At 62.9% G+C, this 55325-nt stretch carries 58 protein-coding genes (1 of these 58 running past the window's edge); 24 read left to right on the top strand and 34 right to left on the bottom strand.

Annotation, left to right across the window (positions count from 1 at the left end):
* Positions 1 to 388: hypothetical protein (locus tag AC0L2B_RS29970; protein ID WP_473748285.1), on the bottom strand; the 388-nt coding region annotated here is incomplete at its 3' end.
* A gap of 15 nt (positions 389 to 403) precedes the next feature.
* On the opposite strand from AC0L2B_RS29970, the gene AC0L2B_RS29975 reads away from it, so the two are divergent.
* The 3 genes from AC0L2B_RS29975 to AC0L2B_RS29985 all read left to right on the top strand — a co-directional run bounded on the left by AC0L2B_RS29975 (position 404) and on the right by AC0L2B_RS29985 (position 2846).
* Positions 404 to 799 (top strand): (R)-mandelonitrile lyase, encoded by a 396-nt coding sequence (locus AC0L2B_RS29975; protein ID WP_473747953.1) that lies wholly within the window; start codon positions 404 to 406, stop codon positions 797 to 799.
* Positions 800 to 1095: 296 nt separating this feature from the next.
* On the top strand, positions 1096 to 1818 hold the full coding sequence (locus tag AC0L2B_RS29980; protein WP_473747954.1) for an SDR family NAD(P)-dependent oxidoreductase: 723 nt from the start codon (positions 1096 to 1098) through the stop codon (positions 1816 to 1818).
* Positions 1815 to 2846 carry an S-adenosylmethionine:tRNA ribosyltransferase-isomerase gene (locus AC0L2B_RS29985; protein ID WP_473747955.1) on the top strand — a complete coding sequence of 344 codons (1032 nt, stop codon included), beginning with the start codon at positions 1815 to 1817 and terminating at the stop codon, positions 2844 to 2846. Before AC0L2B_RS29980 ends, AC0L2B_RS29985 begins: the two co-directional genes overlap by 4 nt.
* Positions 2847 to 3285: 439 nt before the next feature.
* Here AC0L2B_RS29985 and AC0L2B_RS29990 read toward each other — a convergent pair whose 3' ends face one another.
* The 3 genes from AC0L2B_RS29990 to AC0L2B_RS30000 form a co-directional block, all read right to left on the bottom strand.
* Entirely contained in the window at positions 3286 to 4437 is a 1152-nt protein-coding gene (locus AC0L2B_RS29990) for a tetratricopeptide repeat protein (protein ID WP_473747956.1), read from the bottom strand.
* Positions 4434 to 4988, bottom strand: coding sequence for an adenylate/guanylate cyclase domain-containing protein (locus AC0L2B_RS29995; RefSeq protein ID WP_473747957.1), 555 nt, complete (start codon positions 4986 to 4988; stop codon positions 4434 to 4436). Before AC0L2B_RS29995 ends, AC0L2B_RS29990 begins: the two co-directional genes overlap by 4 nt.
* Before the next feature lie 697 nt (positions 4989 to 5685).
* Positions 5686 to 6657 (bottom strand): quinone oxidoreductase family protein, encoded by a 972-nt coding sequence (locus AC0L2B_RS30000; RefSeq protein WP_473747958.1) that lies wholly within the window; start codon positions 6655 to 6657, stop codon positions 5686 to 5688.
* A gap of 137 nt (positions 6658 to 6794) precedes the next feature.
* Here AC0L2B_RS30000 and AC0L2B_RS30005 point away from each other — a divergent pair, with 137 nt between their 5' ends.
* The 4 genes from AC0L2B_RS30005 to AC0L2B_RS30020 all read left to right on the top strand — a co-directional run bounded on the left by AC0L2B_RS30005 (position 6795) and on the right by AC0L2B_RS30020 (position 9030).
* Positions 6795 to 7385: a winged helix-turn-helix transcriptional regulator gene (locus tag AC0L2B_RS30005; protein WP_473747959.1), complete on the top strand. Its 591-nt coding sequence runs from the start codon at positions 6795 to 6797 to the stop codon at positions 7383 to 7385.
* A 151-nt stretch (positions 7386 to 7536) separates the two neighbouring features.
* Positions 7537 to 7947 (top strand): ankyrin repeat domain-containing protein, encoded by a 411-nt coding sequence (locus AC0L2B_RS30010; protein ID WP_473747960.1) that lies wholly within the window; start codon positions 7537 to 7539, stop codon positions 7945 to 7947.
* Complete coding sequence (locus AC0L2B_RS30015; RefSeq protein WP_473747961.1) at positions 7931 to 8428, top strand: c-type cytochrome; 498 nt, start codon at positions 7931 to 7933, stop codon at positions 8426 to 8428. The genes AC0L2B_RS30010 and AC0L2B_RS30015 overlap by 17 nt, the downstream gene beginning before the upstream one ends.
* Positions 8429 to 8757: 329 nt before the next feature.
* Complete coding sequence (locus AC0L2B_RS30020; RefSeq protein WP_473747962.1) at positions 8758 to 9030, top strand: hypothetical protein; 273 nt, start codon at positions 8758 to 8760, stop codon at positions 9028 to 9030.
* Between the two features lie 143 nt (positions 9031 to 9173).
* Here AC0L2B_RS30020 and AC0L2B_RS30025 read toward each other — a convergent pair whose 3' ends face one another.
* Positions 9174 to 9419 carry a DUF1127 domain-containing protein gene (locus AC0L2B_RS30025; protein WP_287171490.1) on the bottom strand — a complete coding sequence of 82 codons (246 nt, stop codon included), beginning with the start codon at positions 9417 to 9419 and terminating at the stop codon, positions 9174 to 9176.
* A gap of 134 nt (positions 9420 to 9553) precedes the next feature.
* Here AC0L2B_RS30025 and AC0L2B_RS30030 point away from each other — a divergent pair, with 134 nt between their 5' ends.
* Positions 9554 to 11071 (top strand): winged helix-turn-helix domain-containing tetratricopeptide repeat protein, encoded by a 1518-nt coding sequence (locus AC0L2B_RS30030; protein ID WP_473747963.1) that lies wholly within the window; start codon positions 9554 to 9556, stop codon positions 11069 to 11071.
* Positions 11072 to 11111: 40 nt separating this feature from the next.
* Here AC0L2B_RS30030 and AC0L2B_RS30035 read toward each other — a convergent pair whose 3' ends face one another.
* A complete protein-coding gene (locus tag AC0L2B_RS30035; RefSeq protein WP_473747964.1) occupies positions 11112 to 11504 on the bottom strand; it encodes a GFA family protein in 393 nt (130 codons plus the stop codon).
* A 233-nt stretch (positions 11505 to 11737) separates the two neighbouring features.
* Between AC0L2B_RS30035 and AC0L2B_RS30040 the strand changes: the two genes are divergently transcribed.
* Complete coding sequence (locus AC0L2B_RS30040) at positions 11738 to 12340, top strand: ArsR/SmtB family transcription factor (protein WP_473747965.1); 603 nt, start codon at positions 11738 to 11740, stop codon at positions 12338 to 12340.
* A 174-nt stretch (positions 12341 to 12514) separates the two neighbouring features.
* On the opposite strand, the gene AC0L2B_RS30045 is transcribed toward AC0L2B_RS30040, so the two are convergent.
* From AC0L2B_RS30045 to AC0L2B_RS30055, 3 genes are all read right to left on the bottom strand, one after another.
* Positions 12515 to 13483 carry a LysR family transcriptional regulator gene (locus AC0L2B_RS30045; protein ID WP_473747966.1) on the bottom strand — a complete coding sequence of 323 codons (969 nt, stop codon included), beginning with the start codon at positions 13481 to 13483 and terminating at the stop codon, positions 12515 to 12517.
* Positions 13484 to 13867: 384 nt separating this feature from the next.
* Positions 13868 to 16423 (bottom strand): protein translocase subunit SecDF, encoded by a 2556-nt coding sequence (gene secDF, locus AC0L2B_RS30050; RefSeq protein WP_473747967.1) that lies wholly within the window; start codon positions 16421 to 16423, stop codon positions 13868 to 13870.
* A 661-nt stretch (positions 16424 to 17084) separates the two neighbouring features.
* Entirely contained in the window at positions 17085 to 17390 is a 306-nt protein-coding gene (locus tag AC0L2B_RS30055) for an SRPBCC domain-containing protein (protein ID WP_473747968.1), read from the bottom strand.
* 45 nt (positions 17391 to 17435) lie between these two features.
* Between AC0L2B_RS30055 and AC0L2B_RS30060 the strand changes: the two genes are divergently transcribed.
* Positions 17436 to 17582, top strand: coding sequence for a hypothetical protein (locus tag AC0L2B_RS30060; protein WP_236393309.1), 147 nt, complete (start codon positions 17436 to 17438; stop codon positions 17580 to 17582).
* 428 nt (positions 17583 to 18010) lie between these two features.
* Here the strand turns inward: AC0L2B_RS30060 and AC0L2B_RS30065 are convergent, their stop codons facing one another.
* Complete coding sequence (locus AC0L2B_RS30065) at positions 18011 to 18943, bottom strand: NAD(P)-dependent oxidoreductase (protein ID WP_473747969.1); 933 nt, start codon at positions 18941 to 18943, stop codon at positions 18011 to 18013.
* A 138-nt stretch (positions 18944 to 19081) separates the two neighbouring features.
* On the opposite strand from AC0L2B_RS30065, the gene AC0L2B_RS30070 reads away from it, so the two are divergent.
* Positions 19082 to 19405: a winged helix-turn-helix transcriptional regulator gene (locus tag AC0L2B_RS30070; RefSeq protein WP_473608019.1), complete on the top strand. Its 324-nt coding sequence runs from the start codon at positions 19082 to 19084 to the stop codon at positions 19403 to 19405.
* A gap of 260 nt (positions 19406 to 19665) precedes the next feature.
* Here AC0L2B_RS30070 and AC0L2B_RS30075 read toward each other — a convergent pair whose 3' ends face one another.
* Positions 19666 to 20805 carry a LacI family DNA-binding transcriptional regulator gene (locus AC0L2B_RS30075; RefSeq protein WP_473747970.1) on the bottom strand — a complete coding sequence of 380 codons (1140 nt, stop codon included), beginning with the start codon at positions 20803 to 20805 and terminating at the stop codon, positions 19666 to 19668.
* Between the two features lie 592 nt (positions 20806 to 21397).
* Here AC0L2B_RS30075 and AC0L2B_RS30080 point away from each other — a divergent pair.
* From AC0L2B_RS30080 to AC0L2B_RS30090, 3 genes are all read left to right on the top strand, one after another.
* Complete coding sequence (locus tag AC0L2B_RS30080; protein WP_473747971.1) at positions 21398 to 22360, top strand: sugar-binding protein; 963 nt, start codon at positions 21398 to 21400, stop codon at positions 22358 to 22360.
* A gap of 216 nt (positions 22361 to 22576) precedes the next feature.
* Positions 22577 to 24121 carry a sugar ABC transporter ATP-binding protein gene (locus tag AC0L2B_RS30085; RefSeq protein ID WP_473748263.1) on the top strand — a complete coding sequence of 515 codons (1545 nt, stop codon included), beginning with the start codon at positions 22577 to 22579 and terminating at the stop codon, positions 24119 to 24121.
* 82 nt (positions 24122 to 24203) lie between these two features.
* Entirely contained in the window at positions 24204 to 25199 is a 996-nt protein-coding gene (locus tag AC0L2B_RS30090) for an ABC transporter permease (protein ID WP_077374661.1), read from the top strand.
* A gap of 90 nt (positions 25200 to 25289) precedes the next feature.
* Here AC0L2B_RS30090 and phnN read toward each other — a convergent pair whose 3' ends face one another.
* The 9 genes from phnN to AC0L2B_RS30135 all read right to left on the bottom strand — a co-directional run bounded on the left by phnN (position 25290) and on the right by AC0L2B_RS30135 (position 34858).
* Positions 25290 to 25910, bottom strand: coding sequence for a phosphonate metabolism protein/1,5-bisphosphokinase (PRPP-forming) PhnN (phnN, locus tag AC0L2B_RS30095; protein WP_473747972.1), 621 nt, complete (start codon positions 25908 to 25910; stop codon positions 25290 to 25292).
* Positions 25907 to 27046, bottom strand: coding sequence for an alpha-D-ribose 1-methylphosphonate 5-triphosphate diphosphatase (locus tag AC0L2B_RS30100; RefSeq protein WP_473747973.1), 1140 nt, complete (start codon positions 27044 to 27046; stop codon positions 25907 to 25909). Before AC0L2B_RS30100 ends, phnN begins: the two co-directional genes overlap by 4 nt.
* A gap of 89 nt (positions 27047 to 27135) precedes the next feature.
* Positions 27136 to 27843 carry a DUF1045 domain-containing protein gene (locus tag AC0L2B_RS30105; RefSeq protein WP_473747974.1) on the bottom strand — a complete coding sequence of 236 codons (708 nt, stop codon included), beginning with the start codon at positions 27841 to 27843 and terminating at the stop codon, positions 27136 to 27138.
* A gap of 170 nt (positions 27844 to 28013) precedes the next feature.
* Entirely contained in the window at positions 28014 to 28826 is an 813-nt protein-coding gene (iolB, locus tag AC0L2B_RS30110; protein WP_473747975.1) for a 5-deoxy-glucuronate isomerase, read from the bottom strand.
* Between the two features lie 6 nt (positions 28827 to 28832).
* Positions 28833 to 29051: a DUF3329 domain-containing protein gene (locus AC0L2B_RS30115; protein ID WP_027152068.1), complete on the bottom strand. Its 219-nt coding sequence runs from the start codon at positions 29049 to 29051 to the stop codon at positions 28833 to 28835.
* A gap of 48 nt (positions 29052 to 29099) precedes the next feature.
* Positions 29100 to 30017 (bottom strand): myo-inosose-2 dehydratase, encoded by a 918-nt coding sequence (gene iolE / locus AC0L2B_RS30120; RefSeq protein WP_473747976.1) that lies wholly within the window; start codon positions 30015 to 30017, stop codon positions 29100 to 29102.
* 44 nt (positions 30018 to 30061) lie between these two features.
* Complete coding sequence (iolD, locus tag AC0L2B_RS30125) at positions 30062 to 31912, bottom strand: 3D-(3,5/4)-trihydroxycyclohexane-1,2-dione acylhydrolase (decyclizing) (RefSeq protein WP_473747977.1); 1851 nt, start codon at positions 31910 to 31912, stop codon at positions 30062 to 30064.
* A gap of 35 nt (positions 31913 to 31947) precedes the next feature.
* Positions 31948 to 33882 carry a bifunctional 5-dehydro-2-deoxygluconokinase/5-dehydro-2-deoxyphosphogluconate aldolase gene (locus AC0L2B_RS30130; protein WP_473747978.1) on the bottom strand — a complete coding sequence of 645 codons (1935 nt, stop codon included), beginning with the start codon at positions 33880 to 33882 and terminating at the stop codon, positions 31948 to 31950.
* A gap of 130 nt (positions 33883 to 34012) precedes the next feature.
* Positions 34013 to 34858, bottom strand: coding sequence for a MurR/RpiR family transcriptional regulator (locus AC0L2B_RS30135; RefSeq protein WP_473747979.1), 846 nt, complete (start codon positions 34856 to 34858; stop codon positions 34013 to 34015).
* 154 nt (positions 34859 to 35012) lie between these two features.
* Here AC0L2B_RS30135 and AC0L2B_RS30140 point away from each other — a divergent pair, with 154 nt between their 5' ends.
* Positions 35013 to 36122, top strand: a complete 1110-nt coding sequence (locus tag AC0L2B_RS30140) for a Gfo/Idh/MocA family protein (protein WP_473747980.1) — start codon at positions 35013 to 35015, stop codon at positions 36120 to 36122.
* Positions 36123 to 36296: 174 nt separating this feature from the next.
* On the opposite strand, the gene AC0L2B_RS30145 is transcribed toward AC0L2B_RS30140, so the two are convergent.
* The 9 genes from AC0L2B_RS30145 to AC0L2B_RS30185 all read right to left on the bottom strand — a co-directional run bounded on the left by AC0L2B_RS30145 (position 36297) and on the right by AC0L2B_RS30185 (position 44784).
* Entirely contained in the window at positions 36297 to 37388 is a 1092-nt protein-coding gene (locus AC0L2B_RS30145) for a 3-deoxy-7-phosphoheptulonate synthase (protein WP_473747981.1), read from the bottom strand.
* Positions 37389 to 37687: 299 nt separating this feature from the next.
* A complete protein-coding gene (locus AC0L2B_RS30150) occupies positions 37688 to 38110 on the bottom strand; it encodes a PIN domain-containing protein (RefSeq protein ID WP_473747982.1) in 423 nt (140 codons plus the stop codon).
* Positions 38107 to 38391 carry a type II toxin-antitoxin system prevent-host-death family antitoxin gene (locus AC0L2B_RS30155; protein WP_473747983.1) on the bottom strand — a complete coding sequence of 95 codons (285 nt, stop codon included), beginning with the start codon at positions 38389 to 38391 and terminating at the stop codon, positions 38107 to 38109. Before AC0L2B_RS30155 ends, AC0L2B_RS30150 begins: the two co-directional genes overlap by 4 nt.
* Before the next feature lie 99 nt (positions 38392 to 38490).
* On the bottom strand, positions 38491 to 39285 hold the full coding sequence (locus tag AC0L2B_RS30160) for an SDR family oxidoreductase (protein ID WP_287343547.1): 795 nt from the start codon (positions 39283 to 39285) through the stop codon (positions 38491 to 38493).
* Positions 39286 to 39308: 23 nt separating this feature from the next.
* Positions 39309 to 40310 (bottom strand): inositol 2-dehydrogenase, encoded by a 1002-nt coding sequence (gene iolG / locus AC0L2B_RS30165; protein ID WP_473747984.1) that lies wholly within the window; start codon positions 40308 to 40310, stop codon positions 39309 to 39311.
* A 125-nt stretch (positions 40311 to 40435) separates the two neighbouring features.
* Positions 40436 to 41203 (bottom strand): ATP-binding cassette domain-containing protein, encoded by a 768-nt coding sequence (locus AC0L2B_RS30170; RefSeq protein ID WP_473747985.1) that lies wholly within the window; start codon positions 41201 to 41203, stop codon positions 40436 to 40438.
* Positions 41204 to 41205: 2 nt separating this feature from the next.
* Positions 41206 to 42282 carry an ABC transporter permease gene (locus AC0L2B_RS30175; protein ID WP_473747986.1) on the bottom strand — a complete coding sequence of 359 codons (1077 nt, stop codon included), beginning with the start codon at positions 42280 to 42282 and terminating at the stop codon, positions 41206 to 41208.
* Positions 42283 to 42440: 158 nt separating this feature from the next.
* Complete coding sequence (locus AC0L2B_RS30180; RefSeq protein ID WP_077374705.1) at positions 42441 to 43382, bottom strand: sugar ABC transporter substrate-binding protein; 942 nt, start codon at positions 43380 to 43382, stop codon at positions 42441 to 42443.
* Positions 43383 to 43752: 370 nt separating this feature from the next.
* On the bottom strand, positions 43753 to 44784 hold the full coding sequence (locus tag AC0L2B_RS30185; RefSeq protein ID WP_473747987.1) for a LacI family DNA-binding transcriptional regulator: 1032 nt from the start codon (positions 44782 to 44784) through the stop codon (positions 43753 to 43755).
* A gap of 165 nt (positions 44785 to 44949) precedes the next feature.
* Between AC0L2B_RS30185 and AC0L2B_RS30190 the strand changes: the two genes are divergently transcribed.
* The 3 genes from AC0L2B_RS30190 to AC0L2B_RS30200 are packed head-to-tail and all read left to right on the top strand — an operon-like array spanning position 44950 to position 47664.
* Positions 44950 to 46059 carry a fatty acid desaturase family protein gene (locus AC0L2B_RS30190; protein ID WP_287298818.1) on the top strand — a complete coding sequence of 370 codons (1110 nt, stop codon included), beginning with the start codon at positions 44950 to 44952 and terminating at the stop codon, positions 46057 to 46059.
* 55 nt (positions 46060 to 46114) lie between these two features.
* The gene (locus AC0L2B_RS30195; RefSeq protein WP_023796929.1) at positions 46115 to 46429 is read left to right on the top strand and encodes a MocE family 2Fe-2S type ferredoxin; all 315 of its coding nucleotides are present in this window, start codon (positions 46115 to 46117) and stop codon (positions 46427 to 46429) included.
* Positions 46430 to 46434: 5 nt separating this feature from the next.
* Positions 46435 to 47664 (top strand): NAD(P)/FAD-dependent oxidoreductase, encoded by a 1230-nt coding sequence (locus AC0L2B_RS30200; RefSeq protein ID WP_473747988.1) that lies wholly within the window; start codon positions 46435 to 46437, stop codon positions 47662 to 47664.
* Positions 47665 to 47920: 256 nt separating this feature from the next.
* Here AC0L2B_RS30200 and AC0L2B_RS30205 read toward each other — a convergent pair whose 3' ends face one another.
* The 5 genes from AC0L2B_RS30205 to hslV all read right to left on the bottom strand — a co-directional run bounded on the left by AC0L2B_RS30205 (position 47921) and on the right by hslV (position 52239).
* The gene (locus AC0L2B_RS30205) at positions 47921 to 48880 is read right to left on the bottom strand and encodes a DUF1402 family protein (protein WP_023796927.1); all 960 of its coding nucleotides are present in this window, start codon (positions 48878 to 48880) and stop codon (positions 47921 to 47923) included.
* A 245-nt stretch (positions 48881 to 49125) separates the two neighbouring features.
* A complete protein-coding gene (gene hslU, locus AC0L2B_RS30210) occupies positions 49126 to 50439 on the bottom strand; it encodes an ATP-dependent protease ATPase subunit HslU (RefSeq protein ID WP_023796926.1) in 1314 nt (437 codons plus the stop codon).
* Positions 50440 to 50443: 4 nt separating this feature from the next.
* The gene (locus AC0L2B_RS30215) at positions 50444 to 51043 is read right to left on the bottom strand and encodes a DUF2585 domain-containing protein (protein ID WP_023796925.1); all 600 of its coding nucleotides are present in this window, start codon (positions 51041 to 51043) and stop codon (positions 50444 to 50446) included.
* A gap of 40 nt (positions 51044 to 51083) precedes the next feature.
* On the bottom strand, positions 51084 to 51614 hold the full coding sequence (locus AC0L2B_RS30220) for a GNAT family N-acetyltransferase (RefSeq protein ID WP_473748264.1): 531 nt from the start codon (positions 51612 to 51614) through the stop codon (positions 51084 to 51086).
* Between the two features lie 73 nt (positions 51615 to 51687).
* Positions 51688 to 52239, bottom strand: coding sequence for an ATP-dependent protease subunit HslV (hslV, locus tag AC0L2B_RS30225; RefSeq protein ID WP_023796923.1), 552 nt, complete (start codon positions 52237 to 52239; stop codon positions 51688 to 51690).
* A 238-nt stretch (positions 52240 to 52477) separates the two neighbouring features.
* Here hslV and hisB point away from each other — a divergent pair, with 238 nt between their 5' ends.
* The 6 genes in view from hisB to AC0L2B_RS30255 are tightly spaced (at most 3 nt apart) and all read left to right on the top strand, a layout consistent with a single transcriptional unit that may run on beyond the window.
* Positions 52478 to 53077 (top strand): imidazoleglycerol-phosphate dehydratase HisB, encoded by a 600-nt coding sequence (gene hisB, locus AC0L2B_RS30230; RefSeq protein ID WP_473747989.1) that lies wholly within the window; start codon positions 52478 to 52480, stop codon positions 53075 to 53077.
* 3 nt (positions 53078 to 53080) lie between these two features.
* On the top strand, positions 53081 to 53557 hold the full coding sequence (locus AC0L2B_RS30235; RefSeq protein WP_473492738.1) for a DUF2628 domain-containing protein: 477 nt from the start codon (positions 53081 to 53083) through the stop codon (positions 53555 to 53557).
* A 1-nt stretch (position 53558) separates the two neighbouring features.
* A complete protein-coding gene (gene hisH / locus AC0L2B_RS30240) occupies positions 53559 to 54209 on the top strand; it encodes an imidazole glycerol phosphate synthase subunit HisH (RefSeq protein ID WP_473492737.1) in 651 nt (216 codons plus the stop codon).
* A 3-nt stretch (positions 54210 to 54212) separates the two neighbouring features.
* On the top strand, positions 54213 to 54503 hold the full coding sequence (locus tag AC0L2B_RS30245) for a DUF1330 domain-containing protein (RefSeq protein ID WP_473747990.1): 291 nt from the start codon (positions 54213 to 54215) through the stop codon (positions 54501 to 54503).
* 3 nt (positions 54504 to 54506) lie between these two features.
* Positions 54507 to 55256, top strand: a complete 750-nt coding sequence (gene hisA / locus AC0L2B_RS30250) for a 1-(5-phosphoribosyl)-5-[(5-phosphoribosylamino)methylideneamino]imidazole-4-carboxamide isomerase (protein ID WP_473507870.1) — start codon at positions 54507 to 54509, stop codon at positions 55254 to 55256.
* A protein-coding gene (locus AC0L2B_RS30255; RefSeq protein WP_473492736.1) for an arginase family protein crosses the window boundary here: on the top strand, positions 55253 to 55325 show its 5' portion. It continues 764 nt past the right edge of the window; the window shows 73 of its 837 coding nt (coding positions 1-73); the start codon lies at positions 55253 to 55255; its stop codon lies off the right edge, out of view. The genes hisA and AC0L2B_RS30255 overlap by 4 nt, the downstream gene beginning before the upstream one ends.

Below are 55325 nucleotides of genomic sequence, written 5' to 3' on the forward strand. Positions count from 1 at the left end.
CTCTGATCCACCTCGTCGAAAACGAAGGGGCTTGAGACATGATCATCACCCGCAGAGACGTCCTTGCCGCGACGAGTGCTTTCGCTGCCGTGGTTTCAGCAGGCCAGGTTGGCGCAGCTTCTGTCCAAGGAAGGAATGAGACAATGAAGATCACCCGAGTTGGATCACAGCCGTCCGGCCCCGGGCCAGCGATCGCCAATGCCATTTTCCACGCTACCGGAAAGCGCGTCCGCGAACTGCCGATCACGCCGGATAAGCTGCTCTGATCCACCTCGTCGAAAACGAAGGGGCTTGAGACATGATCATCACCCGCAGAGACGTCCTTGCCGCGACGAGTACTTTCGCCGCCGTGGCTGCAGCAGGCCAGGTTGGCGCAGCTTCTGTCCAAGGAAGGAATGAGACAATGAAGATCACGCGAGTTGGATCACAGCCGTCCGGCCCCGGGCCGGCCGATTACTTTACCGGGACCGTGCGCATCGATCCGCTCTTCCAGGCGCCCGAGCCGGCGCGCGTCGGTGGCGCCAGCGTCACGTTCGAGCCTGGCGCCCGCACCGCCTGGCACACGCACCCACTCGGCCAGACGCTGATCGTCACGGCCGGTCTCGGCCGGGTCCAGCGCGAAGGCGCGCCAGTAGAAGAAATCCGGCCAGGTGACGTCGTCTGGATTCCGCCTGGCGTGAAGCATTGGCACGGCGCGTCTGCGACCACGGCGATGACCCATCTCGCTATCCAGGAATCGCTTGATGGCAGGCCGGTCGAATGGCTGGAGAAAGTCAGCGACGAACAATACCGCAGCTGAACGCTGGCGGCACCCGGCGTCAGCACCTCTCTCCCTTCTCCCCTTGTGGGAGAAGGTGGCCGAGCGAAGCTCGGTCGGATGAGGGGTGTTCCAGCTTGGCACCGCCGCACTCCGTCCAACACCCCTCAACCGTCTTGGCGCTGCGCGCCAATCCACCTTCTCCCACAAGGGGAGAAGGGAAGATCACGCCTCGAGCCAGACCTATCGTGTCGGCATCGATCCACGCAATGAACGCTTGACCTCAAGTTAACTTGAGCTTGTAGCATTGGCTTGCACGGATGGAAGGAGCATCGGTAATGCTGACGAATATGGATTTCCACGGTCTTCGCGTAGCGGTCACGGGTGGCACGTCCGGCCTCGGGCTGGCGCTTGTGCGGCAGCTCGCCGCGCAGGGTGCGAGCGTCGCCTTCGTCGCACGCACTGCCGCAAACGTCGAGCGCATCGCTGACGAGACGGGCGCACACGGCATTGTCGGCGACCTCGGCAAGAAGCACGACATCTACCCGATCGCGTTGCAGGTCACCGCCAGCCTCGGCGGGCTCGACGTCCTTATCAACAATGCATCGAGCCTCGGGCCGGTGCCTCTTGCGCTGCTCGCCGACACCGAGTGCGAGGATCTGGAAAAAGCGCTTGCGGTCAATCTCGTCGGCGCGTTTCGCCTGACCAAAGCGCTGTTCGGTGCGCTTGCCACGTCGGCGCGCGAGGGCCGTGGCGCGCTGGTGATCAACATCTCCAGCGACGCGGCGGTGAACGCCTATCCTGGCTGGGGCGCGTATGGCGCGAGCAAGGCCGCTCTTGCCCATCTGACGGCGATCTGGGACGAGGAGGCGAAAGACGATGGCCTAAGGTTCCTCGCGCTCGACCCCGGCGATATGGACACCCCGCTGCACGCGCTGGCGCTTCCTGATGCCGATCCGGCCACCTTGAAGCACCCCGATCTGGCAGCTGCCGAGATCATTGAAAAGCTGCTTGACGCGTTGCCGGCTGGCGCAGCGCCCCGCGCCGTGGCACGTGGATGATTGCCGCCGACCATCCGGATCGGCGCTCCGCCAGGCTGTTGGTCGTCATGGCGGACGGCGCGATGACCGACCTGCCGCGCGCTGACCTCGCGAAGCTGTTCGAGCCCGACGACCTGGTCGTCGCCAATGACGCCGCGACCTTGCCTGCCAGCTTGCACGGCACGCATGTCCCCAGCAGTGAAGCGATCGAGATCCGCCTGGCGGGCTGGCTGTCACTTGCCGATCCAACGCGTTTCGTGGCGATTGCCTTCGGCGCGGGCGATCACCGCACGCGCACCGAAGATCGGCTGCCTGCGCCTCCACTGTCACCGGGCAATCGCCTCCGGCTCGGCCCGCTTGAAGCCGTTGTGGAGCGCCTTCTCGACCATACCCGCCTTCTCGAGCTGCGCTTCTTGGGCAACCGCGCAGCTGTGCTTGCAGGACTGGCGCAGCACGGCCGGCCGATCCAATACGCGCATGTTCCCGAGCCGTTGGCACTTTGGGATGTTTGGACGAAGATTGCCGCCCGGCCGATCGCGTTCGAGGCGCCATCGGCAGGCTTTGCGCTCGACTGGCGCACACTTCAAAGCTGGCGGCGGCATGATGTCGGCTTCGCAACACTCACGCATGCCGCGGGCATTTCCTCCACCGGGGATCACGCGCTCGACTCGCGCCTTCCCTTCGACGAGCCATACCGCATCCCCGAGCACACCGCCGCGCAGGTCGCGCGGGCAAAGCTGCGCGGCAGCCGCATCATCGCGGTCGGCACGAGCGTGGTGCGCGCGCTTGAGGCGGCCGCCAATCCCGATGGCAGCGTGCGTGCAGGAAATGGCATTGCGACGGGCCGCGTCGCGCGGGACACGCCGCTTCGCGTGGTCGATGCGATTCTCACAGGCGTCCACCAGCCGGGCGAAAGCCATTTCGAGCTCCTGCGCGCCTTTGCCGACGATGCTCGGCTCGCCGAGGCCTCCGCAGCCTTCGCCGCGCACCGATACCGCGCGCATGAATTCGGCGATTCCATGCTGCTCAATCGGCAACCGCTGGATTGATTCGCTGAACTGAACCGTGGGCGAGACGCAGCCTCTACTCTATAGGCGATCCGAAAACATGGTTTTCCAGGGCTTCCGGAAAACCATGTTTTAACAGGTAATTGATTTAGAATAACTATTTTGACTTAGTAGCTACGAATCGAGGGTCAGGAGTTCGCATCTCTTCGGGCGCGCCAATCGGCAGTACATTCCAAAATCGTGTCGCGACGTTGAGTTCTGACCCAACGGCGACTTTTGTCTGGACCGTCGGTAGGTCTCGTCAGGGTGGAAACCGGAGTACGGCGCGAACCTAACAGAGAGCTGCTGTTCACTGCTGCTCTACGCTCAGTCCTCGGACAAGCCGGCCAGAGAACTGTCCTTCCAGAAGCGACGCGGGATCAAGGGACGTCGCCTGGCCGGACGTGACGCGCAGGAGAGGGCATCTTTGCAACCGCGACGATCACTCCGGCACGCCGGAGATGCCCAGCGCCTCGACGTAACTCTCGGCGAATACCTTGTCTCGCCACGGGTTGATCTGTCTCTGCAGGGTGAGCGTGTAGGTCGGGAACGCCTCCATCAGCCGCCGCGCCGCCGCCTGCGCCTCATCCAGCCGGTTGAGTTTGACCAGCGCCATGATCACCACCCGGTGCGAGGAGCCGTAGTTCGGCATCTCGTGCAGCGCGCGCTCTCCCCATGCCAGCGCTTCTTCGTAGCGCTCGAGCATCAGGTAGCTCATCCCGATGCCGGAGAGCGCGATGCCCTTCTCGGGGTCGACCGGGCTCAGCCGCATTGCCCTGTGAAAGTGCTCGATCGCGACGAGCGGGCGGCTGGAATGTGCGTTCACCCAGCCGCTGCCCGTATGGCCTTGCGCCGAATTGGGGTTGAGTAGCAGGGATCGTTCGATCGTGCCCAGCGCCATCTCGTAGTCCTTCGCGCTGTAGGCGATCACCTGCGCGGCGAAGCGTAGGCTCGTGGGGTCGTCGCGCGCTTCAGCCAATACCTCGCGCGCCATGCGCGCGGCGACTCGGATATCGTCGGGCTCGTGCCAGCACTGGCTTACGGATAGGCTGCGGATATAGGCGCCGAGTGCCTTCGCCAAGTTGAAGCTGGGGTCGATGCTGAGCGCCTCGTTGGTGAGCCGGCGCACGTCGGCAAAGCCTTCGCGCGTCATGCTGTAGAAGCGCGGCAGCGCGCGAAGGTAGAGGTCGTAGGCGCTGATGTAGTCGGTCGGCTTCATGCGCGCCTGCTTGATCTCCTGCAGCAGGATGCTCGGCTCGACGGCGCCGACGACGCTCTCGGTCACCTTGTCCTGCAGGTCGAAGATGTCGCTCACGTCGCCCTCGAAGCGGTCGGCCCAGACATGGTGTCCGCTGATCGCGTCCACCAACTGCCCACTGATGCGCACCCGCGATCCTGCTCTGCGGATGCTGCCTTCGAGCACGTAGCGAACGCCCAGCTCGCGCCCGACCTGGCGCAGGTCCACCGCCCGGCCCTTGTAGGTGAAGGACGAGTTGCGGGCGATCACGAAGAAGGAGTTCACCCGGCTCAATCCCGTGATGATGTCCTCCACCAGCCCGTCGGCGAAGTATTCCTGGTCGGGGTCGCCGCTCATGTTGGTGAAAGGCAGAACCGGATCGAGGGTTTGTCGGGCAGGGGAGGCAGTGCAGCCGCCGAGGCGCTGGCGTCGGTCTCGACGCGGTAGGCGCGCACAGGCCGCTCGATGTTCTTGAGACGCAGGTCGCCGAGCGGCGTGAAGCCGCAGTCGAGCTTGCCCTGAAGGTGGTCGTAGGCGGTGCCCGAGACGACCACGGTGCCGGGGTCCGCGATGCTTTCGAGGCGGGCGGCGATGTTGACCCCGTCGCCGTAGAGGTCGCCGTCCTCCTCGCAGACCACGTCGCCGAGATTGACGCCGATGCGGAAGCGAATCCGCTCTTCCTCGGGCGTCTCCGCCTCGTGTTCTGCCAGGGCCTGCTGGATCGCCATCGCCGAGGTCACCGCGTAAACGACGCTCGCGAACTCGCACAGCATGCCGTCGCCGGTGAGCTTGACGATCCGACCCTGGTGCTCGGAGACCAGCGGTTCGAGGAGGTCCTTGCGGTAGATCTTCAGCCGCTCGAGCGTGCCGCGCTGGTCGCGCTCCGTCAGGCGCGAATAGCCGACCACGTCGCAAGCCAGGATCGCTGCGAGGCGGCGCTGCGTGGTTATTGCACCGCTCAGCCAAGCGCCAGCACGCGGGCCGCCCCGCGTCCATGTCCTGCTAACTTCCGGACGCCCTACGTGCATGGTATCCATCTCTCCCAGTCGCCGCCGATACAGAACGGAGAACGCAGCTGACCTTGCCTTCACGAGACTTCGCTATCCCGCTTGCGAGGCGTGGAGCGTTCCAGTCGCCGCGCTAACAGCCAACCGACGACCCGCCCACGCAGTCTCTGGGGACGCTGACCACTCCCAGAAGGCCGGAGATATTTCCTGCTCTGTGTAACCGGTTGACGCCACCGTGGCGGGTGCTTTGTCACCGCGATGTAACAGCGAGATGCCCTACCAACGCCCGCATCACACCAGACGTTCGCGCTTAGAGGTGCTGAGGTCGGCAAGTGGCGCAAAGCCGATCCTCCGCTCCGAGAAGTGATCTTAGTTAGAAATCAATGGGCGCAGCAATGACATAGCGGTGCGCAGTTTCATCCTCTCCGACGCGCCATTTGCAGCCGATAGTCGGTGACCGCAAACGGCAGCACATTTTTTTGTTTCTGGCAGATCAGCGGCGATCGGCGGATGGGAAAGCGCCAGACATTTCCATGGCTGTCACAATCCTGTTCCGCCGTCGCAACGCCTGGTGATGTCTGATGGATCCACCCTTTGCTCAACTCACCCGCAAAGCGAGCTTGCCGACGTAGTGGGTGGCAAGCGCTCGGTGCGCATCGACAACCCTGTCGAACGGGAATGTACGGGCGACATGGACGTCGAACGGGCCAGAGTCGATCAGGCGGTTAAGCTTGTCGGTCGCGGCCCGGCTGCGTGCGCCGTTGTAGCGAATGAGCTCCACGCCGGGCCGGACTTTTGGGTCGGGCATCGCGCCGTGCGGGCAGGCGACCCGACCGCCGTCGCGCACTGACGTCAGCGCGCGGTCGGCCGCCTCACCGCCTACGGTGACAAGGGCAGCGTCGAGGCCGCCGGCGGCGAACTCACGAGCGGCCGCCACCACGTCGTCCTTGCGCCCGTTGACGACGGCATCGGCGCCCAGCCGCTTTGATAGCGCCACGCCGTCATCGCCCGAAGCCACCGCCAATACGCGGGCGCCCAATCGTTTTGCGAGTTGGATGGCCATGTGCCCGATACCGCCGCTGGCGCCAAAAATCATTATTGTATCACCCTGCTTTAGGCCGATCTGTTCCAGGCCGCTGAGCGCGGTCAACGCATCCCAGCCCATGACGCCGGCTTGCTCGATCGTGAGCTTGGCGGGGATGAGCGAGACATTGTCCGCATCCGTTACTGCGTAGGTGGCATAGGTTCCACCCTTGGGAAGTGGCATGGATGCAGCGTACACCCGGTCGCCTTCCCTAAAGCGGCTAACCTGGCTGCCAACGGCGACGACTGCGCCCGCGCAGTCCCAGCCAAGCACATAGGGGAACGTCGACGGCATTCCGAAAGCCCCGTCGTAGCCACCCTCACGCTCGAGCGCGTCCCACGAGGCCACGCCCGCCACTTCGACGCGGATTAGCACATCGCTCGGCCCGACGTCGGGCACTGGCACGGCTCGCGCAGTAACCAACTCGGCTCCACCGAACCGGTCGATGGCGGCGGCCTGCATTGTATCCGGTTTTGCATTCCTCATGCTTTTTCTCCTAAAAATACTGTTGGTCATGAAACCGCCACCGCTTCCAGCGGTCGTCAATCGAGCCTCGCCGACGTGATTTGTTGTTTCGCGCCGGCGAAGCAGTTCGCTTTTCAGAGGCGTCCCATGATTGGTTGATGATGAAGGCTTGGATCGCCTTCCTGTCCCTTTTGCTGTCCTGTCCCGGACGGTCGTGCGATATTCCGCTTCAAGCAGCGCGCGGGCGAGCGCCTATCCCATACGTCCAGTGTCCAGGCACCGATTGCAGGCATCATTCCGACATCCATATTTTGATTGGCGCAACGCTCGGCTCGCTTGTCGTCCGAGGGAGAGCTATGATTTGGGAAGCGCGACACCAATACGCACGGATGCGTAAGTGGTTACCTGCCGGTAAGGAGGGCAAGGTGAACAAACCCACCGAGAATGGTTTTGCAACCGCGATAAAGATGGTCTCCGGCAAGTGGAAGCTGGACATCATCTGCGAACTCGGCGCGACACCACGCAGGTTCGGCCGGCTGCGGCAGTCAATTCCGGCGATCAGCGAAAAGATGCTGACGCAGCAGCTGCGAGAACTCGAGGCAGACGGGCTTGTGAACCGAAAAGTCCATCCGGGTACTCCGGCGAAGGTCGTCTATTCGTTGACGGAAAGCGGATCGACGCTCTGTGCCGGGGCAGAGGGCTTATGCCGCTGGGGTGAACAGTTCCATTGCTCGGGTCAGCCGGAATGATCGCGGCGATGAAGCGACTGCGGTTCGCACTTTCACGTCGCTGACGATATACCCGACGAGACTTTCCAACGGTCGATGACGAGGATATCGTCGACGAACTGTCGAACCAGCGCCTTGTTGGCCGTCCTCCAGTTTGACAGTGGGGTGCCGGATGCGCGGGGTTTTGCTGTTCATTCTGTTGGTGCTTGCACCGATTGCATCGCATGCCGCCGCCATCCACGACGCCGCGAAAACGGGCGATGTCGCGGCGATTGCGGCAGCGCTCGACGCAGGCGCCGATGTCGATGAGAGCGATGGGCAAGCCACACCACTCTATCTTGCGGTCAGGGGCGGGCATTTTGCGGCGGCAAAACTGCTCATCGAACGCGGTGCCGACGTCAACGCCGCCCCGACGCCGGGTTTGGGTCCTGCCCTCATGCCGGCTCTGGCAAAACGCCGGATCGATTTGATCAATCTGTTGCTGGAGAGGGGCGCAAATCCAAATTCGCAGCGCAACCGCGAAAACGCCCTTCACATCGCCGCCAGAGTCCGGTTGCCTCGATTGCGTGAAGGCACTGGTTGAGGCCGGCGCGGATGTGAATGCGAAGACAAAGGACGGCAAGACACCGCTCCATCTGGCGAAATTCAAGGGGCAACGCGAAGTGGCTGATTATCTCATCGCGCACGGCGTCATCTTGCCAACGCCAGCCCCGATCGCGAAGAAGTTGGCTGCCGCCGACGTGGAGAAAGGCCGAGCCTCCTTCTCCCGCCTCTGTGCCTACTCCCACAATGCCGTGCCGGACGAAGGGGGCAATCAGGGACCGACTTTGTGGAACGTCGTCGGTCGCGACAAAGCATCTGTGGCCAAGAGGCGTTACTCTGACGCCTTGCTGGCATGGCAGGGTGTCTGGACATATGAGGACCTGAACAAATTTCTGCTTGAGCCCATGCTCACGACGCCGGGCGTTTACATGGAAGTGCCGGGTGCTCCGGACGAGACTGAAAGAACAAACATAATTGCCTACTTGCGCACACTCAGTGACAAGCCAATCCCGCTACCCTGAGCCCTCGCGCCCAGGAGTGGCGCGGCCGGGTTGCGCCGAAGCCGATGAGCGCTCGAATTCTGCATGGAGGTCACTTCGCTTCCCCTTGACCAATGACCGGTTGGTCCGATCTTGGCTGGGGCGGCGAGGGCAGTTTATGGGGCGCAAGTCGGACCGCTCCGAGCGGTGATCTCAGAAAGGCGCAGCAACAATGTACGAGACCCCAGTTTCATCCTGTCCGGCGCGCCAAGCCACACTTTGGGCTGGACTGCAGTGCACGCTCCGCATGCCGTTGAGTTCACCTCGACTTGGCTTTGAGTTGCGCTATCTAGCCAAAAATGGAGGCAGCCATGCGTATGAAGTTCCTACTGGTGACATCAGCGACGATGATGGCGACAGTCGTTGCCCATGCCGGCAGCCAGTCCTCGAACACCAGCTCGAATAGCTCGTCGAACAACGGCGTTGTGCGTGAGCGGATTGTCGAGACCTACTGTGAAGATGACTATTGTGAGACCTACGTCAAACGCAGGGTTTACCAGGAGGACCGATCCTCCCGTCGTTACAAGGACTATGATCGTCGCCGCTATCGCGACCGCTACACCGATGAAGACGACGAGGACTAAGGAAGAAGCCGGGCCGCTGACGCATGCCAAGGCCCGATCTTGGCATCGGATCGGCGGCCCAGCTTCTCGCATCGTTCCGAAATTTTTGGCCACCCAGGACGAGGATGACGGTCATCGGCTTCGCGACCTTGCGGCGACGAGGATCATCGTCGCCAGAAGGGCTTGGCGATCTCTGCCTCGACCTGCCGTCTCGTCAGACCGATGTCGTCGATCAAATGGGGATTGTCCTTCGCCATTTGCTCAAGTTCCCAGCGAAAGCGTTTCCGGTCGTCCCACGCCGCGATAATGCTTCTCAGGGTCGCCAGGCTGTGTTGCCGACGCAATATTCCCGCCGGCTCCACCGGCGTTCCCCCTGCCTGATGCGGGGCCGATGCAAGAGTATCGTTCATAGCAACCTCCATAGGTTTGAGGTCCAGGGACCTTTGACCTGAAAGAGGCTGAATTCTGCAGGATACGAACAGTGTCGTAATTAAGCTCTGCCAAATAGTTCTCAAAACTTCCAAACGGGCTATAGATACGCCGCATGCAGGGATCGCGCTTCGCCTTTGGTCCGTTCGTGCTTGATCCCGGTGCGGGAACGCTGCTTCGCAACGATGTCCCCGTTGCCGTAGGCTACCGCGGGCTAAAGCTGCTTGCGGCGCTCGTTGGACGAGCCGGTGAAATCTTGAGCAAAGCCGAGTTGATGGATGCGGCGTGGCCGGGCACGGCCGTCGAGGAAGGCAACCTCACCGTACAGATCGCGCTGCTGCGAAAGCTGCTTGGCCCGGCTGCAGATGGCGGTAATGGGGGCGGCGAATGGATCGCCACGGTTCCGCGCGTCGGCTACCGCTTCACGGGGCCCGTCGAACAGCTCGGCGCGAAGCGAAAACCTTTGCCGCTGCCCGGCAAGCCATCGATAGCGGTGCTGCCCTTCGTCAATGTCAGCAACGATCCCGAGCAGGAATCCTTCGCGGATGGCTTGACCGAAGACCTGATCACCGACCTGTCCAGGATCTCCGGGCTGTTCGTCATCGCACGCAACTCGGCCTTCGCCTACAAGGGAAAGGCGATGGACGTGCGCGATATCGCGCAGGATCTCGGCGTGCGCTACCTGCTGGAGGGGAGCGCACGACGTGCTGCGGGGCGCGTGCGCATCAACGCCCAGCTGGTCGACGCAGTGAGCGGCGACCATCTATGGGCGGAGCGCTTCGATCGCAGCCTTGAAGACATATTTGCCGTTCAGGACGAGGTCACCGGCAAGATCGTCGAGGCGTTGCTCGGCAGGCTGCGCGCACCGCCGCCGCGCAACCGGCCCAAAAGTCTTGAGGCCTACGATCTCTGCGTGCGGGCGCGCAAGCTGATGGATGACACGCCGCAGACGGCGCGCGAAGCGCATCTGATGCTCACCCGCGCGGTTTCGCTCGATCCGGAATATGCTGAGGCCTATCGCTGGATTGCCATGAACCACTGGATGGGATGGGTGCATTCCGGCGGACCTACCGAAACGTCCCGTAGCGTTGCGTTGGAACTGGCGCGCAAAGCCGTGGCGATCGACCCGAACGATGCCGGCTGCCGTTGGGTTTTGGCTTACCTGCTTGCCTATGAGCGCAGCTTCGCCGAGGCGGATGCGGAATTCGCCAGGGCGATCGAGCTCGACCCGAACGAGGCCGATGCCTGGGCGGCATTGTCCGACATCGCGGTCCTGGCCGGTCGGGTCGAGGAAGGCCTTGAGCACATTCGCAAAGCGTTCCGGCTGAACCCGTTTCCGGCAAGTTGGTACGATCTGACGCTCGGCCAAGCGCAATATGCGGCCGGCCAATACGAGGCCGCTGTCGAAACACTGCGCAGCGACGAGACGTATCGTACAAGCTCACGCCGCTTCCTGGCGGCAAGCCTTGCCCAGCTGGGCCGGCTCGACGAGGCGCGCGCAGAGGCCGAACTGTTCCTCGTCGGCAACCCGCATTTCACCACGCGCCACTGGGCCGCGACGGAGCCATTCCGCGACGCTGCGACGCTCGAGCATTTCGTCGACGGCTTCCGCAAGGCCGGTCTTCCGGAGTGAGGCGCCGGCCTCTCAAACGCCTTCGCACCGTTCGTGCGACCTATTCCTCAAAGCGACTCGTGGCGTCACGATCGCGCTCGTACCGTCTGGTCAGCGGAAACGGCGGCAACCAGGACTCGCGACGGATGATCCAGCTTTCGTAGGTTGGCATCAGTTGGTCAGGGGAGTCCAGGGATCCCAGGTTCACTTCGATTTCGTCTGCGGTGCGTCCGAAAATTGTCGAGCCGCAGCGGGGGCAGAAAAACCGCCCGGCGTAGTCGCGCGTTTCGCCTTCGATCGTCACCGCATCCTGGGGGAACACCGCGGAAGCGTGAAAAAGGGCGCCATGATGCTTGCGGCAGTCGAGACAATGACAAATACCGACCCGGTACGGGAGTCCCGACGCCACAATCCGGACGTTGCCGCACAGGCAACCGCCAGTGAATCGGTCCATGCTGCGTCTCCTCCAAAATCAAGCGGTCGCAATGGCTACAACGAACGGCACCGTCATTGCAATTGCCCCGTGCGGGGCCGTCTGCGGGACGCATCGACTTCCGCAGTGGGCGATAGCTGGCTCGCTTGCTGCAGCCGCATGCCATCTGGACAGTTCGGACGAAGCGGCCCTTTCGCTCTTGACAATTACACTCGTCAACGGCATTGACAGGAAAGATTGTCAATGGGGCATGCATGCTCGATATCGAAGTCATAGATCGGCCGAGCGCGGCCGCCGCCGCGTTGGAGCCCGTTCGGAGTCAACTCCTCTCAGAACTGCGCGAGCCGGCCTCGGCCGCTACCCTCGCCACACGCCTCGGCCTCAAGCGGCAGAAGATCAATTACCACCTGCATGCTCTGGAGGAGCACGGGCTTGTCCAAGTTGCAGACACGCGCAAATGGGGTGGCCTGACGGAGCGGCTCATGGTGGCGAGCGCCACAAGCTATGTCGTCTCGACGAGCGCACTGGGTCCGGTCGGCGCCGATCCGGACCGCACCCCGGACCGCCTGTCGGCAAGCTACCTGATCGCGCTCGGCGCCCGGCTGGTGCGGGAGATCGGAGCTCTCCAGCGCGCCGCCACCGATGCCGGCAAGCGCTTGGCGACCTTGGCGATCGACACCGAAATCCGCTTCCGCTCCGCCGCCGACCGCGCCTCGTTCACGCGTGAATTGACTGAGGCCATCACCACGCTGGCGGCACGCTATCACGACGAAACCGCGCCGCAGGGACGGTCGCATCGCCTTGTCGTGACGGCGCATCCGTCACCAGCCAAACCGCAAGGAAAGGAGAATCAGTAAAAAAGATGCTGCCGGCGATCGCATCGGTCGATGCAGCAAGCATCGCAAAACGGGAGGAGCCAAAATGGCGAACCCGGCTTGGAAAGCACTTCCCAACTCCCGCGGAGTAGCGCTGCAGGGGAAACGCAATTGTCAGTTTCATCCACGCTGGCGGCGCCGACGAAGCTTTCCGAGCTATGATCGCCGACTTCGTGCGGGCAAGCCGCTGTGGCGCTTCTGCGCAGTCTGCTCCGCAAGCAGATCGAAGAGCCATGCCACGCCCGCATCCATCATCGCGACCTTGGGAGCGACGGCGTTGAGCCGGAAGCCGGGCAACGGCAACGGGGCATCGAGGCTCAGCACGCCGAAACGCGCCGCATGCATGGCAACGAACCGCCGCGGCAGGGCTGAGATGAGGTCGGTCTCGGCGATGACCGCGAGCGCAAACATGAAGTTCGGAACCGTCAACGCAACCCGTCGCGCCCGGCCTTGCTTGGCCAGATGTTCATCGACGAAGCCGTAAGGATCGCCGCTGTCCGAGACGACCAGATGCTGCATGCGGCAGTATCGCTCCAGGCTCGGATCACGCGCGAACGGATGTCCAGGGCCCATGGCAATGACAAAGTCCTCTTCGTAGATGCACCGCTTTTCGAAGCGAGGAGGGATGTCATCGGACGGAATGATCGCGATATCGATGGCGTGCGCCTCGAGATCGACAATCGCGCTCCGCCAGACGCGGGCTGGCGAGGGCAAGATCTGACGCACGCCGACGTCGATGCGTGGCGCAATCCGGCTGAGTTCGGCGAGGAGCGGGCGCAGGATCACGGCTGAGACACCGTCCGGTGCGCCGATTGCGAACCGGCGCATGGCCGTGGCGGGATCGAAGGGCGCGGCAGTCGCCATCACGCTGCGCACGCGCGCCAGAACGTCGGCGATCGGCGCGGCGAGTTCCGTTGCACGCGCCGTCGGCACCACGCCCTTGGGCGTTCTCAGGAACAGCGGATCGTTGAGGAGCCGGCGCAGCCGGCCGAGTCCGTGACTGACTGCCGATGGCGTCAGGTTAAGCCGGTCCGCCGCCCGGCCCACGTGGCCTTCTCCGAGCACGGCCTCGAAGAGGACGAGGAGATTGAGATCGGTGCGCGAAAGATCAATTTCATTCAGCATATTCCTGAAATCATATCATTGGCTTCATCAAGATCAACATGCAATTCTGCCGGCTGAGCGGTGCATCGCTCGGACGAACGCGAATGGCGGCTCGAGCACCGTCACGCGGACCCGCTCGTCCCGGGTGTCAGCCTGGAGCAGGCGGCCGCGCAGGCCGCTGACGCTTGTGCCGGCATTCACGACGAAATTGCCGCGCCCAGAACCTCCCAAGGTTCAGCGCCGCCGCCGTTCTTGCCGGTCGCCAAGATGATAGACTGGTTGCACGGCAACGAGGCGATGCGGTCTAGCCAGTTGGCGCATGACCCCGAAAATCGGAATCGATTTCGCAAGCGATCATGCGCCAGATCAAAAGCTACAGCGGACCCAAAGAGATGGCACCGCCCATTACAAGGCCTGTTGCGCCGGCGGCTCTTTCGCCACTGCGGCTTCCTCCTGGCTGAGGGCGCCCGGCCGGAGCTTGAACAGGATCAGCAGCGGCCCGGCGACGAAGATGGAGGAATAGGTCCCGGCGAGGATGCCGAAGATCATTGCGACCGTGAAGGACTGGATCACCTCGCCGCCCCAGATCGAAAGCGCCGCCAGCGCAAACAGCGTGGTCACGCCGGTCAGGACCGTTCGCGCCAGCGTCTGGTTCATCGACAGGTCCAGCAGCTCGGCAATCGGCATCCTTTTATAGCGGCGCAGATTCTCGCGGACCCGGTCATAGACGACAACCGTATCGTTGATGGAATAGCCGACAATAGTCAGGATCGCGGCAATCGAGGTCAAATTGAACTCTATGCCGGCGACGACGTAGAAGCCGACCATCAGGATCACGTCGTGGAACGTCGAAATAATGGCGCCGAGCCCGAACTGCCACTCGAACCTGATCCAGATGTAGACGAGCATCGCCAGCAGCGAGGCGAGCACGCCCATTGTGCCGTTGAACGCGAGTTCGGAGGACACTGTCGGACCGACGACCTCGATGCGGCGGAACTCGTAGTCGGTTTCGAGCGCGCTTCTTACCTTCTCGACGGCGGACTGTTCGGCAACGTCGCCGCCCCCCTGGGTGCCAATGCGGATCAGCACATCCCGGGCCGAGCCGAACTCCTGCACCTGCACCTCGCCCAGTTCGAGACCCGTAAGCCGCTCACGGATGTCGCCGATATCGGCCTGCTGGCCCTTTGCCTGCACCTCGATGCTCGAACCACCGCGGAAGTCGATGCCGTAGTTCATGCCGACAGTGAAGAACAGCACCGCCGAAGCGATCGACAACAGCACGGACAGCGTGAAGGCGTATTTTCGGAAGGCCATGAACGGCACGCGCGTGTCGTCGGGCACCAGCCGCATGACACCGGCGGGCATGGTTTTCGGCCGCTGCCGGCGAAGCCAGAACGCGACCAGCCAACGCGTCAGCGTGAACGCCGTGAACACGGTGGTGACGATGCCGATGGCGAGGGTGACGGCAAACCCCTTGATCGGCCCCGAGCCGAGGAAGAACAGGATGACGGCGGCAATCAGCGTCGTCACATTGGCGTCGACGACAGTCGCCAGCGCCTGTTTGAACCCGGAATCCATCGACTGCACGATCGAGCGCCCTTGGCGGTTCTCTTCGCGGACGCGCTCGAAGATGATGACGTTGGAGTCGACCGCCATGCCCATCGTCAGCACGATGCCGGCGATGCCAGGCAGCGTCAGCGTCGCCCCGAGCACGGACAGGACGGCGATGATCAGTGCGACGTTGGCCAGCAGCGCGATATTCGCGATCAGCCCCAGCCGCCCATAGGCGAACAGCATGAAGCCGACGACGAGGACCCCGGCGATGATTGCCGCGAACTGGCCCGCCTCGATCGAATCGCTGCCGAGGCTCGGACCGACGGTGCGCTCCTCGACGATGGTGAGGTCGGCAGGCAGTGCACCGGCGCGCAGCAGGACCGCAAGATCGTTCGCGCTCTCCACCGTGAAACTCCCGGATATCTGCCCGGTGCCGCCCAGGATCGGTTCGCGGATCTGAGGCGCGGAGATCACCTCGTTGTCGAGGATGATCGCGAACAGGCGCCCGACATTGGCCTGGGTAGCCTGACCGAAGCGGGTGGCGCCGCGGCTGTCGAAGCGAAACGAGACCACCGGCTCGTTGGTGCGCTGGTCGAAGGTTGCCTGCGCATCGACAAGGTTTTCGCCGGAAACGATGATCCGGTTCTCGATCACATGCGGAACCCGCGGCTCTTCCGTCGAATACATAACCGTCGAGCCCGCCGGCGGGCGGCCGGAGATCGCCTCCTCGACCGGGATCGACTGGTCGACCATCTGGAAGGTCAGCTTAGCCGTCTGTCCGAGGATATCCTTCAGCCGCTGCGGATCCTGCAGGCCCGGCACCTGGACCATGATGCGGTCCGATCCCTGGCGCTGGATGATCGGCTCGGTCGTGCCAAGTTCGTTGACGCGCCGGCTCACCACCTCGATCGATTGGGTCAGCGCCGCAGCGATCCGGTAGTCGATCCCGGCTTCGGTCAGCGTGAAGCGCAGCAGGCCCGGTTCCGGCTCGGTCATCTCCATCTCGGTCACCGAGCCGCTCATGAACATGCCCGTCGAGATCGGCTGCGCCAATCTTTCGAGCGCGCTTTTCGCCGCTTCGATCTGACCTTGGTCGCGAATGCGGACTTGGATGGAATTGGCGGTGCCGGCAAGCCCGGTATAGCCGATCTGGGCATCGCGCAGTGATGTGCGGACCTCGTCGCGTGCCGATTCGAGACGTTCGTTGGCAAGGTCCTGCCGATCGATCTGGAGCAGGATGTGCGAGCCGCCCTGCAGGTCGAGCCCCAGCGTCAGCTGCTGCTTTGGCAGCCAATTCGGCAGCGATGCCAGAGTGGAGGCGGGAACCAGATTGGGAGCTGCGTAAAGAATACCGGCCAGGACCGTCAGCCAGATGAGAATGGTCTTCCAGCGCGAAAAATGCAGCATGTTCTTGTCCGTTCAGCCCATATCGGGCGCAAACCGCCTCCGACAAGAGCTTTGGCGTTCCGATCGGCGAGCAACGCGACGAACGGAACGCGATGTGAAAGTTTTGCGAGTCTAGGGCCGCGGTCGCGGCCAGGTTCACGCCGTGAGAAGCGGAGGCGCGCGCGCATCAAAGGCGCGGATCGGCGACAGTTCCGGCCGGCCTTCGGACCATATGCCAAACGGCGCGGCTGACGCGGTTTCGGGCGGCAGCCGCAAATCCGCGATAACGCAAAACGGTTTGCCGTCTCTCGCAATGACAGGTGTCTTGACACGGGAAGTCTCAGCACCGACGTGGCGCGCAATACTGCGGGCAAGGACAGTCGGGTGTGTGACCGGTTCGGTCGCGCCGATTTGGCCTTCGGCAAGGTCATGCGCAACCTGGTCGGCTGTTGCCGCAGGAATGGTCCAGATCAAAAAGAGCAGCGAAGCCAGCAGCCGGAGACCGGCACCCAGGCTGAGCAGGACGCCGGGCCCGTCCCGTCCTCGGCCGCCTCGTCTCATCCCATCGCTACGGCTTGCATACACTGCGACCAATACGCTTTCGCTTTCGTTGCCTCGGTAAGCGGCGAGCCGCTTTCTTGGTCTCACTATAGCACTTGCGTTGCGAATTGAAGCGCAGCTTTCACGCACTCAAAGGGTAAGTCAGTTGGCCGATCGGTTGGCAGCCTACCGCTTCTCGATCAACCGGACATAGTTTTGCAGGATGGAGACCGCACCAGCCACGATCGGATTCGAAGATCTCACGCACCGCTTCACCGGCCGCGCCCATGTTCTCAAGCTGACGATGCTCGAGCTCGACGCGAGTCGCGTTCTCGCCGGCCTCGGAGAACTTGACCTCGACTTCGGTCAGCAGCGACGGATCATATTGCCAGTCGGCGCGAATCCGCCATGCCAGGACGATGCGGTTTGGCGGTTCCCAGGACAGCACTTCGCCCCAGTCGCATTCCGTCCCATCCTCGCCACCGATATCAGCATGTATTCCAAGGCGATGGCGGCAAGCGGCGTCGCTATTGCGAGATTATCGATCGGCTGGTGGCGCACGGGCTGGCACGCGCTGGTCGATCAGCTTGACCGTGCCAACGGCCCAAAAAAGCCGATGATACGCGTTATTCGCTTATGACCAGGGTCGAGGAAGGCTATGTCCAAACCCTCAGGGAAGGACGATCGATCAGGCATCACAAACTTCCACGCAAAGCGTGCGATCCCATGATGAACATCCACGTCACTTGTCCGTAGGATGCGGGCACCGGGACGCTTGGCCAGAACTCGTGCGATGTGCGCGAGCAGTTCTTCCGCGCCAGTCGCATGAACTGTAGGGTCTGTGTATGTCGCGCCATCGCTCCAGATCGGTAACAGCAATGCCCGCCGCTGCTCGGCGTTCTGATCGGACCAAGCAGCACAATACGAATCGATGAGAAGCGTCAAAGGCATTCTATTCCCCCAAATAGGTCACTGGTCTGACCGGCCCATGCTCGGACAACAAAGCCCGATCCCGCTGGCTGACGGCAAAGCGTGGTCCGCCTCAATAAGGCCGGAGACCAAATCCGCTCAGCCAGTCAGAAGGGATCCGCCTCGCACTCCAGATCGGAGAGATCTCTTATCCGGACTTCCCAGAAATTGCGACAACGCTGCGAAATCATCATGTAAGTGGCCAGCTGCAATCGCCCGTTGGAAGATCGCGTCGTAACCGTCGGCCACAGAGCGGTCGATCTTGAGCGCCTCCATCAGCTCCAAAAGATGCTGGAATGCGCCGTAATGCGGGGAGATCGATGAGAGCGTCTCATCGTCGCTGGCAAAACGGCCAGCATCCGTTCGCTTGATCAGGTCGGCGACAAGCCCGTCAACAACAGGCGCTGTTGCGGTCCACTGCCGAGCCAACCTGCCGAGGTCGATCTCTTCGGCCTGACTCACGGCGATCGCATGCAGCGTGCCGAACAGCGCGCCCCACATGAGAGCAAGCAGCGCGCTATCAAGTGCGTTCGCACGTCCCGGCTCTTCCCCGATATGCTGGGCATTGCCGCCCAAGGCACGAAACATCTCCTCGTTCGCGTCGAAAGCCTGGCTTGGCCCCGAGATCAGTATCGTCCCGGCATCTGTGCCGATGAAATCCGGCGTGGCCATGATTGCGCCATCGAGATAGCTGGCTCCGTGCTCGGCAAACCATTCAGCGGCTTCACGTGCGCCATGCGGCGTTCCCGAAGTGAGTTCCACGACCAGCTTGCCGCGAATAGCTGAAGCAACAGCATCGTCGTGCAGAACTGCAGCGGTTGCCTGGTAGTCGCTTACGTTCACAATGACAATTTCAGCCGCATTGACAGCTTCCAGGACGGACCCCGCGACAGTGGCGCCGAGCGTGGCCAGCGGTTCGGCCTTCTGTTTCGTCCTGTTCCAGACCGTCGTCCGATATCCCGACCGGAGCAGGGCGCGGGCGAGCGCCGATCCCATACGACCCGTCCCGACAACGCTGATTGAAAGCTTCATTGCAACACTCCATGCCAATAGACGCCAATAGGCGAGCGGCGCCAATGTTTGCCGTCAAGGGCAGAGGTATGTCGGAGTGAATGGGGCGCACAATACGCACCTGGAGGTAAGTGGTTACCCAACGGTAAGGAGAGCATCATGAATGAGCCGACGGGCAATTGCGGCTTCGCAACGGCGATCAAGGCGATCGAAGGGAAGTGGAAAGTGGATAGTCTTTGTGAGCTTGGAACGGCGTCTCGCAGGTTCGGCCGATTGAGGCAGTCCATTCCGGCGATCAGTGAAAAGATGCTGACGCAGCAATTACGCGAACTGGAGGCTGACGGGCTTGTGAACCGAGAAGTCTATCCGGGATCGCCGACCAAGGTCGTCTATTCGTTGACAGAAAGCGGAGCGGCGCTCAATGCTGGAGCAGAGGCGTTATGCCGTTGGGGTGAGCAATTCCCTTCCCGCACCGATGCTTAAGGATGCCGTTCGCCATGCGAGTTGGAAGTTGGCTCATGGCGCTTCGCCCTCGTCCGAAAACAGCGACAGCCAATACCGGGCGATATCGTTGCGGCGCATGAAGACGGCGAAACTGTATGTCAATCCGCAGAACTCTGGACACAAGGATGCCGATCCACCACGCCAGGCGACAATTTCGGGGCCACCGCCCTTTGCGGGGCGCTTGTCTGGCTTGGAGCGGCATCAGTACGGCGTTTGCATTGACGGAAGTCTGGAGGTGCTCAGCTGGCTGTCAGTCCGTGTGTGCGCCCAGGCGCCACGGCACTGACCGATTCCCGCTCGACCAGCGGGCATTCAAGCTTGGTAATGGGGTAGCGGCCGCGGCCGGGCGGTGCAGGGACTTCCAATTGCTCGATCGCCCATTGCCCCATCGCCATATGCGGCAGGATCGACGTCGTCAAAGGTGGGAACAGATGCCGGGCGATTTCCTCGTCGTCATAGCCGATCACGGAAATATCCCCAGGGATGTGCAGGCCGGCTTCCTTCAGCGCTTCGTAGCAGCCGATCGCGGTTCGGTCGTTCTGGCAGAAGATTGCGGTTGGGCGGTCCTTGAGCGCCAGAAGCTTGACGGTCGCGGCGTAGCCGGCGCTCGCTGACCAGTCGCCCTCGACCACCAGCTCCGCATCGAACGGGATGTCGGCCGTCGCCAGCGCCCGGCGGTAGCCCTTCAGCCGATCCTGCGCCGCCTGCATCCACGGCTCGCCGGTGATGGTGGCGATGCGGCGGTGGCCATGGCTGATCAGGTGGCGGGTGGAACTCTGCCCGCCAGCGATTTCGCTCGGCACCACGGCCGGGAAGGCGTAGTCGGCGGTATAGCAATTGAGCAGGATGACCGGGATATCGAGGTCGTAGAGATAGTCGGGCGCGGCGATCTCGCGCGTGAAGATGGTCATGTAGATCAGCGCCGAAATGCCTCGCTTGGTCAGTGCCGCAATCGCGCGCGGCTCCATGGCGGAATCACCCAAAGTCTGAGCGACCAGCACGACGTTCCCGGCATTCCACGAGGCTTGGCGCGCTCCTTCTATGGCGACGACTGCCTCGGGACTGGTCGCCAGTTGATCGACTGCGAAGCCGATCACCCCGTCCAGCCCTTCGAACGAGGCGATAGGGCTGCGAAGAGCAGAGAAGGCTGGTGGCGCATAGCCGAGACCCCGCGCGGCCTCAATCACCCGATCGCGGGTCTGCTGCGAGAGCCTTATGCCCGGCGTGTTGTTGAGGACGAACGAAACCGTTGCCTGCGAGCAGCCGGCGGCCCTGGCGATATCGGTCATGGTGACGCGACTCTTGGGATTCTTGGCCGATGGCTTTCGGCGCCGGGAGGCTTCGAGGGGAGGATCGCGCAGATCCGTTGGTTCGCTCATGGCATTGTATTCCATATTCCCGGCTTGGCTAACCAGCGGTCGTCCTGGGACATCATTAAAGACGGCAGGACGGCCGACGGCGCTTCGCATTTATAAAACAGGCACTCGATTAATCATTATTATCATCCTGGCAGCCGAATGGCTAGCAGCGCGGAGACAGCGATACGCGGTTCTGGAAGATCGATTGCTGGGAACGTGATCCAATATCAAGGTTCCCTTTCTCACCACACGGCAGGCAGCCATTCGCCAGCGACAACCAGGTTTCCAACCAGAGACTAATACTATTTACTAATAGCAGTAAGCGTTCTATTCTCAATTCGTCATGCCCGGCTCGGGACCGAACGGGCCATGACGGGAAGCAGGCGTGTGGCGCGGCATCCGGGCTCTTGGGCCGGCAAAGCAACGCCACGCAATTACTGAAATGTCAGACAAATCCGACTATACGAACTGCCAATGAGTCTCTAAAGTCCAAAATCGCGGCTGGGATGGCGCCGTTCTTTCGCTGCCAGCACCCTTGAGGAGGAGGGCGTCCAAGCCGCATTCGACAAAGTTCAGATCAGCGAAAATGACTGAATCAAACGGGAGGTTGAACATGAAATCTGCGATACGAAATATGTCCGTCGCCGCAGCGGCCCTGGCTCTCGGTCTGTCCTTCACGGCGATCGCCGGTGCCCAGGACAAACCGACGCTGGCCTTCGTCGTCAACGGCGCTTCCGATTTCTGGAAGGCGGCCGAAGCCGGCGTCAAAAAGGCCCAGGCCGAATTGCCCAACTACAATCTCGAGCTCAAATATCCGGAACAGTCGTCGGTCGCCATCCAGCAGCGGCTGATGGATGATCTGGTGACGGCCGGCGTCAAGGCGATCATGGTTTCGGCCGTCGATCCCAAGACCTCGACCGACGGGCTCAACAAGATCGCCTCGGAGACGGCGCTGTTCACCACCGACAGCGACGCGCCGCAGACCAAGCGTATCGCCTATATCGGCTCGTCCAACATCGATGCCGGCAAGCAGGCGGCCGAGATCGCCAAGAAGGCGATGCCCGACGGCGGCAAATGCCTCGGCTTCGTCGGCTTGCTCGGCGCCGACAATGCCAAGGAGCGCATCGAAGGCATGAAGGAAGGGCTCGCCGGCACCAAGATCGAGCTGATCGACGTGCGTGGCGACGACATCGACCAGGCCCGCGCCAAGAAGAACGTCGAGGACGCGCTGGTCGCCAGCCCCGACGTCACCTGCATGGTCGGCTTCTATTCCTACAACACCCCGCGCATCTATGAAGCGCTGCGCGACGCCGGCAAGCTCGGCCAGATCACGGTCGTCGGCTTCGACGACGATCCGATCACGCTCGGCGGCGTCAAGGAAGGCACCGTTGCCGCCACCGTCGTGCAGCAGCCCTTCGAATGGGCCTACCAGGGCATGAAGCTGATGGCGGCCTATCTCGAGGGCGACAAGTCGGGCATTCCGGAGAACGGCCTGATCATCATCCCGACCAAGATCATCGGCAAGGACGACGTCGATGCCTATGCCGCCAATCTGAAAGCGATGTCCGGAAACTGAGCGTCGTCGGCGCTGGCCCCTCATCCCCCTTCTTCCCGTGCAGAACGGGGAGAAGGGCAGTGGTTGCAACGCTGGCGAATCCTCCGTTTTTTACGGGGAGAGGGTTAGGGGGAGGGCAGCGCGACGCTGGCGTGACTGGCTCCGCTTGTTATTGACGGGCCTGATCAGGCTCGTCAATCTGCGGGGAGGCTGGCCCGCCAACTGCTGTCAGGCATGATGAACTATTCCGACGCATCCATCGGCGCATCCACGATTGCCCCGTTCCTCAGTCTCGAGGGCGTGCGCAAGACCTATCCCGGCGTAGTCGCGCTGGACGGGTTTTCGCTGGAGGTCAGGCCTGGCGAGGTTATCGGCCTCGTCGGCGAAAACGGCGCCGGCAAGTCGACGCTGATGAAGATCCTCGGCGGCGTGACCACACCCGACATCGGCACGATCACCGTCGACGGCGTCGCCCATGACGGGCTGTCGGTCGAGGCCAGCATCGGTTCCGGCATCGCCTTCGTCCACCAGGAACTCAACCTGTTCGAAAACCTCGACGTTGCCGCCAACATCTTTTTCGGCCGCGAGCCGTTGCGCGCCGGTCCGCTCAGGCTTGTCGACCGCACCAGGCTGCGCACGCTGGCGGCGCCGCTGCTCAAACGCGTGGGCGCCAATTTCTCGGCAAACACCCCGGTATCGGCGCTGTCGCTTGCCCAGCAGCAGATGGTCGAAATCGCCAAGGCGCTGTCGATCGAGGCGCGGCTGGTCATCCTCGACGAGCCGACGTCGAGCCTGCCCCTTGCCGAAACCGACAAGCTGCTCGATGTCATCAAGGCGCTGAAGGCCGACGGCATCAGCGTCATCTTCATCTCGCATCGCCTTCACGAGGTCGAGCGGGTTGCCGATCGCGTCGTCGTGCTGAGGGACGGCATGCTTGCCGGCACGCTGCCGAAGAACGCCATCAACCACGACTCTATGGTCAAGCTGATGATCGGCCGCATGCTGAAGGAGCGGGAGAAGGCCGCAGAATCGGCCCGCCCGCCCGGCGCCGTCGCACTGTCGGCCAAGGCCGTTCGCACCAGCGCCTATCCAGACCGACCGGTCGATCTCGGCGTCAGGCGCGGCGAAATCCTTGGCCTGGCGGGTCTTGTCGGCTCCGGCCGCACGGAGCTGGCGCGCGTGCTTTTCGGCATCGAGAAGAGCCTTGGCGGCGCGCTCCAGCTTGATGCAAAAGATCTGGTTCTTGGTTCGGCGGCCGACGCTGTGGCCAACGGGATCTTCCTCGTCCCCGAGGATCGCAAGCTGACCGGCATCCTGCTCGACCTGTCGATTGCCCAGAACATTTCGCTTCCCAATCTGCCGGCCCATGCCCGGCGATCCCTGGTCTCTGCCCGTGCCGAAGCCGTCACCGCCGAGAAGCAGAAACGCAATCTCGGCATCAAGGCGCCCTCGGTGGCGACGCGCACCGGCACGCTGTCGGGCGGCAACCAGCAGAAGGTGGTGCTGGCCAAGTGGCTGGCCATGAGCCCCAAGGTGATGATCCTCGACGAGCCTACGCGCGGCATCGACATCGGCGCCAAGGCGGAGATTTACGGGCTGATGCGGGCGCTGGCCGATGCCGGCGTCGCCGTGCTGATGATATCGAGCGACATGGAGGAGGTGATCGGCGTCTCCGACCGCATCGCCGTCATGCATGAGGGCCAGATCTCAGGCATTCTCGACAAGGAACAGTTCAGCCAGGAAAACGTGCTGCTGCTGGCCGTCGGCAAGCAGCCGAAATAGGTTTTGTTTGGCGCAGGTTCCGGTCGCAAAACCGCGCAATACTTTTGCGGAAACTGCGTAGGCAGGCATTGGGGAGAAGACGATGAGCAAGAAAGATCTCGGCCTGCTGATCCTGATCCTCGTGGTCGGAGCGGTGGTGGCGATCATCAACCCGCGCTTCCTGCTGCCGATCAACCTCGCCAACACCTCGAACCTGATTGGGCTGTTCGGCATCCTGGCGATCGGCCAGGCCTTCGTCATCATCACCGGCGGCATCGAATTGTCGGTCGGCTCGGTGGTCGCGCTGCTCGGCGTCCTGTTCGTCGATTTCATCGCCACGCGCGGCATGGCATGGCCGGTGGCACTGCCGCTGATCCTGGTGCTTGGCGGCATCATCGGGCTGGCACATGGCTGGCTGATCACGCGGCTCAAATTGCAGCCTTTCGTGGTGACGCTGTGCGGCCTGTTGATCTATCGCGGCGTGGCGCGGTTCTACACAGCCGACGGCACGGCGGGCTTTGCGTTCGGGCAGAATTTCCCGGAGCTCGAATTCCTGACCGCCGGACGATCCTATGGCGTGCCGAACAGCTTCATCGCGCTGATCGTCATCGCCATCGTGATGTGGGTGGTGCTGCACCGTTCGGTGTTCGGCCGCTACCTCTATGCCATCGGAAAAAACGAGGAGGCGGCAAAATATTCCGGCATCCGCACCGGCCGCGTCGTCATGGCGGCCTATGTCATCTGCGGTGTGCTGACGGCGCTGTCGGCGATCTACTTCGCCATGTACACGCGCTCGATCTCGCCGGCCAGCCACGGCCAATTCTACGAACTCTACGCCATTGCCGCAGCCGTGCTCGGCGGCTTCTCGCTGCGTGGCGGCGAAGGCTCGCTGATCGGCGTGATCCTAGGCACGGTTCTGCTGCAGGAACTGCAAAACCTCGTCAACCTGCTCGGCATCCCATCCTCGCTCAATTTCGCGGTGATGGGCGGCGTGATTTTGATCGGCGTGCTGGTCGACCAGCAATGGGGCGTGTACCGGGAGCGGCGGCTGATGCTGGAGGCAACCCGCAAGGGCGCGGCCGGCGCGGCAGCGGAGTAGCGCTTCACGAACCTTGAGTCCGGCAGGACAGAGGGGGGCGCGAAGGATCGCTACAGATTAGTTTTGCCCCGCTGCATTCTTTGATCGATGTCACGGCCCGTCGGAGAACGCCATTGCCTTGCGCAGCACGTCGACAAAACGCTCGCCGGCCGCCTCGCGCGGGCCGCTGTTGTCGATCGAGGTGACGCCAGGCCCGGACAACGCCACATTGGCACTGCGCGCCAGCCGCGCCAGCACTTCGCCGCGCGACTCGCGGCCGCGCATCGCCAGTCGTTCGGCCAGGATCTGCGGCGATGCGGTGATCTCGACGACAGCCAGATTGGCATAGCGATCGCGCAGCGCCGGGATGATGGCGCGGGAGACATTGGCGATGGCGACGCGGCCATTCGCCACCGACCGGTCGACTTCAGCCGGGATGCCATAGCGCAAGCCATGCGCCTCCCAGGCGATGGCGAAGGCGCCGTCCGCCTCGGCCTCGACGAAGGCCGCATCGGCCAGCGTGTCGTGATCCTCGCTCGTCGTATCGCTCGGCCGGGTGATGACCCGGCGCACGAACTCCAGCCGGGTCTCGTCGGCAAACAGCGACCGGGCATAGCCGATCACCGTGTCCTTGCCGGCGCCGCTCGGCCCGACGACGGCGACGAACACGCCGTCGCGGATCGGAAACGCCGCGGCGGACAATTCACGCTCGATCGACGCCGACGCCATCACGCGACCCGACGTCCCTGCCGCCAGACCGTGCGGACAACCGGGACATGGTCGTCGAGACGGACGCGAACCAGATCGGCGCGCCGGCCCTGCTCGATAACACCACGGTCGGCGAGGCCGACTGCCTCGGCCGGGTTCTTCGAGACCATCGCCACCGCCTGCGGCAGGGAGATGCCGTCGACAACGTCGCCGAGGAAAAACGCCGACTGGATCAGGCTGAAGGGGATGTAGTCGGACGACAATATGTCGAGCAGGCCTTCGCCGGCGAGTGTCCGGGCTGAAACATTGCCCGAATGCGAGGCGCCGCGCATGACGTTCGGGGCGCCCATCAGCACCCCGAGCCCTGCCGCCTTCGAAGCTTTTGCGGCCTCTTTGGTGGTCGGGAATTCGGCGACGCGGACGCCTTGTTCGATCGCCTCGTCGACATGGCCGGTCGTGGCGTCGTCATGGCTGGCCAGCACGATGCCGCGCTGATGGCAGGCAGCAGCGATGAAGGCGCGGTTCGCCCCAGAATTCGTCGCCGACTCCGCCATCCGCTTCTCACAAAATTGCTGGAATTCGCGATCCGTCAGCTTCAGCTTGCGCTGGTAGTAGTAGGCATAGGTTTCCAAATCGACGAACTGACGCTGTCCCGGTGCATGGTCCATCAGCGACGCCAGCTTGATCCTGTCATCGCCGTCAAAATGCGCGAAGGCTGCGAGGCAATCCGGCGCCGAAACCTCGCAGCGCAGATGGATGAAATGGTCGGCCCGCAGCCGGTCCTGCTGGACGCTGTCCTCGATCGCATCGGCCAGCTTGCGCATGTCGGCCGAATTCATGTCGGCATCGTCGTCCATGCCGACGCGCAAGGCATCGAGCACGGTGGTGATGCCGGCAGTCGCCACCTGCGCGTCGTGGGCGAGAACGGCGGCGATCGGGTTCCAGCGCACCTTCGGCCGCGGCGCGTAGTGACCCTCCAGGTGGTCGGTATGAAGCTCGACCAGCCCGGGAATGATGAAATCGCCGGCCATGTCCTCGCCGTTCCGGCCGGCGCCGGCATCGATCCCGGTGATCAAGCCGTCGCGCAGCACGATCGAGCCTTCGACGATCTCGTCGGCAAGCACGATGCGGGCATTGTTGAGAACGGTCTCGACGGTCATTTCAGGCAGTCCTTGGAGCATTTGCAGCCAATTGAATCACCGATTGGGATGAGTTGGCATCGCACAAAAGCGGTTAAAACAAGTAGTTTTCAGGCAGTTTTTCTCACCGGGCGCCGCCCGAGCGCATGATGGGAAAGCACCATGAACGGGGCGCCAGGTTCGGTTTCGACAAACAGGGTCAGCGCGTCCACCGGCACCGGCCGTTGCAGGACTCCCGCAAACAGGCTGTCGATTGCTGCGCGAAGACGAGGGCTTTCCTGTGACGAGGCCCGGCCGGACAGCGTCATATGAAAACGGAAGGTCTCGAAGACATAGGGGTAACCCCACTGGCAGAGATTGCGGAATTCAGCCGGCTTCAGCGAGTCAGGGCTGCGCCGTTCGATCTCAGCCTCGCTCAGCGGCGCGCGAAAACGGTCGAAGTCGCGCACGACGTCGTCGGCGAAGCGGTTGAGCGCCGGCAGCGGACCTTCCGGCACCAGCGCGAAGAAGCCGTCGATCTGGCTGACGACCAGCCGTGGGATCGTCACCACCGGCGTCGTTTCGGCGAAATCGTCCAGTGCCGCGCGAAGCGCGGCTTCCGTTTCGTTCGAAGCCATCCGGAAGGGCGCCTTCAGCGTCGCATGAAAGCCGTAGCGGCGCGCGGAAGCGGTATGGAAGGCGACTTCCGCCGGCGACAACTCGCCCACGGCCTCGACCGGCCTCGTGGCGGCGCCGAACGGGTCGCGGCCGAGCCAATTGGCGGCGATCCGCGCCAGCGGTTCGTCCTGCCGGGGGGTGAAATAGATAGCGTAGCGCATCGAAAGTCCTCGTCAACTCCCGCTGCCATAGGCGATTTGCATGACGAAATGACGAAGCTGATGATCGCTCCTGATAACAAACTTGTTCAGGCGGGTCATTAGCCGACGATTTTTTCGCCTTGGGCCAGTTTGCCGACCCGGACGGGCAGCTGACCCGGACGGGCAGCGCCTCAGGCCTTCATCAGCCATTCGTGCTCGGGCGCGTTGTGGAATTTCCACGTCCGCTTCGGCCCGGCCATGACGTTGAGGTAGTAGAGGTCGTAGCCATGGCAGGCGGCGCAAGGGTGATAGCCCTTGGGCACCAGCACGACGTCGCCGTCCTCGATCGCCATCGCCTCGTCGAGCGAACGAGCGCCGTTCCGGTCGGCATCGGTGTAGACGCGCTGGAAGGCAAAGCCCTGCGGCGGATTGAGGCGGTGGTAATAGGTCTCCTCGAGATAGGATTCGGCCGGCAGATTATCCTGGTCATGCTTGTGCGGCGGATAGCTCGACGTGTGGCCGCCGGGCGTGATGACCTCGACCACCAGCAATGAATCGGCCGGCTTGCCTTCCGGCAGGATGTTGGTGACATAGCGCGTGTTGGTGCCCTTGCCGCGAACCTCTTGGCCGAGATCTTTTGGCGCAATGACGCGGACCGGCAGGCCACCGCCAAGCCCCGGCGCCGAGCAGACCGCGAGTTCGAGCCGGGTGTCGGCGGTCACCGACCAGTCAGAGCCCTGCGGCACATAGACCGACCACGGCTTGCCTTCGAAGGGCGACATGCGTTCGCCGAGCAGGCCGAGCTCGTTGCCGCCGGCCTTGGCCTTGCCCTTGCCGGTGACGAACACCAGGCAGACTTCACGGCTCGCGGTTTGTCCGGAGACGGTCTCGCCGGGCCGCAATCGATGCAGATCGAAACCGACATAGGTCCAGCCGGCGTTTTGCGGCGTCACATGGGCGACGCGGCCATGGCCCTTATCGGCTTTGACGAGCAGTTTCGACATCGCACTTCACTCCTTTGGTTCGGCGTCGGCCGAACCCTTGCCGCTGTCGGCCGGCTTGTAGAGATAGAAGAACTGCCAGACGGCATAGCCGGCGAAGCCGAGCGCGATCGTGCCCCAGAACGGCGCGCCGGTGGCAAACTCGACCACGGCCCAGCCTAGGCAGACCGCGACGATGGCAACACGGCGCCACAGCGGCCGGAAGAACGGATGCTCAGAATCCTTCATCGGATCAGCCCGCGCATCGGATCACCCCGTCGACGGGAATAGACTCGCTCAAGCATTGGGGAAGCCCTGCGTTTCAACCGTGTAGCCGGCGGCCGTCATCACCCGCATCAATTCCTTGTAGCCGACTTGCGCCATCCTGAGCGGCGGATTCTTCTTGGGGTCCTGCTCGGCCTCGACCACGAACCAGCCTTCATAGCCGTAGTTCGCCAGCCTTTCCACGATGGCACCAAAATCCAGCGACCCGTCGCCCGGCACCGTGAAGGCGCCGAGCGCCACGGCATCGAGGAAGGATTGCTTCTGGCGATCGAGTTTTTCGATCACCTCCATCCGCACGTCCTTGACATGGACATGATTGATGCGCCGGTGATGATTGTTGATGGCGCGCAGCACATCGCCGCCGGCAAAGGCCAGATGGCCGGCGTCGAGCAGCAGTGGAATGCCTTCTCCCGAATGCCGCATGAAGGCGTCGAGCTCCGGCTCGGTCTCGACGACCGCCGCCATATGATGGTGGTAGGAGAGCGGCATGCCTTGATCGGCGCACCATTCGCCGAACTGCGTGAGGCGCCTCGCATAGGCCTTCATCTCGTCGTCCGAAAGCCTCGGCTTGGTGGCGAGCGGCTTTGAGCGGTCACCCTGGATGGAGCGGCCGACCTCGCCATAGACGATGCAGGGCGCGTCCACCGCCTTGAACAGATCAATCATCGGCTGGATGCGATCCTTATTCCTGGCCATGTCTTCGTCGACCAGAGTACCGGAGAACCAGCCGCCGCAGAGCGTCACGTCGGCCTTCTTCAGGATCGGCAGCATGATTTTCGGCTCACTGGGAAAACGGCGGCCCATTTCCATGCCGGTGAAGCCCGCCGAGCGCGACTGCGCCAAGCATTCCTCCAGCGACACGTCATCGCTGAGTTCCGCAAGATCGTCGTTCCACCATGCAATGGGGGACATGCCCAGTTTGGCTTTCAAGTCGTCACTCCAATGTCAGTTCGTTCAATTTTCATTCGCCGACATCAATCACCAACACTCTGCATCCGCCGCTTTTCTTCATAGGCTTTGCGTGCGGCGTTGACCTGCGGCCGCGAAGAAACTTCCGGCACGGCGACGTCCCACCAATGGCCGCCGACATCGGTCGACACCAGCGGATCGGTGTCGATGACCAGTACCGTCGTCTTGCTGTTGTCTTTCGCCTTTGCCAGCGCCGTTTCCAACCCGGCGATCGACGAAACTTTCTCGGCGATGGCGCCGAGGCTTGCCGCATGCGCGGCGAAGTCGATGTCGGGCAGAATCTCGTGGCGGGCATCCTTCAGCAGATTGTTGAAGTTGGCGCCGCCGGTTGCCATCTGCAGCCGGTTGATGCAGCCATAGCCCCTGTTGTCGAGCAGCACGATGGTCAGCTTGAGGCCGAGCATGACCGAGGTTGCGATCTCGGAATTGAGCATCAGATAGGAGCCGTCGCCGATCATGACGACGACCTCCTCGTCGGGCTTCGCCATCTTGACGCCGAGCCCGCCAGCGATCTCGTAGCCCATGGTCGAGAAGCCGTATTCGGCGTGGTAGGAGCCGGGTGCGCCCGCCTGCCAGAGCTTGTGCAATTCGCCGGGCAGGCCGCCGGCGGCATGAAGCAATATCACGTCGGAGCCCATGGCGCGCTGCACGGCGCCGATCACCTGCGCATCCGACGGGTAGGCGGCATTGGTCGAGGCCGTCACCTTGCCGGATTCGGCCTGCCATTCTTTCTTCCCCCCGGCCGCATTGTCGGTCCAGGCAGCCGGCGCCTGCCAGCCATTCAGCGCCGCGCCGAGCTCGGCCAGCCCTTCCGCCGCATCGGCTATCAGCGGCAACGCCTGGTGCTTGCCCGCGTCGAAAGGCTGGACGTTCAGCCCGATGATGGTCTTGCCGGAATTCTTGAACAGCGCCCACGAGCCGGTGGTGAAATCCTGCAGCCTGGTGCCGACGGCAAGCACGACATCGGCTTCTTCAGCCAGCCTATTGGCCGCCAAAGTGCCGGTGACGCCGACCGCCGCCATGTTGAGCGGATGATCGTCCGGCAGCGAGGATTTGCCGCCCTGCGTCTCGCAGACCGGGATGCCGGCGCCTTGCACCAGCTTCGCCAGTTCGCCGGAAGCCTGCGAATAGAGCACGCCGCCGCCGGCAATCACCAAGGGCTTTGTTGCCGCCTTCAGCGCCGCCACCGCCGCCGCCAATTCCCCACGGTCCGGACGCGGCCGACGCTGATGCCAGACCCGTTCGGCAAAAAAGCTCTCGGGGTAATCAAAGGCCTCGGCCTGCACGTCCTGGCAGAGCGCCAAGGTCACCGGTCCGCATTCGGCCGGATCGGTCAGCACCTGCATGGCACGGTTGAGCGCCGGGATGATCTGCTCGGGCCGGGTGATGCGGTCGAAATAGCGCGACACCGGCCGAAAGCTGTCATTGACCGTCGCCGTTCCGTCGGAAAAATCCTCTGCCTGCTGCAGCACGGGATCGGGGATACGATTGGCGAAGACGTCGCCGGGGAGAAACAGGACGGGCAACCTGTTTACATGCGCAAGTGCCGCCGCCGTCACCATGTTGAGCGCGCCGGGGCCGATCGAACTGGTCGCCGCCATGAACCGGCGGCGGAAATTGGCCTTGGCATAGGCGATCGCCGCATGCGCCATGGCCTGTTCGTTGTGGGCGCGAAAAGTCGGCAATTCGTCGCGCACCTGATAAAGCGCCTCGCCGATGCCGGCGACATTGCCGTGGCCGAAGATCGCCCAGACGCCGCCGAAGATCGGCATTTTCCTGCCGTCGATTTCGGTCATCTGGCAGCCGAGAAAGCGGGTCAGCGCCTGCGCCATCGTCAGGCGGATTGTCTTGGTCATGTTGTTTTCCTCCGCAGTCCTTGTGCCGCGCCTTCTTATGCTGCTTTGCGGCCGCGCGCGGCAAGCCATGCCTCGGTCAGCCCCTCAAAGCGCGACGCCATGTCGGCCACCGCCTCCTCGTCCGACATCTTGCCGGCAAGCCATTGTTCGGCCGCGTTGATGAAGATGGTGCGACCGACGGCGAAGCCCTTGACGATGGGCGCCTCGGCGGTGGCGGCAAAGGCCGCTTCCAGCTCGTCCTGCGGCGCTTCGAGGCCGAGCAGCACAACCCCGCGGCACCACGGATCGTTCTTCAGGATCACCGCTTCGATCTTCGCCCAGGCCCCGGCTGAGGCCTGCGGTTCAAGCTTCCACCAGTCGGGCTTGATATCAAGCGAATAGAGTTCCTCCAGCGCCCGCGGGATCGTCGTGTCGTCGAGCTCGCCGTGCTTGCCGGCGATGATTTCGATGAGAAGTTCTCTGCCTACTTTCCGCGCGGCCCCGAACAGGCTTTTGAGCTTCTGCTGCTGCTCGGTCTTCAGCGCCTCCGGGTCGTCGGGGTGGTAGAAGCACAGGCACTTGATGCAATGGTCGACCGGCCACTCAATCAGTTGCGAGCCGATATCCTGCGAGAATTCGAAACGAAGCGGCCGCGATCCGGGCAATTCGACTGGCCGGCCAAGCCAGGCGAAAGGATGGCGGGCGAATTCGAACATCGCCTCGCGGCCGTATTTTTCGTCGAGCAGCATGCCATAGCCGGCGCGGCCGGCGGCAACCTTTGCCGCCGCCTTGACCGTCAGCACCTTGAAATCGTGGATGCGCGACGGGTCGGCGCCTGCCTTCGCGGCGACATCGTCAAGCTGGATGCGGTGATCGCAGGCCAGCGCCATCAGCGAGGGAATGTCGCGTCGGCGCGTCGTCGCCCAATGGATATGGTTGATCGCCTCGTCCTTGCGCAGCGCCAGGTGCCTGCTGCCGTTCTTCAGGAAGAACTGCAATTCCTCGAAGGTCGGGTATTCCGGTGCACAGAGCAGCCGCGACACGGCGAAGGCGCCGCAGGCGTTGGCCCAGGTCGCTGCCGTCTCCAAGCTTTCGCCGCCGAGCCAGCCGCGCAAAAAACCCGACATGAAGGCATCGCCGGCGCCGAGCACATTGTAGACCTCGATCGGAAAACCCTTGCCAACGATGCCGTCCTCGAGGTCGTCGCTGATCGGCCCGTCATAGACGATGCAGCCCATGGCGCCGCGCTTCAAGACGATCGTGGCCTTGGACAGCGAGCGGATCGTCTTCAACGCGCTCAGGCAATCATCGGCACCGGAGGCGATCATGATCTCTTCTTCGGTGCCGACGATCAGGTCGCAGTCGGGCAGCACTGTCTTCAGCTGGGCGGAGACCCGGTCGGATTTCACATAGCGCTCGAAGCCTTCGGCATGGCCGGCAAGGCCCCACAGATTAGGGCGGTAGTCGATGTCGAACACCACTTTGCCGCCCGTGGCCTTGATGGCACGGATCGCCTTGCGCTGCGCGGCGTCGCTGTTGGGCCGCGAAAAATGCGTGCCGGTGACGACGATCGCGCGTGCCGAAGCGATGAACGTCTCATCGATGTCGTCTTCCGAAAGCGCCATGTCGGCGCAGTCGGTGCGATAGAAGATCATCGGCGACACGCCCTCGTCCTCGACCGACAGCAGCACCAGCGCGGTCAGCCGGTCCGGATCGGTCCTGAGGCCGTCAACCGAAACCCCCTCGCGCGTCAACTGCTCGCGGATGAAGCGGCCCATCTGCTCGTCGCCGACGCGGGTGAGCAGCGCCGAGCGCAGGCCGAGCCTCGCCGTGCCGACCGAAATGTTGGCCGGACAGCCGCCGACCGACTTGGCAAAGGAGGTGATGTCCTCCAGGCGCGAGCCGATCTGCTGGCCATAAAGATCGACCGAGGCGCGGCCGATGGTGATGACGTCGAGCGGCGCATGTTTCGCGTCCACGGCTTCGCTCATTCGAACCTCCCATCAGCCTTGTTGTCTTGGGTAACACGCGCGAGCGGCAGCGTGGCGCCGGCAATATGAAATAATAATTCCAATCGATAGTCAATATGGAACGCGCGTTCCTTTGCCGAAAAGTAGCCTGTCAGGCCTTGCGCTTCCCGCCGGTGTCGCGCCGCTTTTCGCCGACCGCAACGGTCAGCGCCATGGCCAGCGCCATCGTCGCCGACAGCGAGCGGAAGCCGGCGAAATCGGCCTCGGCGACCTCGAACCAGACTCTGGCGAACTGGGCGAGCGGGGAAAAGGAACTGTCGGTGATCGCTACGATCGGAACGCCTTGCTCCGAGATGACGCGCGCCTCCTCGATGGCCGCCGGGGCATAGGGCGAGAAACTGATGGCGATGACGGCATCCCTGGGCGCAGCAAAGCTGATCATCTCGGCGTTGAGGCCGGCGGCTGATTCGATCAGCTGGTTGCGGATCTTGAGCTTGCCCAGCGCATAGGCGATGTAGGAGGCGACCGGATAGGAGCGGCGCTTGGCCAGCACATAAATCGTCTCCGCCTTCGCCAGCAAGGCGATGGCAGCTTCGAAATGGTCTTCGTTCAACCTGCCTGAAATATCGTTGAGCGAGGTGCTCGCCGCGGCGACGAAGCCGTCGAAAATCGCCCGGTGACCGGCGCCTTCCTCGGCCTTGGCGCGCAATGCCGCGAGCCTTTCATCATAAGACGAATTGCGCTCGCGCAGGCGCTCACGAAACACCAGTTGCAGGCTGGTGAAGCCGTCGAAGCCGAGCTGCTGGGCGAAGCGGATCAAGGTCGAAGGCTGGACGCCGGCGGAGGCGGCGATGCTGGCGGCGGTGCCGAAGGCAATATCGTCGGGATTGTCGAGCGCATAGGCGGCGATCTGCGCGATGCGCTTGGGCAGGCTCTGGCGCCGTTCCAGGATCGTCGTACGCAGCGTCTCGAAATCGCGGGGCACCCGTTCGTCCATCGTCGCTCCGCCCAGGTCCATCAGTCGATGCCGTGTGATGCCCCATCATAGCGAGCCTGTGCAAGAAGGCCATAAAAAATGAGCCATGCGTTCCATTTCTGAAGAAAATGGACTAATTCATCCACGCACCCTTTCTGGCAGTGGAGACAAGGAAATGGTCGGAGTCGGTCTTATCGGCACGGGGTTCATGGGCAAGTGCCACGCCATCGCGTGGAACGCGGTCGGCACCGTCTTTCCCGACGTGGCCAAGCCAAGGCTGGTCCATCTCGGCGAGGTCGATGACGACCTTGCCAAGCGCCGGGCGACCGAGTTCGGCTTCGCCAAGGGCTCCGGCGACTGGCGCGCCGTCGTCGACGACCCGGACGTCGATATCGTCTCGCTGACCACGCCGAACCAGTTCCACCCGGAGATGGCCATCGCCATCCTCGAAGCCGGCAAGCATCTGTGGTGCGAAAAACCGATGGCGCCGAGTTTTGCCGAGGCGCAAGCCATGGCGGCCGCGGCCAAAAAGTCCGGCAAGGTGGCCGCGCTCGGCTACAACTACATCCAGAATCCGGCGATCCGCCATATCGGTGCGCTGCTCGACGAAAAGATCATCGGTGAAATCAATCATCTGCGCATCGAGATGGACGAGGATTTCATGGCCGACCCGGAGGCGCTGTTCTTCTGGAAGCACGAGGCGGCGTCCGGTTACGGCGCGCTCGACGATTTCGCCGTGCATCCGTTGTCGCTGGTCTCGGTGCTGTTCGGCCGCGTCGCCCGCGTCATGTGCGACATGGCAAAACCCTATGCCGATCGCCGCGTCGCATCAGGCGGGCGCCGGGCGGTCGAGACCTACGACATCGCCAGCGTGCTGATGCATCTCGAAAACGGCGTTGCCGGCACACTGCTGGTCAACCGTTCGGCCTGGGGCCGCAAGGGCCGGATCGCCATTCAGATCTTCGGCTCGAAGGGCTCGATCCTGTACGACCAGGAGCGGATGAACGAGTTCCAGCTTTACCTGACAGCCGACCGCCCGACCGAGCAAGGCTATCGCACCATCCTGGTGGCGCCGCACCACAAGCCCTACGACGCGTTCCTGCCGGCGCCCGGCCACGGCCTCGGTTTCAACGACCTCAAGATCATCGAATGCCGCGAGCTTTTGACGCGGCTGGCCGGCAAGCCGGCGCGGATCATCGATTTCGACGAAGGCCTTGAGATCGAGCGCACGGTGCATGCCATGGCGCGCTCGTTCGAGGAACAGCGCTGGATCGCGGTGCGCTAGCGACCCGCAATCCGAGCCTCGACGCCACCCATGCCAGAGCAAGGGAGAGCTTGTGTTGGAGAGGGCCAATTGTCGATATTGACGCAGCCCCTCATTGCCCATGAGGGGCGGCGCCGGCCTTTCAAAGCCAAGCAGCAAGGTAGCAACCGCCCGCAACATTCCGTGCCAATCGCCTCAGGCGGCTCCCGGACGGCTGGCGATCAGGGCGCGTCGCGCTGACCGGCGCCGCTCGATGGCGTCGGCAAGGCCGTGCAGCACCGTCTCGGTGGTTGTCCAGTCGATGCAGCCGTCGGTGATGCTCCGGCCATAGACGAGCGGCTTGCCGGGCGTGACTTCCTGCCGGCCGGCGACGAGGTTGCTCTCGATCATGACGCCGATGATGCGTTCGTCGCCTGCCGCGACCTGGCCCGCCACGTCAGCCGCTACCTTCGGCTGATTCTCTGGCTTCTTGTTGCTGTTGGCGTGGCTGACATCGATCATCAGCCGGGGCGCGACACCGATCCGGGCGAGTTCCGCACTGGCGGCGGCGACGCTTGCCGCGTCATAATTGGGCTGAATGCCGCCGCGCAGGATGACGTGGCAGTCCTCGTTGCCGGTCGTCGTCGCGATGGCGCTGCGCCCGCCCTTTGTCACCGCCATGAAATGGTGCGGCTGGGCGGCGGACTTCACCGCCTCGGCGGCGATCCGCAAATTGCCGTCGGTGCCGTTCTTGAAGCCGACCGGGCAGGACAAGCCGGATGCGAGTTCGCGATGGATCTGGCTCTCTGTCGTGCGCGCACCGATCGCGCCCCAGGCGACGAGGTCGGCAATGTATTGCGGGGTGGCCATGTCGAGGAATTCGGTCGCCGCCGGCAGGCCGAGATTGTTGACGGCGGAGAGCACGTTGCGCGCCATCCGCAGGCCCTTGTCGATGTCGAAGCTGCCGTCCAGGTCGGGATCGTTGATCAGGCCCTTCCACCCAACCGTCGTGCGCGGCTTCTCGAAATACACGCGCATCACGATTTCCAGCCGGTCCGACAGGCTCTCGCGCAGCGCCACCAGCCGGCTGGCATAGTCGACGGCAGCGACCGGGTCGTGGATCGAACAGGGGCCGACGACGACGACCAGCCGATCGTCGGCGCCGGTCAGCACGGCGTGGGTAGCGTTGCGTGACGCGGCAACGGTGCGCGTCGCCGTCAGCGTGCGCGGTATCTCCCGCATCACGTCGTCCGGCGTACTCAGCTCTCGGATTTCCTTGACCCGAAGATCATCTGTGGTGGTCAACACGGCTTTCTGCTCCTGGTTGGGAGACCTGCCGGCTGAAACAAAAAAGCCGCCAGGTCTGGCGGCTGTTCGGATGTTGTTGCTGCAATCTTCAGATCGAGCGCAATCCTCCCGCCGCCAGCGAGCTGCCATAGCTAAAGTACCAGAACGAGGCGGTCAGGTGGATCATGCCAGCCCTATAGCCGAAGCCAGGGTGCTTGTCACGCGTCCAGGCGAGATTGGGGAACAGGTCTTCTCCGTCCTGAAGCGCACCCCCTCCTTGCTTCGGGTCGCCTAAGGCCCAACACACTGCGCCAAGCGGTTCATGCAGTCCAGGGATTGAAGAGTTCGATTTCAAAGCCTTCGAAATCGTTGGTATTGCGCGTTGCCAAGGTGAGCTCCTGCGCAATCGCGGTGGCTGCAATCAGGCCGTCCATCGACGACAGACCGCGACCGCGGCGCTTCGCAAGGCCCATCAGGTCTCCCCAGGCCAGGGCAACCGATTCGTCCACGGGAAGAACCCGCTGTTCGAAACGCTGCGGCAGGTCTTGGGCGAGCCATTGGGCCAATGCCTCGCGTTTCCGGCCCTCATCCATGAGGGCGACGCCGCGTCGGATCTCGGCGATCGACACGACGCTGATGAATGAGCGGTCCTCATCAAGTCCGTCCAGCCAGTCCAGAACGCGTGCGTTCGGCGCCGGCCTTGTCACCTCGGACAGGACATTCGTATCGAGCAGTAGCCTCACAGCGGCAGATCACGCGGTTCGTCGCGCTGACGCTCAAGGTTGAGATCGGTGCCGCGCAGCGGCGACTCCAGCAGGAACTCCGCAAGCGTACCCTTGCGTACGGTCTTTCGCTTCCATTCCTCGACCGAGACCACAACCACGCTTGGTGTGCCGTTTCTGGTGATCGTCTGCGGCGAAGACTGCGCACGCTCGATAACCTCCGAGAGCCGGGCTTTTGCCCCAGCGACTGTCCAGTTGCTATCCTCTTTGGGCTCAGACAGAATTTCGACCTCCGTGACCATTCTGACCATCGTGACTATATGGGAATGGTGATACGGCGGCAACAGGGAAGGAGAGCGGTTTTCAGAGCCCGGGTGCCTTGGTGAGTTTGGTCGAACCGATCATTCCGGCGAAGACCCTGCAATGGTTTGGTCGTAGTCGACCAGCGAGCCGGTCATGACGCCGGACTGCGGGCTGATCATATAGCTGATCAGCCGGGCAAGCTGCGCCGGCTTCACCAACTGGCCCATCGGCTGCGCTGCCTCGGCCTTTTCCAGCCAGTCGTCCGGCGCGTCGTGCCATTTCTTCTGCACGATCGCCTCGCCCTCGGTATCCATCCAGCCGGGCAACACGGCGTTGCAGCGGATGCGATTGCTGCGATAGGCATTGGCGACATTCTTGGTCAGCGTCGCCAGTGCGCCCTTGCTCGACGAGTAGGGCGCCAGGAACGACTGGCCGCAATGCGCCGACATCGACAGCACATTGACGATCGAGCCGGGCGCCTTGCGGTCGAGCAGATGCGCCACCACACCCTGCATCAGGAAGAAGGGGCCGCGCACATTGGTCTGGAAGATCTGGTCAAAAAGGTCCTCGGAGGTCTCGACCAGTGAGCCGCGGGCCGAGGTGGCGGCGGCGTTGACCAGCGCATTGACGGTGCCGAAATGAGCGATCGCCGTTTCCACGACCCGCTTGCAGTCGGCCACCACTGAGACGTCGGCGCTGATGAAGATGGCGTCGACGCCGTCTTTCGCAAGTGCGGCGACCGCCTTGTCGCCCTTCTCCCTGGAACGGCCGACCAACGCCAGGGCGCGGCAGCCCTCGTCGGCCAGCACCTCGGCGACGGCGAAGCCGATGCCTTGCGCGCCGCCGGTGACGATGGCGCGTGTTTCTGAATTGCGACCGGCGGAACCGTTCATCGCCTTGCTCCTGTGCTTGATGGTCAGACTGTCTTGTCGAGGCGGACGGTCTTGCCTTCCCTCGCCGATTTCAGCGCCGCGTCCGCCAGCCGCAGCGCGACCAGCCCGTCCGCACCGCTTGGCGTCGCCTTGTTGCCTGACGTCGCCGCCGCGATGAAGGCGGCGATCTCGTTGGCATAGGCGTCGAGGTAGCGGGTCATGAAGAAGTCGTGCAGCGGCGGGCGCGTATAGCCCTTTTCATTGGCCAGCTCGATCGACACCGGCCGCTGGTTTTCGGCCGCCACCATGCCTTTCGAGCCATGCACCTCGATGCGCTGGTCGTAGCCATAAGTGGCGCGTCGCGAATTGGAGATGATGCACTGCTTGCCGGAGGCGGTTTCGAGGATGACGCTGACGCTGTCGAAGTCGCCGGCCTCGCCGATCTTCTTATCGACCAGCACCGAGGCATGGGCGCTGACCGCCACCGGCTCCTCGCCGAGCAGGAAGCGCGCCATATCGAAATCATGGATGGTCATGTCGCGGAAGATGCCGCCCGAACGGCCGATATAGTCGAGCGGCGGCGGGCCGGGATCGCGCGACGTGATGGTCACCATCTCGACCGTGCCGATGGCGCCGTCGTCGATCGCCTTGCGCACGGCGGCGAAATGCGGATCGAAGCGGCGGTTGAAGCCGACCATCAAAGTGGCGCCGGCCTTGTCGACCACGGCCAGGCATTCTTCCACTCGGCCGGCGTCGAGGTCGATCGGCTTCTCACAGAAGATCGCCTTGCCGGCCTTGGCGAATCGCTCGATCAGATCGGCATGGGTGTCGGTCGGCGTGCAGATGATGACCGCATCGATATCCCCGGCTTTTTCGATGGCCTCGATGCTGCGCACTTCCGCGCCATAGGCCGACGCCAGATCGGTCGCCGCCTTCTCGAATGCATCGGCAACTGCGACCAGCCTGGCCTGTGGATTGGAACCCACGGCGCGGGCGTGGACCTTGCCGATGCGGCCGGCGCCGAGAAGAGCGAAGCGGAGAGACATGAAAATTTCCTTTGGGATGGTTCGAAATGGAAGTGCGTCTTTACTGCACCGTTCAAGGCAAGGCGCAGTAGATTTTCTTATTTCGGCTGATCGGCGACGGGCCGATGACCCGCCGCGCATCCGCCCTAAGCCGCAAGTTCCGCCTCCCCGGTCTTGGCGCCGGTGATGTATGAGACGATGTCGTTGCCGTCGGTGTCCTCCTTGCGCAGGTTGGCGACGATGCGGCCGCGCCGGAAGACCACGATGCGGTCGACCAGGTCGAACACCTGGCGCATGTTGTGACTGATCAGGATCAGCGGCTCGCCATTGGCTTTCAGCGTGCGGATGATGTTTTCTACCTGCGTCGTCTCCTGCACACCAAGTGCAGCCGTCGGCTCATCCATGATGATGAGCTTGGATGCGAAAGTCGCGGTTCTGGCGATTGCCACGCACTGGCGCTGGCCGCCCGACATGTGGCGGATGGTGTTGGAAAGATTGGGAATTTTCACCGCCGTGCGGATCAGCGCTGCCTCGGTCGCCTTGCGCATGAACTTGCGATCGAGGATCGAGAAAGGCCCGAGATTGAACAGCACCTTTTCGCGGCCGAGAAACAGGTTCGACGGCACGTCGAGATCGTCGGCAAGCGCCAGGTTCTGGAACACGGTCTCGATGCCCGCCTCGCGCGCCGCGATCGGTCCGGCGAAGTTGACTTCCTTGCCGTCGAACCAGATCTTGCCGCTGGTGCGCTGCTCGACGGCGGTGATCTGGCGCACGAAGGTCGATTTGCCGGCGCCATTGTCACCCATGATGGCGACATGCTCGCCCTTGCGCAGTTCGAAATTCGCGCTTTCGAGCGCATGCACGCCGCCATAGTATTTGGTCAGGTTTTCGGTCTTCAGGACGATGTCTGACATGGTCAAGCCCTCATTGCCCGCAGGCGCTGGCGCCACTGATCGAGAACGACTGCGCCGATGATGATCACGCCCTTGACCATCTCCTGGTAATAGGCGTCGAGGCGCAGGAAGGTGAAGCCGGAGATGATGACGCCGAAGATCAGCGCACCGATCACCGTGCCGATGATCGAGCCGCGGCCGCCCGACAGCGAGACGCCGCCGATGACCGCCATGGCGATCGCGTCCAGTTCGTACATCACGCCCATGCCGGCCTGAGCAGTGAGGTTCTTGGAGCTCAGCACCACGGCGGCCAGCGCGGCGAGGATACCGGCAATAACGAAGACGAGGATCTTGTGGTTCTTGACATTTATGCCGGACATGCGCGCGGCGTCCTCGTTGGAGCCGATGGCATAACAGTGCTTGCCGTATCTGGTGTATGACAGGATCAGCTGGAACAAAATCGCCAGCGATATGAAGATGATGACCGGCATCAGCCCCTTGCCGATGGTGGCGAAACTCTCGGTGGGAAACGAGATCGGCTGCCCCTTGGACCACCATTTGGCGACGCCGCGCGCGGTGACCATCATGCCGAGCGTGGCGATGAACGGCGGAATGCGGGTATAGGCGACCAGCGTGCCGTTGATCAGGCCCGCTAGCAGGCCGCAGCCGATCGCGACAAGCACCGGCACGATCACCGGCAGGTCGGTCCAGCCCTGCTCGATGAACATCGCCTTGGGGTTCGGGTTGCCGTTGACCGTCGCCACCTGGGCGAAGCTCATGGCGATCATCGCCGTGGCGCCGACGATCGAACCAGAGGAGAGGTCGATGCCGCCGGAAATGATCACCTGCGTCACGCCGATGGCGATGATGCCGACGATCGACACCTGCAGGATGATGATCTGCAGGCGCGCCTCGTTGAAGATCGTATCGACGTTGGCGCGGGTGTTGAACAGGAAGCTGTCGCCAAGAAAGACGCGGCCTATCAGCTCGAAGGCGCCGACCAGGATGATGAGCGCCAGGAAAACGTTGAATTCGGCAGGCCATGTCCGCTTTTTCGCATCATAGCTCAATCCGCCGACGCCATGGGTTGTCTGTGTCAACTCTTGCTTCCTCCATCAGCAGCAGTCGCCCTCCCGCCGGCTGTCCACGGCGATGAGCGAAAGAGGAGCGGCGCTGTTTTTTGTCCTTCGAACATCGGATTCTCAAAACGGTCCGATGCTCTGACGCGCCGCTCCCTATCGAAAAATGGTCCTCTGCCTCAGTTCTTCTGCAGGAACTTGTCGATGTTTGCCGGCGTGACCAGCTGGAAGGGGATATAGACCTTCTGCTCGACCGCCTCGCCCTTGGAAAGCTTGAGCGCCGCGTCCAGCGCCCCGGCGCCTTGGCCGGCCGCGTCCTGGAACACGGTGACGTCGAGATCGCCCGCCTGCATCGCGGCAAGCGCGTCCTGGGTGGCGTCCACGCCGCCGACAACAACCGACTTCATGTCGATGTTGGCAGCTTTCATGGCCTGGATGGCGCCGATGGCGCTCTCGTCATTGTTGGCGATCACGCCATCGAACGGCGCGCCGGTCGACAGCCAGTTGGTCATCAGGTTCTGTGCTTCCTCGCGTTTCCAGTTCGACGTCTGCTTGTCGATGATCTTGATGAAGCTGCATTCGGGAGTGGCGATCACATCGTCAATGTCCTTGGTGCGCTGCACCGCGGCCTGGTTCGACAGTTCGCCCATGATCACGTAGACATTGGCCTCGGTCTTGCCGGCTTCCTTGAACAGCCGGCAGACTTCCTGGGTCTCGAGAGTGCCTGACTCAACCTCGTTCGAGGCAACGAAAGCCTGGTTGTCCGGCAGCGTGTCGACATTGACCGGCTCGCGGTTGACATAGACCAGCGGAACGTTGGCCGCAGCGGCGGCATCCGACATTGCCTGGGTGGCCGAGGTGTCGACTGGATTGACGACAATCGCGTCGACGCCCGAGGCGACGAAGTTCTTGATCTGGTCGAGTTGCTTGGCGACGTCGTTCTGCGCGTCCTCGACCTGCAGTTCGACGCCTTCCATGCCTTTGGCCTGCTCGATCATGCCGTTGCGCAGCACGGTGAGAAAATTATCGTCGAACAGCGCCATCGACACGCCGATTTTGGCAGCGAGGGCGGACGAGCTCATCAGCGCCAGGAATGCGGCGCCCAACAGCAGCTTTTTCATTCTATTTCTCCTCCACAGAATTGGTGTCCGGCTGCACCGATCTACCCGGAATCCCCGATCTCCCAGGGAATCTCTCCCGATTGCTTCTCCGTTTCCGATGGCGATTTCCGCGTTGGCTGGGGAGGCCAAGCCCTCCGTTGAAACGCATGTCCGGAACGAAAGAACCAAAATACCTAGTGGGTGAAATATTTATTCCATTCTTCGGGCGGGCGTCAAGGAGAATCCGAAAGCGGCTGCCGGATTTTTCGGACAACGCGGCTGAGGGCCGGCAAACCTTCTGCAAGAATCCATCAGGCTGATGGTTCACATCACTGCCGACGCCCCGATCTAAACAGGATGTCTTGGCTGAGCCCAGATGTTCTGCCCGAGCCTAGATGTTTTCCGGCAGATAGATGTCGAAGGGCAGGAAGGTCTGGCCCGGCGCATTGGCGGCGCCTGCCTCGATGGCATGCACCATCAGCCCGACAAGTTCGCGGCATAGTGCTGCCAGCGGCGTCGAAATCACCATGGTCAGGATGTTGTCGGCGAGCGCCGCGCGCGATTCGGCGTTGATCTCGTTGCAGACGACCACTGGCATGTTTGCCGGCCTGGCCGCCCGTAGCGCGGAAACCGCGCCTTCCATGCCGCCGCCAGCGACATAGCAGCCGGCCAGATCCGGGTACCGCGCCAGAAGATCGATCATTGCATCATGGGTCACCTGGTTGGCTTCCAGGTTGACCAGCGTCTCCATCACGGTGAATTCCGGCGCATGCTCGCGGAAAAACGATCTGAAGCCGATCTCGCGCAGCTCATGGCCATGGAAGCGATGGCTGCCGACGAAAAGCGCGACCTTGCCGGGCTTCCTCGCCGCTCTGGCGATCATCCAGGCCGCGGTACGACCGACCTTGCGGTTGTCGAGGCCGACATAGCCCTCGCGGATGCCGGCTGCAAAGTCGGATAGCAGGGAGAAGACGGGTTGCCCCCTCGCCTTCAGGGTCTCGACGGCCGCCGTCAGCGTTGGATGGTCCGGACCGACAAGGGCGACTGCCCTGGATTTCGCCGCCAGCTTGCGCATCTGCGTGGCGATCTCGTCCGGGGCCAGCGAACTGGCGAAATCGATGGTTGCGACGCCGCGGAAGCGCTGCGACTGCGAGACAGCCAGTTCGATCTCGCGGGCGAAATCGCTGTAGAAAACATCATTGCCCCTCAGCAGCAGAAAGCCGAGCCGGTATTCCGGCAGTTCCTGGCGCATCCGCTGCTTGATCAGCCCGGCGGCGTGGTAGCCGATGCTGGTGGCGGCCTCATAGACGCGGCGCGCGGTTTCCTCGCGCACCGGCAGGCGATTGTTCAGCACCCGATCGACGGTGGCGACGCTGACCCCCGAAATGCGTGCCAGATCGGTGATGGTTGGCCGTTTTGCCATACGCTTCCTGCCTGATTGCCTGGCATAGGCTATACATCATTCTGATGGGAAATGATAGAAACTATCTTCATGATGTTGAGCCTATCACGGCTTGGCGTTATTTTAGGGCATAAGCACCTGTGGCAGAGGCACCCGTTCCGACGGATGCCGACGGAGGCAGCCTCAATGGAAGCGACACTATCCGCAATGCCGTCGCGGCGAGACTACAGCCTGCTCGGCCGCGACGCGAAACGCGCCGTCGAGACCGGCCTGGCGGCGGCCGAATGGTATCATACCGACGTGCCCCGCAAGCAGATGAAGGAGCTGATGCAGCGCTCCGATGGGCCGGCGATCCGCGACACCATCATCTGGCTCTCCGCCCTGGTCCTGAGCGGCGCCGGCGGCGCCTGGTTCTGGGGCACATGGTGGTGCGTGCCGTTCTTCTTCGTCTATGGCGTGCTCTACGGCTCTTCCACCGATTCCCGCTGGCACGAATGCGGCCACGGCACCGCCTTCAGGACGCAGTGGATGAATGATGCGGTCTATCAGATCGCCTGCTTCATGATCATGCGCAACCCGGTGACCTGGCGCTGGAGCCATACGCGGCATCACACTGACACGATCATCGTCGGCCGCGATCCGGAGATCGCGGTGATGCGCCCGCCGGACCTGTTGCGCGTCGTGCTCAATTTCTTCGGCATTGTCGATGCCTGGCATGCCATGAGCGACATGGTGCGCAATGCGGCCGGGATCATCAGCCCGGCGGAAAAGACCTTCATTCCCGAGCAGGAGCAGCCAAAGGCGATCCGCATTGCCCGCATCTGGACCGCGATCTATGCCGCGACGATCGCGCTGGCACTTTATAGCGGCTCGTTCCTGCCCTTGATGCTGGTCGGTCTGCCCAGGCTTTACGGCGCCTGGCATCACGTCATGACCGGCCTGCTGCAGCATGGCGGCCTCGCCGAAAATGTCATCGACCACCGCCTCAACAGCCGCACGGTCCACATGAACCCGATCAGCCGCTTCATCTACTGGAACATGAACTACCATGTCGAGCACCACATGTTCCCGATGGTGCCCTATCACGCGCTGCCGAGGCTGCATGAGCTAATCAAGCACGACCTGCCGGCGCCGACGCCATCGATCCTGGCCGGCTATCGCGAGATGGTGCCTGCCTTCCTGCGCCAGCTGCGCAATGAAGACTATTTTCTCAAGCGCGAACTGCCGCCGACTGCCAAGCCTTATCGCGAGGAATTCCACAACGATAACGACGCCGTCGCGGCAGCAGCCGAATGATTTGCGCGCCTGTGCCGGGGCATGTTGACCAAGAAAAATTCTGCCGGGAGGACCAATGAGCGACTGGGTCGAGGCCTGTGGTGCCGATGACATCGACGAAGAGGACGTGATGCGGTTCGACCATGACGGCCGCACCTTCGCCATTTATCGCAGTCCCGACGACGAATATTTCGCGACGGACGGCCTTTGCACGCATGAGAAGGTGCATCTGGCCGACGGGCTGGTGATGGACGACATCATCGAATGCCCGAAGCACAATGGCCGCTTCAACTACAAGACCGGTGCAGCCAGGGGCGCGCCGGTCTGCGTCAATCTCAGGACCTATCCGGTCAAACTCGACGCCGGCAAAATCCTCATTCAGATCGGGTGACGGTGATGGCGAAAGGAATGCTCATCATCGGCGCCGGCGAATGCGGCGGGCGGGCTGCCCTGGCGCTGCGCGATCTCGGCTATGATGGCCCGGTGACGCTGGTCGGCGACGAGCCGCATCTGCCCTATGAGCGGCCGCCGCTGTCGAAGGACGCGATGGCCGGCGATGCGCCGGTGATCAAGGCGATCGCCAGCGACAAAATCCTGGCCGAGAGATCGATAAGACACATCCATTCGGTTCAGGCGGTGGCGATCGACCGCGCTGCGGATGGTGTGCGCCTGTCGGACGGCTCGGCGCTGCCATACGACAAGCTGCTGCTGGCGACCGGTTCCCTGCCGCGCAGACTGGCAATGCCGGGCCTCGGGCCGCGTTGTGTCTATCTCCGGACCTTCAACGACGCGCTGGCCATTCGCGCCCATCTCCGCGCCGGAAACCGCATCGCCATCGTTGGCGGCGGCTTTATCGGTCTTGAGCTCGCCGCCGCGGCACGCAGACTGGGCGCTGTTGTCACCGTCATCGAGGCGCAGCCGCGCATCCTGATGCGCGGCGTGCCGGCCGAGATCGCCAAGATCGTCCACGAGGCGCATGAAGCCGAAGGCGTCAAAATCCTCTGCGGCGACGCAATCGCCGCGATTGCCGATGACGGCGCCGAGGTGAGCATCGCGCTTGCCGGCGGGCAGGACATCGTCGCCGACCTGGCGGTGATCGGCATCGGCGCTGTGCCGGTGACCGGACTTGCCGCAGAAGCGGGCCTGACGATCGACAACGGCATAGCCGTCGATGCCGAGCTTCGCACCAGCGATCCGGATATCTTTGCCGCCGGCGATTGCTGCTCGTTTCCGCTTGCCGTCTATGGCGGCCGGCGCGTGCGGCTGGAGGCCTGGCGCAACGCGCAGGAGCAGGGCGCGCTGGCGGCCAGCAACATGCTTGGCGCTGGTGAGGCCCACTCGGCTGTGCCATGGTTCTGGTCGGATCAGTACGGCCTGACCTTGCAGATATCTGGGCTGTCGGACGAGGGCAGCAAGGTCGTGCGCCGCGACCTCGACGACGGCGCCTTCATCCTGTTTCACCTGGCGCAAGACGGCAGGCTGGTCGCGGCGAGCGGAATCGGTCCGGGCAATTCTGTCGCCCGCGACATCAGGCTGGCCGAGATGCTGATCGCAAAAAGGGCGAAGCCGGCGCCTGAGGCGCTCGGTTCGCAAACGATCAAGCTGAAGTCGCTGCTGGCGGCGTGAGCCTGGTGCGTGCCGATTGTCGAAAGCCGGCGCCGCCCCTCATTGCCCTGCCGGGCATTTCTCCCCGTAAACGGGGAGAAAGAAGCTGGCCGCAACCCTGGCGTTCTTTCTGCAACCCTGGGCGATTGGGGAAATCCTTTGCGAAGGCGTCCTTCTCCCCGTCGCTATACGGGGAGAAGTGCCCGGCAGGGCGATGAGGGGCAGCGCAAACGGCGAAGAGGCGACTTCGAGCTCAAAGTCCAGATCTCAACACCCACTAAAACAGCGCGTTGAGCTCCGGCAGTTTGTCGTTGACCAGCCAGCCATAGTAATTTTCCTCGGGCAGCTTCTCCGGTTCGCCCGCGGCGCGGCGCCTGTCGTTTTCGGCCTTCAGCGCATGCGCACGCTGTTCCGGATTGCCGACATTGTAGAGGGTCGATGTGATGCCGGGATTGCCCGATATGTCGAAGCCGGCAATGCTCTGATAGGCATCGATCGATTTCCGGATCGTCGCCGCGACATAGTCCAAGGTCAGGTCCGGATCCATGATGGTCTTGTAGACCGCGTTCGGATCGCCGACGTCGAGCTTTGGCAGGCCGGACACCTGGTGCACGAGATCGCTCATCTGCAAGGCGGTCAGCGGATTGAGCTGGCCCAGGCCAAAGGTCTGGCCGGCATAATAGGGCTGGAAGAAAGTCGCGCCGAAGCGGTCGTCGGGGAAGCTCTCACCGCCGACAGTCTTGCCGCGAAAGGAAAGGTTCCACACCTGCTCGCGGCATTCCCAGAGCTCGTAACTATCCGATTTGCCGACGCATTCCTGGAATTGCGGCCGTTGCACGAAATCGGTGATGTCTTCGCCTTCATAGGCGAAAGACAGCTTGCTCGACAGATAGGAGATCGCCTTGACGTAGTAGGTCTGCAGCCGGTCGTAGGCGTCGACATTGTAGGTGTGCTCGCCGACGATGGCGCCGACGATATGCATGGGATCGATGCCATAGGTCGCTGCTGCCTGCTCGATCTTGCCGCGAAGACCGGCGTCGTGCTGCAGCAGCGCATAGACCTTGCGGTATTTCGACTGGAAGGTGGTGTTGGTGGCCTGGGTGCGCCGGCTTGAGGCGCCCGGTATGTTGGGCTGCTCGACATGACTGTTGCCCGGCGGCACCATCGTCGCCGCTTCGGCGGCGAACATGGCTGTCGCCAGCGTCAGCCCGAGAGTGACGAGGATCGTTTTTTTCATGCGCCGCCGCCTGCAACAACGCATGACCCTCGGAACCGATTTTCGGGGGTCACGCGCAGAACCAACTGTACAGCGTCCTTTGCGCATCCAAAAAGCTGCGCGGCGCTGGTGTTGCCGGCAAACTAGGTAAAGCTGCAACGGGAGTCGAGAGCCCCGTCGCCCGGCAAGACAAAAGCTGGCCAGATGCTTCCATTTGGCCACACGTGCCGGCTCCGCCGGTCCGACTCTTGCGGATGGATCGCCTGCTACAGGATGAATCGCGACAGATCCGTGTTTCTCGACAGATCGCCGACATGCTTCTCCACATAGGCGGCGTCGACTGTCACCGACGTGCCGTGGCGGTCCGGCGCGTCATATGAGATCTCGTCCAGCACCCGCTCCATCACCGTCTGCAGTCGCCTGGCGCCGATGTTCTCGACGCTGGCGTTGAGATCGACGGCGATGCCGGCCAGTGAATCGATGGCGTCGTCGGTGAAGACGAGATCGACGCCCTCGGTCTTCATCAGCGCGATGTACTGCTTGATCAGGCTGGCCTCGGTCTCGGTCAGGATGCGCACGAAATCGTCCTTCTCTAGCGCACGCAGCTCGACGCGGATCGGCAGACGGCCCTGCAGTTCGGGCAGCAGATCGGATGGCTTGGCAACGTGGAACGCGCCCGATGCGATGAACAGGATGTGATCCGTCTTCACCGGTCCGTATTTGGTCGCGACCGTGGTGCCTTCGACAAGCGGCAGCAGGTCGCGCTGCACGCCTTCGCGGGAAACACCGGCGCCCATGCCGCCTTCGCGCGAGGCGATCTTGTCGATCTCATCGAGGAAGACGATGCCGTCGTTTTCGGTCGATTCGAGCGCCCTGCGCACCACCTCGTCCTGGTCGAGCAGCTTGTCGGACTCGTCGCCGACCAGCACCGCGTAGGATTCCTTCACCGTCGTCTTGCGGGTCTTGGTCTTCTGGCCGCCCATCGCTTTCGACAGCATGTCGTTGATGTTCAACACGCCGATATTGGCGCCCGGCATGCCGGGGATCTCGAAGCCGGGCATGCCGCCGGTGCCGGTATCGCTCACTTCGATCTCGATCTCCTTGTCGTCGAGCTCGCCGTCGCGCAGCTTTTTGCGGAAACTGTCGCGCGTCGCCGGGCTCGCCGTCTTGCCGACGAGCGCCTCCAGCACGCGTTCCTCGGCATTGATATGGGCGCGCGCCTTGACGTCCTCGCGCATCTTCTCGCGCACCAGGCCGATGGCGATCTCGACCAGGTCGCGGATGATCTGCTCGACGTCGCGGCCGACATAGCCGACCTCGGTGAACTTGGTCGCCTCGACCTTGACGAACGGCGCACCGGCAAGGCGCGCCAGGCGGCGCGAGATCTCGGTCTTGCCGACGCCGGTTGGGCCGATCATCAGGATGTTCTTCGGCATCACCTCTTCACGCATCTGGCCTTCGAGCTGCTGGCGGCGCCAGCGGTTGCGCAAGGCGATGGCCACGGCGCGCTTGGCGTCCTTCTGGCCGATGATGAAGCGATCGAGTTCCGAAACGATTTCGCGGGGCGAGAATGTGGTCATATCGCTAAATTCCACTTTGCCACTGCCGGATGGACTCGAACGGATGCAGCAGCATGATCACGTTGAGTGTCAGATTGTCCCTGATGATGTAGCCGACACCGAATTCGAAGATGAGAGCGAGGGTCACGATCACCCATATAGGAAGCCTGCGCGCCATCACAAATCCCAGCACCATCGCCAGCGTGTCCGCCACCGAATTGATGATGCTGTCGCCGTAATAGTCGAGCGAGATCGTGCCGGCGCGGTAGCGCTCGATGATCAACGGGCTGTTCTCGAGAAGCTCCCAGCCGCCCTCGATGACGACAGCAAAAGCCAGCCTGAGCCCGATCGGCGAGCGCGGGAACAGAGCCCACGCCAGCGCGTAGAACAGGAAGCCGTGGATGAGGTGCGAGAATGTGTACCAGTCGGAAATATGCTGGGAATTCTCCGAACTCTGCACGATGCCGTGCCACAGCTTGACATAGCCGCATTCGCAGATCGGCGTTCGGCCCATGCCGTAAAGGGCTCCAGCCTGGAATATAATCAGGCCGAGGACGAGCAGAAGTCCCATCCGCCAGCTGTCTTCATAGGCCGAGACGGTCTTGTCGGCGCCGCTTGTACTCATGCTGTTACTGCCCCTCTTCGGCGCCTTATTCGGCGTCACCCTATTCGATATTGCCCTCTTGGGCGTCGCCCTCTTCGGCGTCAATTGCCATCAGCACGGCGTCGCCATATTCCGATTGCCTGCGATCGATAGCTCTGAACCCGGCCTTTTGATAGGCACGGATCGCTCGTCCGTTGGATGGATCCGGGTCGATGATGACACGCGGTGCCCCTTCCTCGAACAGCTGTTCCACGAACTGCCGGACAATTGCCGAGCCGTGGCCGCGTCCGACAAGCTCGGGCCTGCCGATCGACAGATCGATGCCGAGCGTACCGAAAGGCTGGTCGCTGTAGGGGTGGCCGTCCTCCAGATGCGGATCGTAGCTCTGCATGTAGCCGATCGGCTCGCCGTCGAGCTCGATGATCAGCGGCTCGACGGAAATGCTGTCGATATGCTCGCGGATCTGGGCGATCTCCGTCTCGGGATCGTCCCACCACTCCGCGACATGCGGCTCGGCCAGCCATGCCGCGATCATCGGCAGGTCCGCCTCGGTCACCGGTCGAAAATCATATCTATTTTCTCGTTTGGCCATGATCTCCTGCGAACCGAAGGTCAGCGAAGCAAAAACCGGTTTCCACTTTTCGGGATCATGGCCAGCGGCCGGCTCAGCCGGCATCGAGGATTTCGATGACAAAATTGTTGTTGGTGTAGACGCAGATGTCGGATGCGATCTGCATCGCCTTGCGGGCGATTTCTTCGGCATCCTTGTCGGTGTCCATCAGCGCGCGCGCCGCGGCCAGCGCATAATTGCCGCCCGAGCCGATCGCCATGACGCCATGTTCGGGTTCGAGCACGTCGCCGGTGCCGGTCAGCGCCAGCGAAACCGACTTGTCGGCAACCAGCATCATCGCTTCCAGCCGGCGCAGATAGCGGTCGGTGCGCCAATCCTTGGCGAGTTCGACGCAGGCCCGCGTCAATTGCTCCGGATATTGCTCGAGCTTGGCCTCCAGCCGCTCCAGAAGCGTGAAGGCGTCAGCGGTGGCGCCGGCGAAACCGGCAATAACATTGCCGCTTTTGCCGATTCGGCGCACCTTCTTGGCGTTGCCTTTCATGATCGTCTGGCCAAGGCTGACCTGGCCATCACCGGCGATCACCACCTTGCCGCCCCTGCGCACGGTCAGGATCGTCGTGGCGTGCATGGTCAGTTCGTTCGACATCTCTGCTCCGATCAGCACCGGTCCCGACAAGGCGATTGGCGCATTACGAGTGACTTGATCGACCCTATGTATGCATAGGTCCGACGATTGCCAACCGGTCATCGGCCAGGCTCGATACTGCTTGGCACGGCAACTGGCAATCACCGGATCATGCTGCTAGAAGGCTCTCGTTTTCAAGCATGTGGACGCTTTCAAGCATGTGGACGCTTGAACGCCTGAACTCTGGACAAGGATGAGCATGCCGCCCCGTTCCGCCAACGCAAACCGCAAGACCAGGGAAACCGACATCTCCGTATCGGTCCAGGTCGACGGCTCGGGAAAATCCGATATTTCGACGGGCGTCGGCTTCTTCGACCACATGCTGGACCAGCTGTCGCGCCATTCGCTGATCGACATGACGGTCAAGGCCAAGGGCGACCTCCACATAGACGACCACCACACGGTCGAGGACTCTGGCATCGCGCTCGGTCAGGCGCTGGCCAAGGCACTGGGCGAGCGGCGCGGCATCATGCGCTATGCCTCGATCGATCTCGCCATGGACGAGACGCTGACGCGCGCGGCGATCGACGTTTCCGGCCGTCCTTTCCTTGTCTGGAACGTTGTGTTCTCGTCGCCGAAGATCGGCACGTTCGACACCGAACTGGTGCGCGAATTCTTCCAGGCCCTGGCGCAAAATGCCGGCATCACGCTGCATGTCACCAACCATTACGGCGCCAACAATCACCACATCGCCGAGACCTGCTTCAAGGCGGTGGCGCGTGCGCTGCGTTTCGCGCTTGAAAGCGACCCGCGCCAGCCTGACGCGGTTCCTTCCACCAAGGGATCTCTGAAGGGATAGGCCATGGCCGTCTATGTCGTGATGGAACCGCCGGGCCGCGGCGAAAAGCCTGACACAACGGCCTTTGTCCGTGATGGGTTTTCCTGGCTTGGCTTCCTCGTGCCGCCGCTGTGGCTACTCTGGCACCGGTTGTGGATCGAGGCAGCACTGGCGTTTGTCGCCATGGCTCTGCTTTCGATGCTTGCCGAAGGGCTGAGCCTTGGGCTGGCCGGCCCGCTGCTGTCGCTGCTGGTATCGCTCTATGTCGGGCTGGAAGGGCAGGCCTTGCGGATCGCCGCGCTGCGCCGTCGTGGCTGGCACGAATGGGGCGTCGTCGAGGCCGACAGGCTCGACGATGCCGATACGCGCTATGTGCTGGAAGCCGAAGCGCGTGCGGATGAGCCAGCGCCGGTGCCGCGCATCGTTCCGGACGCTGCCCATGCCCGGCCGGCACACACAGGCTTGGTGCTCGGACTGACGCACACGCCGGGAAGACCCTGACATGCGGGTCGCGATCATCGATTATGGCTCGGGCAATTTGCGCTCGGCCACCAAGGCCTTCGAGCGCGCCGCGCACGAGGCCGGCATCGCCGCCGCCATCGACCTGACCGCCGATGCCGAGCGTGTCAGAACCGCCGACCGCATCGTCCTGCCCGGCGTCGGCGCCTATGCCGATTGCGCGGCCGGGCTGCGCGCCGTGGCCGGCATGTGGGAAGCGGTCGAGGAGGTCGCTATCGTCAAGCGGCGGCCGTTCCTCGGCATCTGCGTCGGCATGCAGCTGATGTCGGAGCGGGGCCTGGAAAAGACTGTCACAAAAGGCTTTGGCTGGATCGCCGGCGATGTCAAGGAGATCACCCCGGCCGATCCTGCGCTAAAAATCCCGCAGATCGGCTGGAACACGATCGAGCTCACGCGCAAGCATCCGCTGTTTTCCGGCATTCCGACAGGCAGCAAGGGGCTGCACGCCTATTTCGTTCATTCCTACCATCTCGACGCGCAGAAGCCGGACGAGGTGCTGGCGATTGCCGACTATGGTGGTCCGGTTACAGCTGCTGTTACCAGCGACAATCTCGCCGGCACGCAGTTTCATCCCGAAAAGAGCCAGGCGCTTGGCCTGGCGCTGATCACCAATTTCCTGCGCTGGAGGCCCTAAGAAATGAGCAAGAAAGGCTACTGGATAGCGATGGTCGATGTCCGCGATCCCGACGGCTACAAGCAGTATATCGAGGCGAACGCGGCGGCTTTTGCGAAATATGGCGCGAAGTTTCCCGTGCGGGCGGGGCGTTATGCGAACCCGGAAGGGGCGACAGGCAACCGCCACGTCCTGGTCGAGTTCGAGTCCTACGACAAGGCGATAGAATGCTACGAATCGCCTGAATACCGGGAGGCATTGAAGTACAGGCTTGCCGCCTCGACCGGTCACTTCGTCATTGTTGAAGGCGCCTGAACGGTGATCCTGTTCCCGGCCATCGACCTCAAGGACGGCAAGTGCGTGCGCCTGAAGCACGGCGATATGGCGACCGCGACGATTTACAATGACGACCCGGCCGCGCAGGCCAGGGCTTTCGAGCAACAAGGCTTTGAATGGCTGCATGTCGTCGACCTCAACGGCGCCTTCAAGGGCCAGAGCGTCAACGGCGCGGCGGTCGGCGCCATTCTCAAGGCAACGAAGAACCCGGTGCAGCTCGGCGGCGGCATCCGCACCCTGGCGCAGGTCGAGGACTGGCTCGATCGCGGCCTGGCCCGCATCATTCTCGGCACGGTGGCGGTGCGCGATCCGGATCTGGTCAGGCAGGCCTGCAAGGCATTCCCGGGCAAGATCGCCGTCGGCATCGACGCCAAAGGCGGCAAGGTGGCGGTCGAGGGCTGGGCCGAGGCCTCTAGTCTCGGCGTCATCGAACTGGCGAAGAAGTTCGAGGGCGCCGGCGTTGCCGCCATCGTCTACACCGACATCGACCGCGACGGTGTGCTGACCGGCATCAACTGGGACGCCACCATCGATCTTGCCGACGCCGTGTCAATCCCGGTCATCGCCTCCGGCGGGCTGGCCTCGATCGCCGACATCGTGCGCATGACGATGCCCGATGCGCAAAAGCTCGAAGGCGCCATCTCAGGGCGTGCACTTTATGACGGACGTATCGACCCGGCCGAGGCATTGGCGATCCTGGCGGCCGGCCCGGAGAAGGCGAGGGCGCGATGAAACTCTCGATCATCCTCGCACCCTATGACAGCGGCCTTTACCATGCGGGCTTTGGCCAGGGCCCCGACG

Source organism: Mesorhizobium sp. WSM4815, assembly GCF_055811575.1.

Bases quoted from the DNA above. Each gene is read 5' to 3' on its own strand.
- hslV (WP_023796923.1), bottom strand. From the start codon at position 52,239: ATGTCGAACGAACTGACCATGCACGCCACGACGATCCTGACCGTGCGC.
- AC0L2B_RS30200 (WP_473747988.1), top strand. From the start codon at position 46,435: ATGGCGAAAGGAATGCTCATCATCGGCGCCGGCGAATGCGGCGGGCGG.
- AC0L2B_RS30020 (WP_473747962.1), top strand. From the start codon at position 8,758: ATGCGTATGAAGTTCCTACTGGTGACATCAGCGACGATGATGGCGACA.
- AC0L2B_RS30085 (WP_473748263.1), top strand. From the start codon at position 22,577: ATGAACTATTCCGACGCATCCATCGGCGCATCCACGATTGCCCCGTTC.
- AC0L2B_RS30220 (WP_473748264.1), bottom strand. From the start codon at position 51,614: ATGGCCAAACGAGAAAATAGATATGATTTTCGACCGGTGACCGAGGCG.
- AC0L2B_RS30135 (WP_473747979.1), bottom strand. From the start codon at position 34,858: ATGGACGAACGGGTGCCCCGCGATTTCGAGACGCTGCGTACGACGATC.
- AC0L2B_RS30060 (WP_236393309.1), top strand. From the start codon at position 17,436: ATGTATTCCAAGGCGATGGCGGCAAGCGGCGTCGCTATTGCGAGATTA.
- AC0L2B_RS30005 (WP_473747959.1), top strand. From the start codon at position 6,795: ATGATGAAGGCTTGGATCGCCTTCCTGTCCCTTTTGCTGTCCTGTCCC.
- AC0L2B_RS30040 (WP_473747965.1), top strand. From the start codon at position 11,738: ATGCTCGATATCGAAGTCATAGATCGGCCGAGCGCGGCCGCCGCCGCG.
- AC0L2B_RS30080 (WP_473747971.1), top strand. From the start codon at position 21,398: ATGAAATCTGCGATACGAAATATGTCCGTCGCCGCAGCGGCCCTGGCT.
- AC0L2B_RS30195 (WP_023796929.1), top strand. From the start codon at position 46,115: ATGAGCGACTGGGTCGAGGCCTGTGGTGCCGATGACATCGACGAAGAG.
- AC0L2B_RS30180 (WP_077374705.1), bottom strand. From the start codon at position 43,382: ATGAAAAAGCTGCTGTTGGGCGCCGCATTCCTGGCGCTGATGAGCTCG.
- AC0L2B_RS30065 (WP_473747969.1), bottom strand. From the start codon at position 18,943: ATGAAGCTTTCAATCAGCGTTGTCGGGACGGGTCGTATGGGATCGGCG.
- AC0L2B_RS30035 (WP_473747964.1), bottom strand. From the start codon at position 11,504: ATGGACCGATTCACTGGCGGTTGCCTGTGCGGCAACGTCCGGATTGTG.
- AC0L2B_RS30205 (WP_023796927.1), bottom strand. From the start codon at position 48,880: ATGAAAAAAACGATCCTCGTCACTCTCGGGCTGACGCTGGCGACAGCC.
- AC0L2B_RS30155 (WP_473747983.1), bottom strand. From the start codon at position 38,391: ATGGTCACGGAGGTCGAAATTCTGTCTGAGCCCAAAGAGGATAGCAAC.
- secDF (WP_473747967.1), bottom strand. From the start codon at position 16,423: ATGCTGCATTTTTCGCGCTGGAAGACCATTCTCATCTGGCTGACGGTC.
- AC0L2B_RS30010 (WP_473747960.1), top strand. From the start codon at position 7,537: ATGCGCGGGGTTTTGCTGTTCATTCTGTTGGTGCTTGCACCGATTGCA.
- AC0L2B_RS30100 (WP_473747973.1), bottom strand. From the start codon at position 27,046: ATGACCGTCGAGACCGTTCTCAACAATGCCCGCATCGTGCTTGCCGAC.
- AC0L2B_RS30215 (WP_023796925.1), bottom strand. From the start codon at position 51,043: ATGAGTACAAGCGGCGCCGACAAGACCGTCTCGGCCTATGAAGACAGC.
- AC0L2B_RS29990 (WP_473747956.1), bottom strand. From the start codon at position 4,437: ATGAGCGGCGACCCCGACCAGGAATACTTCGCCGACGGGCTGGTGGAG.
- AC0L2B_RS30140 (WP_473747980.1), top strand. From the start codon at position 35,013: ATGGTCGGAGTCGGTCTTATCGGCACGGGGTTCATGGGCAAGTGCCAC.
- AC0L2B_RS30070 (WP_473608019.1), top strand. From the start codon at position 19,082: ATGAATGAGCCGACGGGCAATTGCGGCTTCGCAACGGCGATCAAGGCG.
- hisH (WP_473492737.1), top strand. From the start codon at position 53,559: ATGCGGGTCGCGATCATCGATTATGGCTCGGGCAATTTGCGCTCGGCC.
- hisB (WP_473747989.1), top strand. From the start codon at position 52,478: ATGCCGCCCCGTTCCGCCAACGCAAACCGCAAGACCAGGGAAACCGAC.
- AC0L2B_RS30115 (WP_027152068.1), bottom strand. From the start codon at position 29,051: ATGAAGGATTCTGAGCATCCGTTCTTCCGGCCGCTGTGGCGCCGTGTT.
- AC0L2B_RS30245 (WP_473747990.1), top strand. From the start codon at position 54,213: ATGAGCAAGAAAGGCTACTGGATAGCGATGGTCGATGTCCGCGATCCC.
- iolD (WP_473747977.1), bottom strand. From the start codon at position 31,912: ATGACCAAGACAATCCGCCTGACGATGGCGCAGGCGCTGACCCGCTTT.
- AC0L2B_RS29980 (WP_473747954.1), top strand. From the start codon at position 1,096: ATGCTGACGAATATGGATTTCCACGGTCTTCGCGTAGCGGTCACGGGT.
- AC0L2B_RS30130 (WP_473747978.1), bottom strand. From the start codon at position 33,882: ATGAGCGAAGCCGTGGACGCGAAACATGCGCCGCTCGACGTCATCACC.
- AC0L2B_RS29985 (WP_473747955.1), top strand. From the start codon at position 1,815: ATGATTGCCGCCGACCATCCGGATCGGCGCTCCGCCAGGCTGTTGGTC.
- AC0L2B_RS30000 (WP_473747958.1), bottom strand. From the start codon at position 6,657: ATGAGGAATGCAAAACCGGATACAATGCAGGCCGCCGCCATCGACCGG.
- AC0L2B_RS30235 (WP_473492738.1), top strand. From the start codon at position 53,081: ATGGCCGTCTATGTCGTGATGGAACCGCCGGGCCGCGGCGAAAAGCCT.
- AC0L2B_RS30090 (WP_077374661.1), top strand. From the start codon at position 24,204: ATGAGCAAGAAAGATCTCGGCCTGCTGATCCTGATCCTCGTGGTCGGA.
- AC0L2B_RS29975 (WP_473747953.1), top strand. From the start codon at position 404: ATGAAGATCACGCGAGTTGGATCACAGCCGTCCGGCCCCGGGCCGGCC.
- AC0L2B_RS30045 (WP_473747966.1), bottom strand. From the start codon at position 13,483: ATGCTGAATGAAATTGATCTTTCGCGCACCGATCTCAATCTCCTCGTC.
- AC0L2B_RS30170 (WP_473747985.1), bottom strand. From the start codon at position 41,203: ATGTCAGACATCGTCCTGAAGACCGAAAACCTGACCAAATACTATGGC.
- AC0L2B_RS30160 (WP_287343547.1), bottom strand. From the start codon at position 39,285: ATGAACGGTTCCGCCGGTCGCAATTCAGAAACACGCGCCATCGTCACC.
- iolG (WP_473747984.1), bottom strand. From the start codon at position 40,310: ATGTCTCTCCGCTTCGCTCTTCTCGGCGCCGGCCGCATCGGCAAGGTC.
- hslU (WP_023796926.1), bottom strand. From the start codon at position 50,439: ATGACCACATTCTCGCCCCGCGAAATCGTTTCGGAACTCGATCGCTTC.
- iolB (WP_473747975.1), bottom strand. From the start codon at position 28,826: ATGTCGAAACTGCTCGTCAAAGCCGATAAGGGCCATGGCCGCGTCGCC.
- AC0L2B_RS30030 (WP_473747963.1), top strand. From the start codon at position 9,554: ATGCAGGGATCGCGCTTCGCCTTTGGTCCGTTCGTGCTTGATCCCGGT.
- AC0L2B_RS30025 (WP_287171490.1), bottom strand. From the start codon at position 9,419: ATGAACGATACTCTTGCATCGGCCCCGCATCAGGCAGGGGGAACGCCG.
- AC0L2B_RS30190 (WP_287298818.1), top strand. From the start codon at position 44,950: ATGGAAGCGACACTATCCGCAATGCCGTCGCGGCGAGACTACAGCCTG.
- AC0L2B_RS30105 (WP_473747974.1), bottom strand. From the start codon at position 27,843: ATGCGCTACGCTATCTATTTCACCCCCCGGCAGGACGAACCGCTGGCG.
- AC0L2B_RS30185 (WP_473747987.1), bottom strand. From the start codon at position 44,784: ATGGCAAAACGGCCAACCATCACCGATCTGGCACGCATTTCGGGGGTC.
- AC0L2B_RS30075 (WP_473747970.1), bottom strand. From the start codon at position 20,805: ATGAGCGAACCAACGGATCTGCGCGATCCTCCCCTCGAAGCCTCCCGG.